We start from the raw sequence: 47,934 nt of genomic DNA, 5'->3' as shown, positions 1-47,934 counted from the left end.
TCAAGCAAATTCCGAGCATTGACCGAACCCTCGCCAATCGCTACGGACAAAAGCTGGAAGATATTCGGGAATGGTTGTCCCTTACCCAGTGGAGTCAAGAACAATTGGCTGTCGAAGATATTGAAAACGTGCAGCGTACATTGAATGACCTAAAGTTGATCGATAGCCCTCTGAGCGCAAATAGAATTCTTCGATAAACCGCTACCAGTCTATTGATTTCCCACCAATTTTCCGCAATATGTCGTTGGCTTGGCTAAAGTGTTTGTTGCCGAACCAATGGCCCCTATTGGCACTTAAGGGAGAGGGATGGCCCGAGGTCAGCACATGATGTTTGCTACTTTCTATTAAAGCCGATTTCCTTTTGGCAAATCCGCCCCAGAGCAAAAAAATCAGTCCCTCTTTTTCAGCGGATAGTTTTCGGATTACGGCATCCGTAAAGATTTCCCATCCCTTGTTCTGATGACTGCCCGACTGATGCGCACGCACGGTCAAGGTGGCGTTCAACAGCAGTACGCCCTGCTCCGCCCACTGCTCCAGATTTCCGCTTTGTGGGTATGGCTTTCCCAGATCCGTTTCGATTTCCTTGAAGATATTGACCAACGAAGGCGGATGCGGTATGCCATCTTTTACCGAAAAACAGAGTCCGTTTGCCTGATTCGGACCGTGATAGGGGTCTTGCCCGATGATGACCACTTTCGTTTCATCGAAAGGACTGTGATCAAAAGCCGCAAAAACATCCCCACCTTTCGGATAGCAGGTATGTTCGGCATATTCCTTTTTGATGAATGCGGTCAAATTGGAAAAATAGGGCTGTGCAAATTCCGGTGCCAGTTCTTGTTTCCAGCGCTCTTCTATGTTTACGGGCATTTCTACTTTTATTTCGTCCATTATAAACTAGCCAAAAATAACCAAAACTAAGCTTCCGATCGGCATTTTGAGCGGAACACCTGCTATTTGTTCATCCCCAAATCCTGACCAGTTATCGAAAAATATAAATAATCGATAGTTTATCCCGTTTAAGGTTTCCGCTGGATTTTTTTTGGACGCATTAGCAAATGCATATTGAACACAATTTAAGTTCAGCGTCTTAAAACAAAACTTTAAGAATAGTCGGATATGGGTTTTAAATCTTGGAAATCAAAGTATGCCGTGTTGATATGGACCATTGTTCTCTTGCCGAACATTTTCGCCATTTATTTCGGGGTGGCCAGTTTTCCCTATACTTGCGCACCTATGTTCGCACATCAAATTAATGAGGACAGCAAACTATGCGTTTTTAAGTTCGAAGGCAGTAATGCCTGTAAAACCGTTGATTTGGAAGATAATTATGGAAGAAGCGAGACCTTTTTCATCCGCTATTTTTTTAGTAAGGTATATGGTTCCTCAGAATCGGTATCCCCATTTGCTAGGAGACTTTCAGAAAATAAAGCCGCATTTCAACACAGAATGAACGATTTTTTTGAAGGGTATGCCGCGTTCCTTGACAAGGAAAAACAGTTGCCCCTCGATAAAATAATCCTGAAAGTAAAGCAGGTCGATGCCTCTAGACAGGATATTGCCCCGTGTGAAATTTTGGGCTTCTACGATGTCAAACTTAAAAAATATATATCCGCTTATGAAAACCCTAAAAACCAATTTTGATCTAGTGCTGGACAATCCATTAAGTGTCCTGCGGTTTTGTTTGGCCCTGATCATGGGTAGCGGTACGGCAAACAAATTAAAGACCGTTTCTTCCATCGATCTCTACACCCACGAAGCCCTTGCCAAAACGTGGATCGTAAGTCTTTTTCCCGATGGGATGTTCTTTTATGTGCAAGAAATGTATTTTCCGTTTTTGGTCTTGATTATCATAAGCGCCTTGGGTGCCGCTATCGGGCTTCTAGGAAGATTCAACCTCTTCATACTTGCAGTATCATCTTTTATTTTGGAAGGATTTGTCGAGGGTCTAGGGAATTTCGATCATAACTATTCCCTGCCAAGCCAAATATTGCTAATTCTGGCCATGGTGCCCGGGTCGATGCGAATTTCTGTGGATAGTCTTCTCTTTAAAAAGTTCTCCGTATTTAATTCAGACCGGAAAATCCACACCTCGGGCTGGGGAATAAACCTAGTTCTGACCTTGGTGGTCGTTACCTATTTTACCGCAGGTATTTCCAAGATCCGATATGGGGGTGCGGATTGGCTGGATGGTTCTACGCTGACATTCTACCTTCAAAACCACGATTCCAGATATCCCGCCGGCTCAAGACAATTGCTGATTGCAAACGCATCTGAATCGCAAACAACACATTTTAAGGATAACTATGGTTTTCAGGCCCATACCTATGGCAATTTCCAACGCTCGGCATTCAATGAAAAAATAGCGGACTGGTTGGTTTCAAAACCCGCTGTGGTATCCTTTTTTGCGTTGATGACCATAATCATCGAAGTTTGTGGCTTTGTCGTCTTCTTCAACAGCAAATGGCGCAACGCCTATTTGATTACGGTCATACTCATGCATACGTCCATAGGCATATTGATGGGCTTATTTTTTACAAAATACCGGCTGATTTGCTTTCTTCTTATAGACTGGAAGCTGATATTCAGTACTGTTCGACAAAAATATGGGACAATGATCGGTATTTCCAATGATTAAAAGGACGGTTATGAAAGTTATGATTCGACCAGATGGTCGGGTTGTAACTATATTTCTTGCTTGCCGTTCGACATCGATACCTCTAAGAAAAGTAGTGACGTGACCTAATTTTTTGATCGTTCATTCTCCCATCAAAACCGTAACTTTGCCCTCGATTAAAACGTAGATGGTAAAAATTCCGAAAAAGACGCTCCAAGACCTTGAATTTCCTACGGTCTTACAACAGGTTTCCACTCGCTGCAATACGGAGTTGGGAAAGGCGAACGCTTTTGGGATACAACCTATTTCCGATGCTGAAATATTACTTGAGGTGTTGGGCCAGACCTCGGAATATCTATCCTCCTTTACCAACGAAAACAGGATTCCCAATCACGGTTTTGACCCCATAAACAAGGAGTTAAAGCTGCTTAGAATCGAAAATACCACTTTGGAGGTGCCTGGCTTCCGAAAAATCGGGAACATTTGTATGACGGTACTATCCCATAAAAAATTCTTTAAAAAATTCAAGGACTATTATCCGTTGCTTTTTGGGGCATCGGAAACCATCGAGGCCAATAGCGATATTCCCGCTGAAATCGATGCGGTAATCGACAAGTTCGGCGAAGTGAAGGATGATGCTTCGGAGATATTATTTGACATCCGACGGGAAATGAACCAAGTAAAGGGAAGAATCGGACAAAGTTTCGCATCCGCCCTGAACCTCTACAACGGCTCGGATTATTTGGACGATATTCGGGAATCGGTCGTTGAAAACCGAAGGGTACTGGCGGTGAAGGCCATGTATCGGAAAAAAATCAAAGGCACGACAATGGGCACCTCCAAAACGGGAAGTATCGTCTACATAGAACCGGAGGCCACGTTAAGATACAGTCGGGAACTGAACCATCTGGAATTCGACGAGAATGAAGAGGTGCAGCGTATACTCAATACTTTGACCTATCGCATACGGCCGTTCGCTAATCTACTCTCCGAGTATCAGGGTTTTTTGGCGCATATAGATGTTACCGCCGCAAAAGCGAAATACGCCGACGACACCAAAGCCTTGTTGCCGGAAATCAATTCTGAAAAACGCTTATTTCTTAGGGATGCCTATCATCCCTTACTGTATTTGAGCAATAAACGAACGAACGAAAAGACCTATCCCCAGACCATTGAACTGGAATCCGAAAACCGGATCATCGTAATTTCCGGACCTAATGCCGGCGGCAAAAGTATCACCTTAAAGACCATCGGCCTACTTCAAGTGATGCTTCAATCCGGACTGCTTATTCCCGTTCATGAAAGGAGTTCCGTTTGTCTGTTTAATCGGATATTGACAGATATCGGGGACAACCAATCCATCGAAAACCACCTGAGTACTTACAGTTACCGGCTCAAGAACATGAACCGATTTTTGAGGAAGTGCGATGCCGAAACCCTGTTTTTAATCGACGAGTTCGGTACGGGCAGTGACCCCGAACTCGGTGGGGCCTTGGCGGAAGCCTTTTTGGAAGTCTTCTATGAACGTGGAGCCTATGGCATAATCACCACGCATTACGCCAACCTCAAAGCCTTGGCCGACGAACTGCCCCATACCACAAATGCCAACATGCTTTTCGACGGTGCAACCCTAGAGCCTACCTTTCAACTGGTATTGGGCGAGGCCGGTAGTTCTTTTACCTTTGAGGTGGCGCAGAAAAATGGTATTCCCTATACCCTGATCAACAAGGCCAAAAAGAAAATCGAACGGGGCAAAGTCCGTTTCGATGCTACAATCGCTAAACTGCAGAAGGAACGCAGCAAGATGGCTCAAACCGGCACGCGTTTGCAGGAAGAAGAGTCAAAAGCCCGGGAAGAGGCACAACGATTGGAAAAGCTCAACGCCAAGATCAAAACCAAACTGGAGAATTACCAAGAGCTTTACGACCATGATCAGCGGATGATTCTGTTGGGAAATAAAGTGGACAAGGCCGCCGCCAAATATTTTCAAGGGAATAAAAAACGTCCCTTAGTATCCGAACTATTACAAATCGTGGAGATCGAAAATAGTAAACGGAAGAAAAAATCTGCCGCCACAGCCAAGGCCGAACGTGTGAAACAGGCCGAAGTGGCCCAAGATGCGCGGAACAAGGTCAAAGACATTCGGGAGGAAAAGAAAGTAGAACAGAAAAAGGCGATTATCAAGGAAAAGAGCAAACCACTGCCCATTTTTAAAATCGGTGACCGCGTTCGTATGCAAGATGGTAAAGCCGTGGGCAGTATCGATTCCATGGAAAAGAAAAAGGCCATAGTTAACTATGGACAGTTTACGACCCATATAGGGTTGGAGAAGTTGGAGTTGGTAGAGCGCAAGACAGTTAAAAGCTAAGAGTTATGAATTCAGAGTCAGAAAAAAATCCATATATCGCATCGGATAAGAAGTTAATTCTCTTCGACGGCGTTTGCAACCTTTGTAACGGCGCCATTCAGTTTATAATCAAGCACGATAAAGAGGATGTTTTTCGGTATGCCGCCTTACAAAGTGATATCGGCAAAAAACTGATCGAGGAGCGGAATATCGATACCGAAAATGTCGATTCCATACTACTGATAGAACCAGGCGTAGCGTATTATGACAAATCCGATGCCGCGCTCCAAATCGGGAAACATCTTAAGGGATACCGAACTATTTCAGGTATACTTTATCTGATTCCCAGTGGACTGCGAAATAATGTATACGATTTTATCGCCAGAAATCGGTACAAATGGTATGGCAAAAGAGAACAATGTATGATACCTACGCCGGAGTTGAAGGCGAAGTTCTTAGCATAATTCGCCATCCTCCCACATGCCAAACTTCAGCAACTGGATTGGGACCTTTTAGAACATTCCGTTTAAAAATAAACCTAAATGGGCTAAGTAATGTTCTGGTTTATTGGTAATCTAGCAAGAGTATACTACTAAAAACCATTACCATGGATGATAAAATCAAAAAAACGGCCTATGTTGGCTATGCCGCAAAGGGAGCTGTATATGCCATTACGGGAGTACTTGCCTTTATGACGGCTTTTGGCATGGGTGGCCAGAAAGCCGGTAAACTTCAAGTGTTAGAATTTTTGGAAAAACAGCCTTTCGGAAAAGTCATTTTGGCCATTCTTGGGGTGGGCCTTATCTGTTACGCCGTATGGCGGTTCATACAAAGTGTGCAAAATCCTGAAAATATAAGTGATGACACCAAGGGAATTATCAAAAGGATAAGCTTTTTTATCAGTGGACTAATTTATTTGGGCTTAGGAATTTTCGCAATTGTTGACATTTTCAGTAGTCCTTCCCCAGGTTCGGGCGGGGGTGGGGGCAGTAGTTCTTTTTTGTCGGGCGATATTGGAAAATACATTTTTATTGCCGTCGGGATTGCTTTGGCAGGAAAAGGGATTTATCAATTCGTCAAAGCATACAAAGGTGATTTTTTGAAAAAATTTCAAATTGGATCAATTACCGATGGTTCAAAACGAAAATTTATTAAAAACATGGGCTACGCGGGACTTGTCGCAAGAGGTATCCTTACCTCAATCGTTGCCTATTTCTTTCTAAAGGCCGGGTTCGGTATCGGTGGAAGCGGTTCGGAAGAAGTCAAGGGTACTTCGGAAGCATTTTCATTTATACAACAAAATTCCTCGGGACCTTGGTTGTTGGGATTAGTGGCAGCGGGCCTAGTATGTTACGGAATCTATATGTTTACCATGGCACGGTACCGACAATTTGATGACTGATATCGGTTTCGTGGATTTTACATGTAGTTTTCCCGGTCCGAAGGATGTGAAACGTCATTTCACCTTATCAAGATTATCGTCCCAATCTTTTATTTTAGGCTTTATAACCGAGCCTGTTGATTTGGCCACCATCATCGCTACAGTAGCATCGCCGGTAACGTTGACCACAGTTCTCAGCATGTCTAACGGCCGGTCGACAGCAAAAATTAGTGCAAGACCAATGGCCAGTTTGTCCGGTGGAAAACCAATGGATTCCAATACGATAACCAGCATGACCATACCGGCACCAGGTACCGCGGCGGAACCGATTGAGGCCAATAACGCGGTCAAAACTATGGTAAGTTGATTGGCAAAGGTCAAATCAAATTTTAGGGCCTCCGCGATAAAGACAGCGGCAACGGCTTGATAGAGACTTGTCCCGTCCATATTTATCGTGGCGCCTACGGGGAGTACAAAACTTGAAATTTCCTTTTCTACCCCAATATGTTCCTCCACCCTTTCCATAGTGACCGGCAAGGTCGCGGCACTGGAACTCGTGGAAAAGGCCAAAAGCTGTGCGGGAGCCATTTTACTTAAGAAAGTCAGAGGATTATAACGGGTAAAGGTGCCCACGACCAAACTGTAAAAGACAATCATCAATATAAGCCCGAGTATCACTACGCCGGAATACTTTAACAGTGCCAGCAACAAATCGGGATCTCCCGATGAGACCACCACGTTGGCCAGCAGGGCGAACACGGCTATCGGTGCCGTAAGCATGATCAAATCGACCATTTTTAGGACGACCTCGTTAAGGGCATCGAAAAAATGTTTTAAGGGCTTGGATTTTTTTTCCCCGATAAGCAACATCGAAATCCCTAAAAAGATGGTGAAAAAGATAACCTGAAGCATCAGACTATTATCGCCAAGTGCGGCAAAAGCGTTATCAGGTACCATATCTTCCAAAAATTGTAGGGGACCGCTATCCTTTTGCTTGGAGGCTTCTTCCAATTTATCGGTCACTCCCCTATCTTGGGAGTACGTTTCGGTGAGTCTCGCAATGGTATCCTCAGAAATTCCGTTTCCGGGTTTAATGGCGTTTACCAAAAGTAGACCTATGGTTATGGCAATTACGGTCGTACAGATATAGATGACAATGGTACGAAGGCCGATATTACGGAATTTAGAAATATCCTTCAAATCGGAAATACCCTTGACCAAGGATGCCAAGATGAGGGGAATCGCGATCAGTTTCAACAGCTTGACGAAAATCGTCCCGAGCGGATTTATCCAATCCTGTACAAAATCCCTTCCCCAATCCACATAGGTCATTCCGAATCCGAAGAGGATACCGGCGACCATTCCAATTAGAATCTGCCAATGCAATTCAAATTTGCGCATAAAAGTTGGTTTAGGATGGAAAGATACTGTTTTTTGGAAGTAAACGGTTAAAGTTGATTTAAGTTTCAGGCAAGGGATTACAGGTTACTGGTCGAAGGCCAAATGAATGGTCGATGGTTAGGGTTTAATTTTTTTCAACCCGTAACCCGTATCCTTTATTCAAACTTTATGGTTCGGTTCAACAACATATAATCCGCCAGAACTAGGGCCGTCATCGCCTCAACGATGGGCACGGCCCGAGGCACCACGCAGGGATCATGCCGGCCTTTGCCTTTCGTGGTTACCTTATTGCCCTCCTTATCGATAGTTTCATAAGGTTGGATTATCGTCGCCACGGGCTTGAAAGCCACATTGAAGTAAATATCCATACCATTGCTTATACCGCCCTGTATACCACCACTATAGTTGGTCTTGGTACTTCCATCTTGATTGAACTGGTCGTTGTGCTCGCTGCCTTTCATTTGAACGCCTTCGAATCCGCTACCGTATTCGAATCCTTTCACGGCGTTGATGGATAACATGGCCTTGCCCAGTTCGGCATGCAGTTTGTCGAAAACCGGTTCGCCCAGACCGATCGGTACATTCTGTGCCACACAAGTGACAATACCACCAATCGTGTCGCCTTCTTTGCGCACCTCCTTAATATATTCCTCCATTTTCAAAGCCGTTTCGGGATGTGGACAGCGGACGGGGTTTGATTCCGTCAACGCCAAATCCAGTTGCTGATAGGGAATATCCATTTTCAGTTTTCCGACTTGGGAAACAAAGGCATTGATTTTTATCTGGGATAAAAACTGCTTGGCAATCGCGCCGGCCACTACCCTACTTGCGGTTTCACGGGCAGAACTACGGCCACCCCCGCGATAGTCGCGGAACCCGTATTTCTGGTCATAGACATAATCGGCATGCGAAGGCCGGTAAGAATCCTTGATATGGGAATAATCATTGGATTTTTGATTCGTATTGTGAATGGCGAAACCGATGGGCGTACCCGTGGTCTTTCCCTCGAAAATTCCGGAATAGAATTCCACGGTATCCGGCTCCTTCCGCTGGGTCACAATGGCCGATTGTCCCGGTTTTCGGCGGTCCATCTCGTTTTGAACGGCTACGAGGTCGATTTCAATGCCCGAGGGGCAACCATCTAAAACACCGCCTATGGCCACCCCGTGCGATTCGCCGAAAGTGGTCAGTTTAAAAAGATTTCCAAAGGAATTTCCCGACATTTCTAGAGATTAAGAGTTTGTACTACCATCTAAACTTTAAAAATTCAAGGTTTAATCGCTACTTCGTAGCTGTTCAAAGTTCAAAGTAATATTTGAAACACCTTGGACCATGAACCTACCGACGGCAGGCTTAAACCTTAAATGAAATTTTGCAAGAAGGCAAATTAAACCACCGCCTACTACTTCTTCCAACTACATTCTAGCCGCAAAGCGCCTCGAAATGCTAGAGCGCAATTTACGCTCATAATCCTCCTCCAACCACTCCTTGTAATTCTTGGTGTTGTTCATGATACAATAGGAATACTGGCGTACGCGATATGCAATATCTTCCTTTAGTTCTTTGGCGAGTATGCGGGCGTCAAAGACGTCTTCGGAATTTTCGACACAGATTTCGGCATGTTGTTCAATACTGCGTTCAAGTACGAGTTTAGACTTCAGGCCCTGTGCAAAGACTTTCTTGTATTCCGCCTTGATATCGTATTCGATGTTCGACGATTTTTCGAATTTTTTCTGAAGTTCCGATGGCATCTCGTATACGAATTCCCGTTCGATGTCTTCGTCGTTCTTGATATTATCCAAATAAAAATCCGGGAAATGGAAAATTTCCTGCCAATCTATCGGGGCGTTCCATATACCGAACCGGGCCACATTGTTCCCTAAATCCACAACATTGAACTTATCCTTATCGGGTAAAATACGTGAACCACGGCCGATCATCTGAAAATACAGCGTCAAGGAACGGGTCGCGCGATTGAGCATGATGGTCTCCACCGTAGGTTCGTCAAAACCGGTGGTGAGGATGCTGACCGAAGTCAGAATGGCATCGGGGGTTTCCGAAAACCACTTTAAAATTTCCTTGCGTTCGGTAGCGTTGTTTTTGTTGTCGAGATGGCGAATGTTGTAGCCGGCTTTCTTAAAGGTTTCGTAGACATATCTCGAAGTGTTGATGCCATTATTGAATATCAGGGTTTTGGTACCTTCCGCAATCTCCCTATATGCGGCCAGCAACTTCCCCAGCATGCTATGATTTCCGTAAAGTTCTTCGGAAGACTTGACCGTATAATCGCCACTGATACCCAACTTCAGACTCTGTAATCCAACATCGTATTTGTAAACATTGGCTTTGGCCAAGAAATTCTTTTTGATCAGGGCTTCGATAGATTCCCCAACGACTAACTTTTGGTAGTTGTCCTTCATCGGCAACTTGATGTTCGAGCTCAAGGGAGTCGCCGTAACACCGAGAATGGTGGAGTCCTTAAAAAACTTGAACAGCTTGCGGAAAGAGTTGTAATGTGCCTCGTCGATGATGACCAATCCGATACCATTGATTTCTACTTTTTCTTCCTGTAGACGGTTGTTCAGGGTCTCGACCATGGCGACGAAACAGGTATAATTGTCCTGGTCCGAAAACTCTTTAACCTCGCTGTTGATGATCTTGTTCTTGACCCCGAAGCCCGTGAGCATTTTCGACGTTTGTAGGCTCAGTTCGATACGGTGGGTAAGAACCACGACTTTTTTACCAGTCTTTGCGATGTAGCGTCGGGCAATTTCCGAGAAGACCACTGTTTTACCACCACCGGTCGGCAACTGATAGAGGAGATTGCCGTTCGAGGTCTCTTTTAAGTGCTCGAAAATGGTATTCAGATCCTCCTCTTGATAATCGTAAAGGGTCTTTTCGACGGTGTGGTTCTGTACTTTCAAGTAGGTTGTCAAATTTAGTGCGCCCGCATAATATTAAACGCTTTGGCACAAGTTCAATTTTGCAAAACTAAAGCAAATTTGTGTTCGGACGAAATTTATCGGTTAGAATATGGCTTTGTTTAAAATCACTTACCCTAATATCCTTTATCCCGCGAAACCTCATTTAAAAACGGTTTGCCCGCTTTCATGCGTTGAAAATTTTCCAAAATTTGTGGAACAACGAATTTCGGTTCAGAAACACTCGCGTAATGCGGTGTCATGTGGATTTTTTCATGTTGCCAAAACGGATGCGAGGTCGGTAAGGGTTCTTGATGGTACACATCGAGTCCGGCACCGGAAAGATGGCCGTTATCCAGCATTTCGATCAGGTCGTTATCTACCAGATGTCCTCCACGAGCTACATTGATAACAAAGGCGTTCTTAGGAAGTTTCTTAAAAAGGGAAGTATTTAAAATACCGGTTGTTTTATCCGTTAGCGGCAAAAGGCAGACCAGTATTTCGGAGGATGACAAAAATTCGGACACTTCTTCATCCCCGGCAAAGGTTTTCATAGTACTAAGGGATTTTTGGGAATTCGCCCAACCCTGAACCTTAAATCCGAACCGCACCAAATCTTTGGCCAAAACGCCGCCCAGTTCTCCCAGACCCATTATTCCGACCGTAAAATCCGATATGCGATAGTAATCTCTTGGCTTCCAGATAGCTCGGGTCTGCTGTAGTCTGTAGGTATCCAGATTTTTAAGGTGGCTTAAAATGACCGCCAGCACGTGTTCGGACATATCCTCGGCCAATTTCGTATCGACAATGCGCGTTATGGGAATACCCTTGGGAACATCGGGATCTTCGAAGATAAAGTCCACCCCTGCCCCGTTCGAAGCGATCAATTTTAAATTGGGATATTCTGCCAAACAACCCTCGGGATGTTTCCAGACCAAGGCCATCTCTATTTTATCCTTTGGATGGTCTTCCAAATAGCTGTACACCTGCAATTCGGGAGATTCTGCCATTAAAGCTGCTTTCCAAAAGTCTATTTTACCATCTTGTCTTATAATTACTAATGCCATTTTTTAAGTTGGGATTGAACGCTATGTTTTGTAGGATAAAATTAGTTGAATCTCAATCAATACTATCCAAAACCCTCGAAAAACCTTCTCCAAACAACCAATCTTTTTCTTGTGTTTCATGATAGATATTTGTGATTCTTTCCTTGAAATCCACCAAGAGTCCGTTGAGGGAAACGTACTGTACTGCCTGTTCAAACGAGTTCATCATACTTTTAAAAAAGGCGTCCGGCACATTTCTATCCCTGGCGAAGGCCTGGGCGATTTCAAGATTGAATACCATCACATCGGCGATAATATGGGGTTCGACACCCAACTTGATAAAATGTTTGATATACTTTTGGGCCACCGAACGCCTCGCTTTGGGCTTTCTACGTTTAATGGGAAAGTATTCGTTTGATATTTTGGACTTGGCCTCTTGTGACAGCTTATCCTCTTTGGGATTAAAGATAAAATCATAATACTCCTTGACCACGGGAAACCGACTGTAAAGATCGAGTAACTGCTCTTCCATAGCATCCTTCTTTAATTCCGATAGATACTTTTTAAGTTTGCGCTTGCTCATTTACGGGTTTGTGGATTGCAATTTATCGAATTTATGGGTGTTTTGTCCAAAAGTCCTTAAACTTCTCATAAATTTTGTATAAGAATACCTACATCTTTTTGGAAAAGACAGAATTAAGCTGTATACTACTCTCTTGTAGAACTCCAAAATCCAAAATGTACATATGAGGCAACTAAAGATTATCAAGCAGGTAACGAATCGGGAATCAAAATCGTTGGACAAGTACTTGCAGGATATCAGTAAAATCGACCTGATCAATGCCTCCGAGGAGGTAGAACTGGCACAGCGAATTCGTGCAGGTGATCAGCTCGCCCTTGAAAAATTGACAACCGCAAACCTACGGTTTGTTGTTTCAGTGGCCAAACAATACCAAAACCAAGGTCTGAAACTACCAGATCTGATCAACGAGGGCAATTTGGGATTGGTCAAGGCGGCCAAACGTTTCGACGAGACCCGCGGATTTAAGTTCATCTCCTACGCAGTTTGGTGGATTCGACAATCCATCCTTCAAGCACTGGCGGAACAATCGCGCGTGGTAAGGCTTCCGTTGAACAAGATCGGTTCGATAAATAAAATTAAAAAGACATTTTCCTACTTGGAGCAGGCCCACGAACGTCCGCCATCCGCAGAGGAAATCGCCAAGGAATTGGAAATGACCGTAAGCGAGGTGAAACAGTCCATCAAGAACTCAGGACGCCACGTATCGATGGATGCACCTTTACGCGAAGGGGAAGATTCCAACCTGTATGACGTTTTGCGTTCGGGAGAATCGCCAAGGCCGGATAAATTGCTGATGCAGCAGTCCCTGAACACAGAAATCAACCGTGCTTTAGAGACCTTATCCCCAAGGGAAGCGGACGTAGTAAAATTATATTATGGAATCGGCGACCAGCAGTCCATGACCCTAGCCGAAATCGGACAGACTTTTGATCTGACACGTGAAAGGGTACGACAGATCCGGGAAAAGGCCATCAGAAAACTACGCCATAATTCCAGAAGTAAACTGTTGAAGACCTATCTTGGATAAAACGCCGAACGTTCTAGACGGCACGCTAATCGCTTTTGATAACAAAAAGGGAGGCCATGTAAATGGCCTCCCTTTTTGCATCAATAAAAAAGGAGGCCTTTCAAGGCCTCCTTTCTAAACAATTAATTCACTAAAAACAACTAAACACTAAAACACTAAGAATAATTTAATGTGCCGATTTCTTCGTAAGAAAGAATATCGTTCAGTTTTGCGATAAAATTAAGGTAATCCGCATTACTATGATTTTGATTTGCCATAACAGTAGGTTTTAAAAATTGGGGATTTGGGTTTGGGACGGTAGCCTGTTTCCAGTTCTACATATAATCCAACTCCACCAATTCATTGAGACTTAAGATTTCGTTGAGGTCTTGTAAGAAGGCTAGGTACTCTTCTCCGTAAGTGTCGTAAAGCATAAGATTCGTAGGTTAAGTTATTGGATCAATTTTAGATTTTGGAAGCGATTTGGGCCGCTGTATTTGTTTGATGAAGTAAACTTATTCAATACTCCCAATGATTACAATTAATTGTGGTGTAACCTTAAAATCTTGTTGTAAACGCTGTTAATCTGGTCCCGATGGTTGCAAAATATCAGTTTTCACTCCACAGCTACCCAGAAGACCGGCTTTACAGCAATAAGCGTTCTGCAATAACGTTATCATCCAATAACCACAGTAAAGCCCAAGCATGAAACTAGAAACACCTCTTTTGATCAAGGCATCCCGATCTATTTTGCTATTCCTTATTATTTCCGCGTCATCGTTATCGGATGCTCTCGCAAATATCGAGTCCCGTTCTATTCACGATAAGCCGCCAAAGCCGCAGGAATTGGTTCTGAACAGCAAAGGTTTTACGGCGCAAGAGCGAAGTAGCTTTTCGATGGGCGGGCAAACGGAGCAAAACGGACGTGGCCTCACCCTTATCCACTTTCATACGTCCCAAGAATTTGAATTTCGAACCTTCGATACCCATGGCAGTGAAGTGGCCGCAGCAGAGTTTTTAAATGTATTGCAACAATTGCAAACTAAGAAGGCTGTTTTTGCCCTGCTGGTTCACGACTCCGCAGCCAAGAGCTTGGTGGGGCAGTCTGAAAAACTCACTGGACTGGGGTTCTCGCAATTGGCCCTTTTAAAAAGCAGGCAGGCCTACATCATGCATAACTTTGATGGAAAAATATATGAAAAGGTCGATGACATAGGTATAACCGAGACCTTTGATGTTCCGATAAACATCACGGATGAACAAGTCTACTTTCCAAAAGTCAGTTATGAATTTGAACCCAATAACGATCGGTATATCGCACACGCGGGTGGTGAGGTAAACGGTATAAGATCAACGAATACCAAAGATGCCCTTGATCAAAATTATGCCAAGGGGTTCCGTATTTTTGAATTGGATATCGTTGAAACGGCTGACGGTAAACTGGTAGCGGCACACGATTGGGGAATGTGGTCGCGATTTACGGATTACGGGGGAACGCTACCACCTACGCATGCCGAATTCATGAAGGAAAAGATCTATGGCGACTATACGACTTTAGATATGGAAGGGATAAACGCCTGGTTCACCGCCCATGCCGATGCTACTTTGGTAACGGATAAGGTGAACGACCCGATAGCCTTTTCGAATGCATTTGTTGATAAAAGCAGGTTGATCATGGAGCTTTTTAGTGTTATGGCGGTGGAGCAAGCCTCGCAACACGGTATCAATACCATGATGTCGCATAAACCGTTTTTTGGTATGAAAGGGGACAAACTCAACTTTTTGGCCGTCAACAATGTGAAGTACGTCGCCCTATCGCGACGGGCAATCGAAAAAAATAAGGAATTGATGTTGCAATTAAAGGAACAAGGAGTGAAGGTCTACGTGTACCACGTGAATTTTGATGAAGGCAAAGACGAAAAATATGTTCAGGAAAATGAAATCGGTATTGTTTATGGTATGTATGCCGACAAATGGGTGTTTGATCCGGACACCAACGAAAAGCCATCAAAGTAATTTAAGTGCCTAGAACTTCACCTTATAGGTCAGCCCTGCCGATATAGCCCAAATAAAGCTGCCGGATTCAAAAGCCAATTCTTGCCGTCTCACGCTTACATTGGTCGCATAAATATTCGGGCTCTTCTTCGCCGTAAATTGATAGGCCAAGCTCAATCGCTGTGATTCCACATATAGAAGTGTCTCTGCCAACAATTCATTCCCGGAGGTCAGTTGCCTTAATTCCGGCGAGAAACCCAATCCAACATTTACCCCAAAATAGTTCTCGGCATCCCTCAAATACTTACGAACCAAAATATTGCCCGATACATTGGTCAGGCCATCCGGTTTTGGTGTAATATAGGATCGTAGCGAGATATAATAATTGCCCCTGTAATGGCCCAACGAATTGGTAATTGAGCTTACATTTCTGGTATCCGTAATGATATGACGGCCGCCGGCCGAAACTTCAATGGCCCCGGGCAGCCCCAGATAGACATCCCCCGCAAATTTATGGTTGGGATAGATCGAGGCATTGGAATAGCCATAGTTCAGAAAGGCATACATACGTTTTGCCAGCTTGGGATATAGGGATACATCATACTGTAGGCCTTGTTTGGCGGAACGATTGGCGTAGTTGATGCTCGGTATTACGCTTCCGTACTTTGTCTGGTGTTTGAACGAAATACCTGAAAATATCATGGGTTCATATCGGTCGTCGAATACGGTAAACGAATTACTAACCGAAAATCGATTTTTAAATTCCTCTTTTTCTGTTGTATTTTCCTTGGCCTTGCTTTTCTTTTCTGGACTGTTTTTAGAAGGGCTGGTCAATTTTAGACCGCTGTTTTGATTGAACCATCCTGTTTCCGCATATTTTTGGTTTCCAACATGTTCCAATGCAAACTGTCTTAACCGTTCTACTTCGGCATCTTCCTTAAAATAAGATAAGGCTTTGTTCGCAAGCCCTAGTGCCGTGGCGTTATTCTTTGCGTATAATTCGTTTTTAATGGCAGAAATCCAAACCGCCCTGTTTTTTCGTTCTTTGGATGTAATTTTATTGAATTCGTCCCTTGCGTCATCGTACTTTCGGTTCCAACTCAGAGTGCTGGCCAGTAAGGAGCGGGCTTCAATATTATCTGGGGTTTTCTCAAGTACTTGAACCAAGAGCTCCTCTGCCGAATAAGGGTCGCCTTCATTCGCCAGCCTATAGGCAGCGGCATACGAGACTTCTTCGGTATCGGTAAACGCGGTATCCTGCGCACTGCCCCATAAAAGAAACAGTGTGAATAAAAGCACCGAATAAATACGTTTTTGTATCATTTATATTTTAAAGCGGCCCTGTAGGCCTTCTATTTTTATCAGCGGGATGCTACCCCGTGTTTTTTGGCAAGCCTTCTTGCCCTCGCTATTTTATCCTCAATTTCACCGACATTAGAGCTGTTTCGCTGAACAAGCTCCACCAGTTCCAAGGATTCCTTATACCTTCCGGACCAATAATAAACATCGAACAGGGCGGAATAGGAATCAATGTATTCGGGGTTTTCTTGAATACATTTTTTTAGGATATCAATCGATATATCAAGTTTGCCTCTCCACGCATTGATTCTTCCGGTCAATATTTTAGCATCGATATTTCCGGGAACTTCGGATAGTATGTAGCGACATAGCAGCAGCGACCGGTCATATTCACTTTTGAAGGCCAATTCCCGGGCCGTGATATAGGCCTTGTCGGAGTTTTGACCGTTATAAACGCTATTGATCCATACGGTTTCGCTATCGGTAAACTTTTCCTTTTGAATGGTGAAGATGGCCAGACTATCGGGTATGATCTTATTTTTGGTAGTCACATAGTTGTTCATCGCCGAAAAACCTTGCAACTTGCTCTCAAGTTTGGACTCCCCTGAAAACGATGAGGACAAATTCATGTGTTCATCTATCTCCAACACCTTCCCATTGCTATAAAATTTTTCTTCGCTGATAAAATCCTTAAGTTGATTTTTGTTGCGCATTAGGGGGATATCCTTGATGCCCCTGAACGATTCGTTGACATCCAAGGTACTTCCCATCCAAGCGACCCTTTTTGGCATTTTCATCTCGTATTTTCCGTTCAACAGGGCCAGAACCGTCGGCGTCACGTCAAAATGGGATGAAATAGCGCTCATTTTACGTGTAGTTTTCAACAGCGGGCTATACATGATTAAGGGCACATGGAACCTGCTCAGCTCATTGCGCATCGGTATGGGTATCAATCTGTGGTCGCCGGTAATGATAAATAGGGTATTATCGTAGTTGGGCTGTTTTTTATAGGCATCCATTACCCACTTCAGGGCCTGATCGGTGTATAATAGGGAAGCAAAAATATTATCGTTTTTTTCAATGACATTCCGTTTGCTGGAATCGAAACTTCTTTGCGAAAGAATTTTTGCTACCTCTTTTTCATAGTGCTCCTGATTGGGCGGCGTAAAGGGCTCGTGGGTACTGATGGTCATATATACTTCCAATCGAGGCTGGTCCTTTTCCCTGTTCATACCCATCGTTTTCTTAAAGAGCTCCTTGTCGGGATATCCCCAGGTAAAACTGCCACTGTTTTCCTCGGCCAAGGCATAGTTTTTTCCAAAACCGGATTTATCCAAAATAAAATCTATATTCTCGCTGCGAAGAAATTTTTCAACGTTATCGAAAGAACTGTTGGTGCCCTGATAAAAGGAGGTGTGGTAGCCATTGTTCTTTAGAATACTGTACAAGGTCAGTTTATTGGGATATTCCTCCAATTCCATAAAGCCGCTTTTACCGAAGGGCAGGGAGCCTAATAACGAGGGCAAGACCCCTAAAGTTCTTCCTGTGTTGCTCAAACAGTTCTCCCAATACAGCGACTTGGTGGTCAAGGAATCCAAGAACGGCGTGAACCCTTCATACTCGGCACCTTCACCGACAAAATCCCTTCCTAGCCCTTCCACCATGATAAATACAATGTTGGGTTTTTCCTTTTTCAGTTCAAAGAATTCCCCGATAACATCCTCATTTTCGGGCCTTTTTATCAAAGGGTATTCCACATCGGCCATATAGGTGTGGTCTTGCGTGGAACTTTTGTAAAGGTTGACCGCCAAATATTGCGTCTTGTTCTGATTAATAGGTTTCCCCTCGGAAAAAAGGGTCATTACAAAAAGACTGAAGAGTATTATCGTGAACGGGTACATTCGGCTAATGCCATTGTAGAACTTAGAGGTAATTCGGTACAGCCCGAAAAACAAGGCCATGAGGATTATGACCCCGGCCAATAAATAAAGGGATGTGGCCAAACTGGCGGAGTTGGATATAGTCATTTTGATATCGGAAAAACTATATCCCAAAAGGTCAGATCCCAAGGGCACCAACGTGGTGCAATAGTAACCGATGAGCATGGCCTCGATGATAAGCAGAAGTATCAACAGCACAAAAATCAGGTTAAAGCCGTATTTCGGACGTAAATTCTCCCAAAAATTAAAAGGAAACACCAGTATGATTCCCATTATAGAGGTAAATCCGATTTGATGTACTAGGGCTATGAGAAAACTGACCGTAAAAATACCGTCGAGAACGCCTTTGAAATAAAGGATGGTATATTGACCGATAGATAGCAAAAGAAGACACGCAAAGAAAGAAATCATCAATCTAGTGTACTGCTTGAGCGAATATCTGTCTTGTTGGCTTGTGTTCATAGCTCTTAACTTGCTTGTGCAAACCCCTTTCTCACCTGGGAGCCCCAACCGGCCTTCACCCGGAACAGTTTTTTACAGTTGCCCCTTACCGCGGACCAGACTACGATCGGGTGGAAAAATAGCGGCTCTACCAGTGCGCAAAACATGAGTATCAGAATATCCTTGGTTTTTTTGTACTCGTTATAACTGTAAACTTCCCAAAGAATGGCATAGAAGGAGAACATAACCGAGAACAGATAGATGGTGACCGTAATGGCGATAAAGAAATCCCAATTCAAAATGCCTACATAGGCAAAGAACAGGACCGTAAAAAAACCGAAAAACTCCATCAAGGGCGCCAACCACTCGTAAAAAAACCAATAGGGGTAACTCAGCAATCCCAAGCGGCCATATTTGGAATTGAACAACATATCCTTATGTTTAAAAAGCGTTTCCAGATTGCCCCTCGCCCATCGGTCCCGCTGGTTAACGAATAGTTTCAGGTCTTCGGGCACCTCGGTCCAACATAGAGAATCGGGAATATACTCAACGGTATACGGAGTCTTGTTGTCGTGCATATATCGTCTCATCTTGAATACGATTTCCATGTCCTCCCCCACCGTGTCGGTATCATAAGCGCCTACGGCCAAGGCTATTTCGCGATCGAAGAATCCGAATGCGCCCGAAATGATGAGCAGGCTGTCGATGCGGCCCCAGGCCATTCTTCCTAAAATAAATGAGCGGGTATATTCGAGCAACTGAAACCGTGCGAGCCAGCTTCTGGGGAGACGTATCTCTTCTAACTGTCCCCCTTCGATGATACAGGAATTCGCCACCCGAATTACCCCGCCCACGGCAATCACCCGCTTTTCAGAGCGTTGATAAAAGGCCTTCACCACATGCAGCAGGGCATCCGGTAGTAATAGACAATCGACATCGATACAGCCCACGTAACGGTTGGTCGAAAGAGCCATACCCGTGTTGAGGGCATCGGATTTACCTCCATTTTCTTTGTCGATCACCGTCAACTTTGAAAAAGCCCGGTGCGGCGACTTATAGATGCCCCGTATGGGTTTGTGACGCCAGTTCGGATCTTTTTCCCATTCTATCTTGAAAAGATCGTAGGCATCGATCATCTTTTGCAACGTATCGTCTATACTACCATCGTTGACGACCATGATCTCGTAGTTCACATAGCGCAACGACATGAGCGAACGTATATTCTCTACAATTGTCAACCCCTCGTTAAAGGCAGGTGCGATTATGGTGATACTTGGTGCCAAGGGCGATGCCATAACTTTAGACAGGTCGCCGAAACTGTTCTTTTTCCGATAGTGGATGGAATTTTTAGTGGAAAGATAGCCCATGATACTGAACAGCGTGAACAGGGTTATCGTAAACCCCATAAAAACGAGGTTTATATATTCTAAAATGATATGGTAGGCTTCGCTATCCATTTACGTAATCAAAAGAACAATTTTGTGAATTTGCGCAGCGAATTGAAAAACGGGCCTCCGTTGTCGTTGGAGGACACTTCTATAGCAATTACCTGAATGTCCAATATTTTCTGGTCATAGTTCTTGTCCAAAACCTCGCAAAGCTCAAAATCGATTTCAAAAATCTCGGGAGCGATGGCGGGAGACACCTCCAATTCAGAAAGAAGATGGTCGAAGCTTTCTTCTTCCGAATTCATATCATGTAACACTTTTTCCACGACAATATCAGACACCCCTTGTTCCGCGACAATATCGTATACCCCTTTCCTGTAGATGGCTTCGGGATTCTCATGGGAAAGCTTGGCAATCAAAAGTTTGAGTACGGTCTGTGCCTTGTTGCGTATGCTTTGATCGGGATTATCGAGCAAACCGTCCAAAAACTCGATTTCCTTTTCGTCGCCTACGGGTACGATCTCGTCCAAAAGAATGAGTTTACATTCCGTATCTATGCTTTTAAAAAGGTCGGCAAAAACACTGAACACGGGTAGATTAGCTGTTTCGTTATCCGTATTTGAACTTGCGTTTCGCTTCGTTACCTGTTCCCGGGCAAATTTCTCTATCATTCCGGTAATACGCTCTTTGATAAAACTTTTGCTCTCCTCTGCCCTAAGCTCTTCCAATAAGGGAATTTCCCGAAGGTCGCCGAGTTCTTCAAGGTCGTCGAGAAGCCCCATCATATAAGCCTCGTGCTCATCGTAATAAACAGGCTCGGGTATGAGTTTATTTGAAATTTCGGCCTCCGACGGATAGGGAACGATTTCGTGCTTCATTTCTATTTCCCGCAATTCGTTGTCCGCCATCAACCAAGACATTACATCTTCTACCTTGGGACTTTTTACGTCAATAATCGGGGCATCCTCCAAATCGAACACTACTTTTTCGTTTTCCTCACAATCTTCAGCATTGCTTTTTTCTTCGAAGGACACCTCGAAATCGGAAAGGGAGTACCCCTCGATATTCTCTAGGGATTCCGATGCTGCCGCATTTAGTACATCGGTCGATTCAGTATCCGTCAACATCCCATCATCGATAACAACGGGCAAAAAGTCCAATTCATTGATCTCGGTGATAAGGGCCTGCAATTCTCCGTCAAAGGGATCGGAACAAATTTCATTATAACGGAATTCGATATCTAGGGAGTCTTTATGGGGCGTTTCGTTGCCGTCATCGGTCAACTTTATTTGGGATATGGCCCCGGTTTCATCGGCTACCACAATAGGCAGAAAGTGGATTTCCGAAATATCAAAATGGCATACTTCAGGGGTACAAGTGTCCTTGAAGGATGCTGCGTCCACCTCTTCAACTTCTACCTCTATATCTTTTAGGGGCTTGTCGGATTTTTTTGGATTGGCCATCGGTGTAGGTGTTACTAGTGGGTCGTTATTGGATGTTTGATCATTTGTTGTTTTCGGTTCGGAGTCCTCAATTACCTGAAGCTCCTCTGGTATGACGCGTTCCGGTCCTTCCCGCGCTTGATATACCGTGATGTGTTCGATATTCTCGGTCGGCAAAATACTTTCGGGCGCGATGGTGTTTATGGCGCCCACGGCCTTGCTCTTTACCGAGAAGTTACCTTCCCGTTGCGATACGGTTTCCAAAAATTCGATGTCCGAGGTATCGCCTAATTCCGCAATCGCCCCCAAAATAGCCAGTTTGGTATCGACCGTGCATTTCGGAAAGACGCCTTTTAGGGTCGGTAAAGCCTGTACGATATGAAATTCCTTTATACATTCGATAGCCTGTTGCCTGACCTGCCGGTCTCTGTGCTTTACCAGCTCGATAAGTGAGGCATTGGCATCGTTTTGGTTGTAATATTTGATAAGGCGCAGGGCGAACAGTACCACATGGATATTGGTCGAAGTCAACCATGCCTTGAAGCGCGGCGGTTCGAAATCCTCCTTATTCCGCAATACATCCAACAATTTTAACTGCTGCCACTCTGATATTTTGTAGTTCGTGGTATCCAAAAAGTAGCAGATTCCTCCTGCTTTTAGGCTAATGGTGGCAATCTCCGCCTGTTTTCGAATGGTACTCCTTTTGTCGTTGATGAAGGTAACGATAAAGGGGTAGGCCTCCTCCACTTGCATTAGTGTCAGCTCGAGAATGCCCTTTGCTATGACTTCCCACCGCCAGGTTTCCATTTTTTTAAAGGCATCGCTTTCGAGTCCGAGATCTTGATACAATTTGAATAGCCGTTTTTGGGTATCACCGGACACATCCCTTCGCAGATCTAGTAATATTTGGGTCAAGATTTTCCTATTGAAATCTTCCCTGAGCAAATCGCGTATCGCGATCTTTAATCCAATATAATTTGATTTTTCGGTCTTGTCCGCATCATTCTCATAAAACAAGAATTCGCTAACCATAGGTGCTAGTTCGGTTTTCCGCTGCTTGATCCGCGCTGAATTGGAAGATATTTTGTTCCGAAAGAAAAAGACCGAGATGAAATACAAGAGTGCCAATACAACGAAAAAGGTCGAAAGCCACCATAACAGGTCAGTATCGATCTGCGGGGCGGTGATCAGCGTATGAATACCATATGTAAGGTTCGGTAGCTGCAAATCAGGTTTTGTTCAGTTCACGGGCCACACGGACGAGAAGTTCAGAGGGACTCACCGGTTTGGAAATAAAATCGTTAGCACCCAGTTCGAAGGCGTTCAGTACATTTTCTTCGTTGCCGGCCGATGATATGATGATGATGGGTACCTGTGATTTAAGCTCTTTGCGCACATAGGCGATGAGCTCCATACCCGAAAAATAGGGCATCATGATATCGCTTACGATGATGTCGGGCGTGTTTTGCGATAGATATTCCTTCACCTGTTTTCCGTCTGCACTATGTTGTACCTCGTACCCGCCCTTTTGTAGTCGGAACGTCAAGAGCGATGCCAGTAACTGGTCATCTTCGGCCAATAAGAGTTTTTTCTTTTCCATGCCCTGACTTATCCTTGCTTTAGGTTGGCCAGCGCTGCGTCGATGGATGCTTTTACCGGTGGATATTCCTCGGTAAAGCAATCGCAGAGAAACTGAAGGTGCTTCGAGTCTTGGTCCCCGTCGCATTCCTTTTGCACCAATACGACGATGGCGTGAAGGCTATCCGTGCGCATCATGGCCAACCCGGCTTTGATTTTATGGGCGGCCAGGCCCAGTTCCTTGAAGTCTGAATTGGGCAAATGTATTCTAGCGGCCCCGATAAATTCCAGTGCATTTTCGTGGTAGAGCGAGACCAGTTCCTGCAAAAGGTCCATTTCGCCCATGCATTCTTCCAAGATGGGATTCAGATCGATGGTGATGGATAAATTATCGGGATAAGTACCGGAAAGTAGCCGTTGGTCAAGTAGGTTTTTTGTTCTCAATTTTTGGGTATTTGGATTAATAAGATTTGGAGAGTAAAAATCCCCATAAATAGGCCCTTAAGCAATTAAATGTTACCTAGGCTGGTATATCTGTTGTCAAATGGCTTTATTTGTAGGTTTAATCCTTATAAATACACTCATAAATGAAGTATTTTATCTGTTTATTCGGTTTTTCGGCGCTGTTATCCTGTTCCGAAAAGGAAAAGAAAGCCGAGGAAAGTCTCGAGACAAAAGCCATGCGAATACATGAACAAACCATTACGGTAGATACCCATAACGACATCAATGTCAATAATTTTACGGACAGTATCAATTACACCCAAAGGCTTGAAACGCAGGTCAACCTTCCCAAAATGCGGGAAGGGGGACTCGATGTAAGCTGGCTTATCGTCTACACCGGGCAAGACACCCTAAGTACTGAAGGCTACGCCAAAGCGGAGGAAAATGCCCTGGCCAAGTTCAAGGCCATACATCGGCTCTGCGAAGAGATCGCTCCGGATAAAATCGAATTGGCACTAACTTCCGATGACGTTCGCCGTATTGATTCCACCGGTAAAAAAGTGGCCATGATCGGTGTTGAAAATGCATATCCGATGGGTGAGGACATGTTAAACTTCAAAAAATACCATGATTTAGGTGCGCGCTACATCTCCCTAGCGCACAATGGCCATAGCCAGTTCAGCGATTCCAACACCGGGGAAAAGGATAGCGTGTGGTTGCATAATGGTTTAAGTGAACTCGGAAAAGCTGCTGTAAAAGAGATGAACAGGTTGGGAATTATGATCGATGTATCACACCCATCCAAAGAGGCGATGCTGCAGATGGTCGAACTTTCAAAAGCCCCGATAATTGCATCTCACTCCTCTGCGCGGGCCCTTTGCGACCACAGTCGAAACTTGGACGATGAACAGCTAAAACGCATGAAGGAAAATGGCGGGGTCGTACAGACCGTCGCATTTTCATCGTATCTGAACACGGAAAAAGATTCCCTACGTAGAGACTATATGGATGGTATCTACAAAAAGGTAGCCGACTCCATGGATGTGGTCTGGCACAAACGTTCGGATTTCGGCAACTTGACCGAACAACAGAAAGAAGATTTTTTGGAGAATTATCCGGCTGTGGTAGACATTGCGGAAAAAAGTGTGGTCGACAAAGACGATGCCCCACCGGCCGTAAACGTCTCTGATCTCGTGGATCACATCGACTATATGGTCGATTTGATAGGCATCGATCATGTTGGTATCAGTTCCGATTTCGATGGTGGCGGTGGTATCGAAGGCTGGTCCAACGCCTCCGAAACGTTCAATGTAACCCTAGAACTGGTCAACCGCGATTATACCGAGAAAGAGATTGCCAAGCTTTGGGGCGGGAACTTGCTTCGGGTTTTGGATGACGTCCAGACTTTTGCCAGCAAGCAGCGGTAGGCCTCATCCTTCGTCCACCAAACGATCTCTAACAAATTCGATTTTAGTCTTGCCATGGGGTTTGGGCTTTCCATCTTCGCCCAAGTTGACCATGATGATATTGTCAACGGTGACGATGGTCTCTCGCGTCATCTTGTTACGGACTTCGCAGTTTAAGGTCAAGGACGATTTTCCAAATTTCACTACCTCTATACCGATTTCGACGATATCGCCTTTGACCGCAGTACTCATAAAATTGATTTCGGACATGTATTTGGTGACGATACGCTTATTTTCTAATTGGATGATGCTATACAGCGCGGCCTCTTCGTCGATCCAGGCCAATACACGGCCCCCGAAAAGGGTTTCATTGGCATTTAAATCTCCGGGCCTGACCCATTTTCTAGTGTGGAATCTCATAGCGGTATTTATTTTCCGAAATTATTAAAGAAAACACTCCTAAAACAGCTTTGGTCCATCATCTCCCAGAGTTTTCGGAATATGAAGATCCGTGCCCAGCTTTTTATTCAATTTCGCAATAAAGTAGGCGGATAAAAGGGGAGATTCCAACTCCATATTCTGGTGTACGAAGAAATTGATGTTCGTTAAGCCTTGTTCCTTCCAAACTGCCAGACGTTCTACCCAGTCGTCCAATCGAGCGTAATCGCTTTCGTGGTTGGCGCCTACGTAGCGGATAAAAGCTTCGTTATTGGTCATGCGCATATGCACGATATCCCTACGCCCGGCCGTATCGACCAAAATATTGGCGATGTTATTTTCTTCCAACACGTGATAAAGTTCTTGGGCGACCTTGTCATCGTTGAACCAATCCGTATGCCGAAATTCCATCGCCAAAGGGAATTCCTCCGGCCAATGTTCCACAAAGCGCACTACCCTATCCCAATTTTTTGGCCCGAAATTATCGTGCATCTGCAAAAAGAGCGTGCCCAATTTATCCTTAAGGTTGGCAGCGCCAATAAGATATTCATCCAAAATGGGATACACTTGATCATCCAATCGTCGCAAATGACTGATATTCCGTACGAGTTTCGGGAAGAACTTGAAATTATCGGGCGTAGTATCGCCCCATTTCGCAAATTGTTCCGGTGGGAACATCCTATAAAATGTCGCATTGAGTTCGATGCTGTTGAACTGGCTGGAATAAAATTCGAGCTCGTTTTTTGTGCCTCGCGGGTAGAAGTTCTTCAGGTCCTGTCGGTTCCACTTGGCACATCCGACATGAACCTTGAAGGGTTGATCCCCACTTTGTTTAGAGAGAATGACTGCCGTATCCGGATGATCTTTTGGGAGGCTAAAGTCTATGAGTTCTGGTTGTTCTACTTTTCCGAATTTCATGGGACGGTGTTTGCTTTTGAATTTGGATTCTATTTTAGTATATACACGGTTTTCTTGTTCATAAACTCCTTAATGCCATGCCCTGAAAGCTCCCGACCATACCCGGAAACCTTAACGCCGCCGAAGGGGAGTCTGGGGTCGCTTTTTACCAATTCGTTGACGAAAACGGCACCTTCCTCGAATTGGGGCGCGAGTTTTTTAGCTCTTTCCATATCCTTGGTGAAAATGGATACACCCAAGCCAAAATCAGAGTTGTTGGATAGTTTTACCGCCTCTTCATCGGTCTTAAAAATTGTAATTCCTATAGCCGGACCAAAAGTCTCTTCCTTGAACAAGGGCATTTTAGGGGTAACTCCCGATAGTACGGTCGGCTCGAAGTAGGTGCCGTTCCGCTGCCCGCCGATTTCCAGTTTTGCGCCCATTTGGATGGAATCGTTGACCTGTTTTTCGATATCCTCGGCCAAATCTTCCCGAGCCAATACTCCGATATACGTATCGGCATCCATAGTGTCGCCACTTCTGAGCTCCCGTACCTTTAGAATGAACTTTTGCATAAAGTCATCCGCGATATCGGCCTGTACCAGAAGTCTTTTACCGGCGATACAGCTTTGGCCGGTATTCTGAAATCGAGCCTTGACACAGGTGTCCACCGTCTTGTCGATATCCGCATCCGCAAAAACGATGAGCGCATTGCTCCCACCGAGTTCCAAAACCGATTTTTTGATGTTTTCTCCTGCAATGGAGGCCACCGAGGCTCCGGCCGGTTTGCTCCCTGTCAAGGTAACTGCCCTAATATGCCCATTTTCAAGAACGGACGGTATTTTATCGCTCCCGATGACGAGGTTCTGAAAACAGCCTTTTGGAAATCCTGCTTTTTCGAAAACTTCCTGAATCATCTCGGCAGATTTCATGACGTTGGATGCGTGTTTCAAAACACCTACATTGCCCGCCATTAGATTGGGCGCCGCAAAACGAAAAACCTGCCATAAGGGATAGTTCCAAGGCATTACGGCCAATACCACCCCCAAGGGTTCATAGCTGACGTAGCTAGTGTCTGCATCCGTATCGATACTTTCATCCTGAAGCTGTTCTTCAGCGTTCTGGGCATAGTACTCGCAGACCCAAGCGCATTTTTCGACCTCGGCAACGGATTGGGAAATGGGCTTGCCCATTTCCTGGGTCATGATCTTGGCATATTTGTCCGTATTCTTCTTTAGGTTCTCTGCGGCTTTTAGCATTAGTTTGGAACGCTCGTCGAAACCTGTATTTTTCCAAATTTGAAAAACTTTATGCGCTACTTCAATTTTTTTATGTAATTCCTTATCCGTTAGTTCTTTAAACTCATATAACTTTTTCCCATTATAGGGATTTATAGATTCCTTCATTTCATTTTTCGATTTGAACTAAAGCTAACAATATCCTTGCGCTTTATCAAATCGATTAGTAGCATTTTAACAGGAATCATACGGTGTTCATAACGCGGTTAAAAACTATTGTACTGAAAGGATAGCGCACAACATCGAATCCATTATCTTTATAAAAACAGCTATTATGGATCGATGCAACTTAGTACTTGGCATCCGCCCTGAAATTCCTTCTGCCAGGGTTACCCAAAATATGAGCGAGGGCGAACAATTCCAGAACGGAACCTTGAGACCGATCATCAAGTTTCAAAATCCACTTTTTGTTGTCATGTTCAGGAATTATATTGTGAAATACAAGAACGCCTTTCATCAACTTCCGACACAAAAACGCTTCGAGTATATTGAAAACGCCGTTCAAAAAGATATGAAATTCAGGAATTCACTGAAGGGAACCGTCATCGGCCAATTCACTTTGGAAGAATACGAAACCTACATCAAAAATTCCTCGGCCTTGAACAAGCGTATGATGAACATGGTCGTGGAGAGGCTTAAGGACCAGATTCAACTTTTTGAGGAGGTCTCCCTGGTCTGACCCTTCAAGGCCTTTGCCTAAAACCCATATGGTTTTTCATGCAAAGATGGTTTAACCTGCCTGTGGACACAGACCGGGAAGACCCGAAGCCAAATTGAGAATTTTAAGCTGAATTCCCCTTCCGAACTCCACTTAGATCACCGATTCCCCATTCAGGTTTGTGCTGAGAACCTCGCCCATAAAATCGAAATAGGGTCGAATGGCCTTATATGACGTATCGATTTCATCGAGAAAAGTAGGTAATAGCACCTCTGCATCCGTAAAATTCCGCCGGAATATAAATTGCTTCTGTCGTATCAGGTCAATATTTTCATGATCTTTATCGAATCCATTAGGTGCCGTTTTCACCGCATCGCCCTCTAGTTCGCCCCATATTTTTTTGAAGGATTTTTCATTGGAGATTTTCCGCATTTCCGAAGCATCCAATTCAAATTCCTTCCGTATCCGGAACAGATCTTCTTTTTCAGGACCCCAAAATCCTGTGGCGATAAAGGTCTCGCCGGGTTTGATACGTATATAATAACCGCCCCTATTTTGGGTACCTAAACGGTGAAAAGAAGCGGCAAAATGAGCTTTGTACGGTGTTTTATCCTTAGAAAAACGGACATCCCGATACATCCTGAACATCTTCATCTTTTCGATTTGATCATGGACTTTAAGATTATCCATAACCAAGGTATAAAAATCCTTGACGTCGCTTTCATGCCGTTTAAACTCAGTTTTATGCTCGGTAAACCAGTCCCTATCGTTGTTCTTTTTCAGCTGGTCTAAAAAATAAAGGGCCTCTTTCGTAATTGCGGGATGTAACATTCGTCTAAAATCCTGTGATTAATTGATATTTGCGCTAAAGTTAACCAATGAAGAGGGAGCGCATTTAAATTTATGGTTAATTTTGACAAACCAACATAGAAATATGACCCAACAATCGATTATAGAAAAAATAAACCGGCACAAGAAACAGCCTAATTTGAGATATGTGCTCAAGGAAAAGACCGAGGACTTTACCAATACCCTTTTTTATACCTTGTTCGATATCGACACACCCGTAGAAAAGAACTTAAAACTTTTGGAACACCAATTCGACGCACTTGTGGATCTCGCCTGCTGGGACGTGGATAAATCGTGTAAGAAAATTTGGGATTCCTATGTCGAAAAGCTTCCAGAAATTTTGCGCCGTTTGAACCTTGATGCGGAGGCTACGGTCAATTGCGACCCCGCTTCCCTATCCATCGAAGAGGTCTATATGGCCTATCCCGGCTTTTATGCGATTGCCATCTATCGGCTGGCACATGAGCTTTATATGGAAGGGTTTCCTTTGGTACCGCGGTTAATGACCGAATATGCGCATCGGCAAACAGGGGTAGACATCAATCCGGGTGCGCAGATCGGGGATTCCTTTCATATTGATCATGGTACAGGTGTCGTTATCGGGGAAACGGCCATCATCAAAAATCATGTGAAAATCTATCAGGGTGTTACTTTAGGTGGGCTTTACGTAGCCAAACACTTGCAAAAGACGAAGCGCCATCCGACTATTGAAGATAATGTAACCATTTACGCCAGTGCCACGATTTTAGGTGGGGATACGGTTGTAGGTGAAAATTCCGTAATCGGCGGAAACGCCTGGTTGACCGCTTCGGTGCCAAAAAATTCCACGGTTTTCCACACCCCTGAAATCAAAATCAAAACCTTTCCGAATGTCTAGATCCATCCTCGACCTTATCGGTAACACGCCGCTAGTTGAATCCCATATATTGAACACCAATCCCAATGTTTCTTTATTGTTCAAATTGGAAGGCCATAATCCCGGAGGCAGCGTAAAGGATAGGGCTGCCCTGAACATGATCCAAAGCGGATTAGAGCGTGGCGATTTTGACAAAAATTCCAGACTCATCGAAGCGACCAGCGGCAATACAGGTATCGCCTTGGCCATGATCGCCGGTAGCTACGGATTGAAAATTGAACTCGTAATGCCTGAAAACAGTACCAAAGAAAGGGTGCAGACCATGCAGGCCTATGGGGCGAAGGTGACTTTGACTCCAGCTGATGTAGGAATCGAAGGGGCAAGGGACTACGCGGAGGACAAGGTCAACAACCATGGTTTCGTGATGTTCAACCAATTCGCCAACGACGATAATTGGAAGGCTCATTACAAAAGCACTGGACCCGAAATCTGGCGGGACACAGAAGGCAAGGTAACGCATTTTGTATCCTCAATGGGCACTACCGGCACGATAATGGGCACATCGACCTATCTCAAGGAAAAAAATAAGGAGGTTCAGATTGTAGGGGTCCAACCTACCGATGGTTCTAGCATACCCGGCATTCGCAAGTGGCCCCCAGCATATCTACCGCAAATTTTTGACGCTAGTAAAGTCGATCAAATATTGGAAGTCAGTGAGGACGAGGCCATCGCCATGGCAAAACGCTTGGCCAAGGAAGAAGGTATTTTTTCGGGCATGAGTAGCGGTGGGGCTACCGTAGCTGCCTTACGATTGGCCGATACGCTCGAAAGTGGAGTCATCGTTTCCATCATCTGCGATCGCGGGGATCGGTATCTTTCTTCGGATCTTTTTGTTTGAAGAAAATCCTACTTATTCCTGCGAGTCATGTTCCTCCAAAATCAATTGGATTACTTTTCCGTCATCACCCGTAATTACGATCATCTCGTTCAGGTTTTGCTCCGACATGTGCGTATTATCCTTGACATTCAAATATTTGCTTTTCTCCAATGCCTCGAATATCTCGTCATCGTTTACATTCACGAGAAAATCCTTTTTAGCATCCGAGGCATATCTGAATTTGATGGTTTCGTCGTACTCCGCATCCCTATCATTATCAATACTTACCGTTTTGATAATTTGCTTGGGAGTATCGATTCTACGGGCATCGATTTCGTTTTCTACCACCGTATCGAACTCAACATCCTGTCGAATTACGGTATGTATCTTTACCGATTTCTTGACCAATTGGCCTTCTTCGTAGACTTCGTATCTCTTTTCGGTGGTCTCTTGGGAAATTTCCCGTACGGGATTTTGGGCACATAACCATCCCATTGAGAAAAGTAAAACAGCGAAAATCGATAAAGCTATGGATTTCATATAATTTGTTTTATTAGTTTCGAGAACAAAGTAACAGAAAATTAAAATGCAATGTGAATAATTGGGCAAATTATAGGCCGGGCAAAGAGGTGTATCCACATGCTTATATCCAATTTTTTCTTCTAAAATAAACCATCATACCTATAAATAATGCAATCATCACTCCCCACACCACGTAATACCCATATTCATAGTGGAGTTCGGGCATATGGTCGAAATTCATGCCGTAGATACCCGCGATAAAAGTTAGGGGGATAAAAATGGACGCCATGATCGTCAACACTTTCATCACCTCGTTCATTTTATTACTCATGTTGCTCATGTACATTTCCATAAGACTCATCGACATTTCGCGATAGATCTGTATACTTTCGTTGACTTCGATGGCATGGTCGAGTACGTCCCGAAGAAAGATTTTGGTGTCTTTGGCGATCAAAGGATGATCGGTCTCGATCAATCGGCTGACCAATTCCTTAACGGGATTGACCCAGCGTCTGACCCTCAATACCTCCTTTTTCAATTCTTGTATCTTCTGGGCCACCTCGGGACTGGGATCCGCATAAACCTTTTCTTCCAATACCTCTATGCTATCGTTCAGGTATTCGAGTACGGCAAAATAATTGTCCACTATAGCATCCAAAAGCGCAAAGAAGAGATAGTCCGCTCCCCGGGAACGGATGCGGCCGGACTTTTTTCTGACCCTATCACGGACTCCCGTAAAAACATCGTCCTCCAATTCCTGAAACACAAGTACGCAGTTTTCTAAAAGCACCAAGGCGACATGTTCTCCGATCAGTTCACCGTTTTCATTGATATACAGCATTTTGAATACTGCAAAAATATGAGGTTCGTACTCGTCAATCTTAGGGCGTTGGTGGGTGTTTACGACATCTTCCATTACCAACGAGTTCAATCCGAAACGTTTCCCAACCCGTTCTATAAAAGCTTCATCGCTTAGCCCAACGATATCTATCCACGATATCATAGGCGGATCTTTATGGGCCACAATTTCTTCTACGTTGGCCGGCGCGTGTACGTTTAACTCGCTCTGGTTGTACTCCAGAATATTTACAACGCTTTCTAGATTTTCCCTTCGCCCCATGTAGGTGATAGTACCTGGTGCCTTCCCCTTTTTTTTATCGAAGCGCGAAGGCATCTTTGGCAAGATTTTAGCGATTTTCTTTCTTTTGCGCATGGAGTTAGGGTTTCTAAGGGATGAATGGACTTTAGGATGATAAAGTTAAAGGAAATTTACAAGGGTGTTTCTATTTATTTTTTAGATAAGCTTTCCATTGAAAGATCAAACTCCGATCGATTTATGAGCAAACCCGAACCGGGAGCAATATAGGTAAGCAGTACGGTATTATTTTCTTGAAGGGAAACCTCGATATCGGATACTGTAAGTTCTCCCCTTCCCAATTGAATCAGGGCCCCCATCATCATACGCACTTGGTATCGCATAAATCCGACGCCTTCGACATACAGGGCGTAACTTCTCTTCGGAAAAAAATTTGCTTTTAACAAGGTGTTCCTTCTTATTTTACAGGACGTTATGGTGCGTGTTGTCTCGATCTTTCGGCTTTCTTTTACGGTATAGGCCGAGAAATTATGGACACCCTCGAAAAGTCGGGCCGCTTCTTTCATAACAGAGATATCGAGGTCAGCATATATATTGGCTAAAAAAGGGGCGCAGAACGGATGGTTTTTTTTGCCAAAAGAGAACAGGTACACATATTCTTTGGTTTTTACATCCTTGATGATATTGAATTTTCGGGATATCGGATCGATGGACATCACCCGGATATCCGGAGGAAGGTTCTTATTCAAAAAGGCGAGGAAGCTTTCCGTATCCTCCAAGGCAGTATATAAAAAAAGTTCAAAGGTCATATCCAATGCGGAAACCTTGGCATCCGTTCTGCCCGCACCAAGAATTTTGAAAGCTTCGCCCGGTAGGACAAATTTTAAGGTTTTTGATACCATTCCTTCAACGGTGCGCTGTCCGGGCTGTATTTGCCATCCGCTGTAGCGAAATCCTAAATATTGGATACGTATCAAGTACGAGTGATTTGCGTTTTGCACGTTTTTTAATTTTTGTTTAATTTATGAAAGAAATTTCGGTATTTTCCCATCGAATTTTAGGAACCTGACTACAAAATCTGCAGTTTATCGAATTTTTTAAATAAAGGGCAGCCTAATGACGTTTTTAGCTTAGCGAGAACCATCGAATCGATTGAGTACCCAATCCCTGAAAATTGCCGCTATGAATTCCATTTTTAAAATTATGTCCTGGAAACGGACTATTCATTTCTCCGTCGCAGTGTTGGCCCTGCTTATCATTTTTGATTTTTATGGTCTCTACACGAATAATTTTTTCTTTCTAAAGCCCGAGAACTATGTATTTCCGGTGATTACCTTGATACATTTTACCTTTTTATATGTTTTGAAGTTCAAGATTACCGAGAATGAACTGACCGATCCACTCATGCGAAATATTGAATATATGCTCTATGCCGCATTTTTGATCTATGTGTTCAAAACCTCCGAAATCTTGTACACGCTTACTAGTTATGATGAATTCGTAAATTATGTAATGCCCGTTACTTTTCTGCCACTGGGTATTTCAATTTTCGTCTTACACTTGCTTCTTTTGGTGCTAACGATATTAGCCATCCAGTATCGTAAAGAAATGGTCGGCGAGTACAAATTCGATGATATGAACCAGCATATCGATACTTGGGAGTAAAATAGAATCGTAGTGCAGTAAAAAACCCGGCCAAATAGCCGGGCTTTTGCATAAAATTCTCTTTTTCAATTTGATAGGAACTACTTGGAAGTGGCCTCGATACTTACTTTGATGACTTGGGCATTGGCGGGAATATTCGGGATGTCATCGGGATTGATCAAACGTACGTTTTCGTTCGGGTCAGCGTCGCCGGAATCAGCACCGGTCTGCCGGATGACCTGAAACAGTCCTGCTCCGGGATATTCGTCCGCCTCCGTTCCGGCATCGTATAAATACACATATTCCGTTACGTCACCGCTAATGGGTGCGCCATCCTTAAACAAGGGAATACCATCCGGGGCAAAGGAATAGAACCAATCGTTGCTCTGAACGAACATGGTCGCCAGTGAAAGGTAATCGCCATCGGCACCTCCACAGGTAAACTGATAGCTACCGCCCGGTCCTATGGCTCCTGGTTCTGAAGCTCCAACCGCGGTATCGAACGCGCCCGAGAATTTAACGCCCTCTTTCCCCGCTAAGGAAGCGGCCAATAGGGTAGGCACCCCATCTTCGGCCACACCTTCAAGCCCTTCCCCATAATCCGGAATATCGATCATATAAATCGGTTGAACACCTTCCTCATGAATGGCCCAGGCACCGGGAGATAGCGGTACGATCAAACCGGTGGCTGCTTTGGTATCCATGGCCAAGGCCTCGGGAAAACCATCTTCGGCAATGTTCTCCACGCCTTCGGCACTAGCCACAAGTCCGGCGCCCGAAGCTGCCTCGCCTTCTACGAAGAAAGGTGCGGGCATCGTGTGAACGGCATAAACGCCCGGTGAAACGGGGACCGGTGCAGTAGCACCTTCTCCTTTCGCAGGGGTAGCAATGGTCATACCATCGGAAACGTTTTTGATATACACCTTGAACTTGGCGGGACCTATATATTCCAAGGTCACTTTAATAACCTCATCGGTATTGGGCAGTTCGTTGCCAAAAGAGCAACTGTTGTTTGTAATCTCGGTCACCACCCCGTTTTCATCCTCCCCTTGATCTTCGGCATCCGGAGCTTGTTGCGGTTTTTGATTCGGACCGCCGGTAGGCTCATTCACCTCGGTACCAGCGTCCCAGAGAAGCACTTGATCGGTAACGTCCAACGTATCATTACCACAAACAGGGCTCCCGTCCTCATTATAAAGGGCTATTCCCTTTTCATCAGGTGCAAAGAACAGATCGTTCGATTGCACGAACATGGTCACGAACGATAGTCGCGTACCGCCATCGCCGGGAAGTACATGGGGACCGGCATCGATTTCGAATTCATAGGCATCCCCGGGAAACAAAGGCGCGGGATCGGTCCCACCTACAGGAACGGCAAACACCCCACTTTGAAAAATGGGCTTGGGCGTAACCACGTTCTCGATGGTCACGGTAAACTCCGCGTTGGCGGGTTCCACTTCGGAGCTTTCGTTTGAACTTTCCGTCGGCGATTCGTTGGAATCTCCTTGGGCGATCACCTCAACTTCCGGTTCAACAGGAGTGTCGGTTTTGGAACATGCCATAAACGTCAACAGGGTTCCGCCAATAATGGACAAGCGTACTTTGTTCATTTTCATACTATTTTATTGTTTTAAAGATTAAGCCGTAATTTACTTTTTAAAAGTAACAGAGGTATCACAAAAAGATTCTATTCCGTAACATTCGCAAAAAAATGGATACTGTGGCTTAGTATTCTTAACGCTTTACCCGTAAAACAAGGTTATTCTTGCGATTATGATGCATTGATACGGATGATTTGCGTAATTTGTGATAGTTGTGTGATACTTTTTATCTTCATTCGTAGACTCGATTTATGAAAAAAATATTGATTATAGAGGATGATCTCGAAATCATCAAGCTTCTGGAAATTCACCTCACCGACCTCATATATACCACCTCGAAGGCGACCGACGGCGGCGAAGGTCTTGACATGGCCCTGAACAATGACTACGACCTTATATTGTTGGATCTGACGCTGCCCACCATTGACGGTATCGAGATCTGCAAAAAGGTACGGGCCAAAAAGAATACGCCCGTAATCATGTTGACGGCGAGAACTGAGGAGATAGATCGGGTACTGGGCCTGGAAATCGGGGCGGACGACTATATTTCCAAACCCTTTAGTATTCGGGAACTGCTAGCGAGGATCAAAGCCGTAATGCGCCGGACGGACAACAGGAAGGATGAGGAAAAGGATACATCCTCGATTTCGGCAGAAGGCCTTTTTATAGATATCGACAAAAGAAAGGTATTGCTCGACGACCACAAGGTCGAACTATCGCCCAAGGAATTCGAACTGCTCGTGCTCATGGCCTCCAATCCCGGTAGGAACTATTCGCGTACGGAGCTTCTGAACATTATTTGGGGCTATAACTTCGATGGATATGAACATACGGTCAATTCGCATATCAACAGGCTTAGAGCCAAAATAGAATCCGATATGGCCCATCCCAATTATATTCTCACCACTTGGGGCGTCGGCTATAAATTTAACGAAGATATCATTCTATGAGCGGCGCGGAAAAAACCTTGACCCCACGGCTGGTCAAAAAATTATGGATAGCCTTTATTCTGCTGGTGTTGCTCATGGGGGCATCCTATATAATCATTACGGTCTATTTTGCGAACCGTCACAATCAGGCCACGGTGCAGCGTACCAATGCCGATGTCGCACAGCATGTCATCACTGAAAAGTTTAAGGATGCCTCGCCGTTTTTAACCGATGGCAGCGTGAACAAGGCACTCTTCGGAGACCTTATGCACGATATGATGGCCGTAAACCAAGGTATCGAGGTCTATTTGTTGGATGGTACCGGCACTATTCTTTACTCCGTCGTGTTGAACCAAAATCCCAATGAACCCGCAAAAAGCGTTTCGCTAGGGCCCATTCGGTCTTTTATCCAAAACGGCGGAGAGAACTATATTTTGGGGGATGACCCGCGAAATCCCGGGGAAGGGAAAATATTTTCCGCGGCACCTTACAGTGTGGACAATCACGAGGGATATATGTACATCATCCTTGCCGGAAAAAAACTGCAGGCGATCAGCGATAACCTTATGGGTCCCTATTTTGCCAGATTAGGCGTTGGCGCCATAGGACTGACCATGCTTTTTGCCGCCATTATCGGATTGGTCAGTATCTGGTTCCTGACCAAGAACCTACGTTTGATTACCGTTACGGTACGAAGATTCCACGATGGAGACCTCAACGCAAGGATCGGTAATCCGGAAAAATCGGATATTGAGGTTTTCGCAAAATCCTTTAATGAAATGGCGGATAGTATTGTAGGCAATATGGACCAGATGGCTTCCGTCGACCTGCTGAGAAGGGAATTGATAGCTAATGTATCCCACGACCTGAGAACTCCCCTCGCCGTTTTAAAAGGCTACATCGAGACCTTGCAAATGAAACGGGATACCCTATCGGAAACGGAAAAGGACGAATACCTGCAAATTACCCATACCAATGTGGACAAGCTATCGAACCTGATCAACCAGTTGTTCGAATATTCCAAATTAGAGGCGGAACAGGTCACCCCGGTCAAGGAACCTTTTTCGATTACCGAACTGTCGTACGATCTGATCGCCAAGTTCAAATTCTTGGCGGAACAGAAAGAAATCACCTTAGAATTGAACGATCCCAAAGAAAACTGCATGGTTTTCGCCGATGTCAGTCTTGTGGAAAGGGCTTTACAAAACCTTATTGAAAACGCATTAAAATACACCGAACCCAAGGGAAGGGTTATCCTATCACTGGATAAGAAGGGAAGTAATGTAGAAATAAAGATTACGGATACCGGCACGGGAATACCCGTAAACGAACAGCCCTTCATCTTCGACCGCTACAAACAGGCCGAAAAAAGCAACGATAAACAGGGGCATGGTCTTGGCCTCGCCATCGTCAAAAAAATTATGGAACTGCACGATACCACCATTACGGTATTGAGCAAACCTAAAAAAGGAAGTTCTTTTATTTTCAACCTGCCTGCCTACCAACAGGCATGATGGGATCCACTTTTTACAGCCCGCTAATAAAACTCCCGTACAGATCCTTGAACTGATATCCCTCAGAAAAGCGGTTCTTGCTCAATTTCTTATGGGCCACCAATCCCCAGAGCAACAGTTCTTTCAAGAAATAAACGTCCGCTTCCGGGAAATCGGGCTGGTATTGCGCAATCAATAGGTTCAATTGTGGAATACGATCTAACGCCCGTTTGTATTCCTCGTCCGTAAAGTCGTCGAGCAACTCGAAACCTTCTCCCTGAAAAAACCAATGTACCAGTTCATCGTACGGGGTTTCGGCATCCTTCTTCTGGAGTTTTTCGATTTTTGGAAAATATTCCGGGAAGAGAGACTTCACCGCATCATCTATAAGGATGGCGGCAACGGCATCGGCACCTTCCTGTTCGCCTTCATAGACCAATTCGATCTTACCCGTAATGGCCGGAACAACGCCCACAAAGTCGCTCAATCGGACCATAGTTTTTTCGGCCCCGTTCAGCAGCGCCCTACGTTCGGCAGTACTCAACAGGTTTTCAAAAGCGGTAATACTGGTACGGGCACTGACGCCACTTTTCGCATCTACATATTCACTGCTACGGGCCTCGAAACTGATCTGTTCCAAAAGATCTTTGGCGATATCCGGTACATAAACGGCATCGGTTTGGCGTTTGTCCAATTTGGATTCTTGTGCCGTTATTTTACGTGCGGTCGCAATATCATCGGGATAATGCGTCAAAATCTGCGACCCTATCCTATCTTTTAGAGGGGTTACTATGCTTCCGCGATTCGTATAATCCTCCGGGTTGGCGGTGAATACGAATTGAATATCCAAGGGCAAACGCAACTTGAAACCACGGATCTGGATATCGCCTTCCTCCAAAATATTAAATAGGGAAACTTGGATTCGGGCCTGTAGATCGGGCAGCTCGTTGATAACAAAGATACAGCGGTTCGCACGGGGAATCATTCCGAAATGGATTACCCGGTCGTCGGCGTAGGACAATTTGAGGTTGGCCGCTTTTATCGGGTCTACGTCGCCAATTAAATCTGCTACGGTCACATCTGGGGTAGCCAGTTTTTCATAAAAACGTTCTTCCCGGTGCAACCAGGAAATCGGGGTATCGTCCCCTTTTTCCTTGATTAGCTCCCTGGCATATCTGGACATCGGTTTTAAGGGATCATCGTTGATTTCGGAACCATCGACAACGGGAATCCATTTGTCCAACAAATAGACCATCAGCCTTGCCAAGCGGGTTTTTGCTTGTCCGCGAAGTCCGAGTAAATTGATATTGTGGCGTGATAAAATGGCCCGCTCCAATTCTGGAATTACAGAGTCTTCGTAGCCCCAAACACCTTGGAACGTTTCTTCGCCTTTTTTGATTTTTTCCCTCAGGTTGTCCCTGAGTTCGTTTTTGATAGTCTTGGTTTGATAGCCTGCGGCTTTTAATTCACCGAGGGTATTGATTTCTTTGTGATTCAAATTCATATTTTTTAAGTCTCTTCTCTATATTCTATTCTCCCTGCCCGCCGACATGCAGGTTTTTTCACTTCATACCTACTAGCCTGTGGCAGGCTGGTTTCGTAGCTCGTGCCTCATTTCAGCCTTTTCCTCCGGTTAGACTCATAATCCTCAAAGATCATTTCACCCAATCCCTTTAATCCCGTGAAAAATGCCTTGCCTTTATTGGCTTCCGTGAAATGACGGATAAATTGCATCAGATACGGGTCTTGGGCAATCATAAACGTAGTTATAGGAATGTGCAGCTTACGGGCCTGTCGGGCCATGTTGTAGCATTTTTCTATAATGTAATCGTCCAATCCGACGCTGTTTTTATAGTAAGTACCGTCGGGATGCCTTAAACAACTGGGCTTGCCATCGGTAATCATAAAAATTTGTTTGTTGGTGTTGCGCTTTCGGCGGAGCATGTCCATGGCCAATTGTAATCCGGCTACCGTATTGGTATGATAAGGGCCAACCTTGAGATAGGGTAGATCTTTGATGGGAATAGGCCAGGCGTCATTCCCGAAGACCAGAATATCCAACGTATCTTTTGGATAGCGGGTAGTGATCAGTTCGGCAAGGGCCATCGCGACTTTTTTAGCGGGAGTAATCCGATCTTCGCCATAGAGAATCATACTATGGCTAATATCGATCATAAGTACCGTGCTCATCTGGGCCTTATACTGGGTGTCTTCAACCACCAAATCCTCTTCACTGAGGTTAAAATTACCGATACCGTGATTGACTTGCGCATTTTTTAGGCTTTCGGTCATGGAGATATGCTCCAGACCGTCACCATAGCGATATTCCCGTAAATCTCCGGTATGTTCATCGCCTTGGCCCGATTTTCCGGTCTTGTGGTTGCCGGCACCGCTGCGTTTGAGCTTTCCAAAAATCTGATCTAAGGCCCGTTGGCGGATAATACGTTCCATCTTGGCGGTAATGGAAATACTTCCCTTGCCATTACCATCACCATCCTCGCCATCTTCACCATCGCCCATCTGTCCGCCGCCATCCTCGAACTCCTCACGAATGAATCCTTTCGCTTTCAGTTCCTCAATAAAATCATCTATCGTGTATTCGTCATCGGTGAGTTCATACTCCTTGTCCAGCTCGCGCAGCCAATCGATGGCCTCGTCGAAATCGCCCGAGGTATGGGTGATGAGTTCTTGAAAAATATCGAAAAGTTTCTCGAAGGGAGTTTGCTCCGATGCTTCATAGGTAGAAAACCGAAACCCTTGCCTTGTGTTCATAGCCATTATATAAAAATAATACAATTAGCTGTGAACATCCTCTTTTTTAGGAAATGTTAACGGTTGTACCAGTTTGCTTAAACAAAAATGGATAGATGTTGCATCGATCCATTTCATCGGAAATTTCCCTGATTAACTGATAATCGCCAGGGCATCGGTCTTTTTCCACGAACCCCTGGTAAAATCCGGGAATTCTTGTGGGGCGCCGTTCGTGGCAACCGAAGCTTCGCTTAAGGGGCCGACCGCACTCCAAAGACAGCCCTCATATAGGTTCTGATCCAAAGGTTCCCCTTTACGCAAACATTCCACGATACGATAGAGCATCATAAAATCCATTCCGCCATGTCCGCCCATTTTTGTGGCGAGTTCACCAAGACGTTTGTATAACGGATGCTCGTATTTTTCATAGATCTTTTGCAGACCATCGCCTTCGGCCCACTCATGATGGTTTTCAGTGACCCCCTCGATACCACCTTCGAGGGCGACCCGATTGGGGAATCCGGCCAAGGTGCCCTTGGTTCCCTGAATCAGGTTATGCCTTGAATACGGACGCGGACTGGTTTCGTCCCATTTCACCATGATGGTACGGCCCATTTCGGTTTTTATGATAGAGGTATTGATATCCCCGCCTTTAAAATCCAGTTGATTCCACTTATGATCTGCAGGGAAATTCTCCCTTGCATATAGCGCACGCCCTTTGGCCGGGGATGAAAAGGAATTCATGAATTTAAAATTATCATCTCCCCTAGCGATATTCATATATTGGGCAACCGGTCCCAAGCCATGGGTAGGGTACAGATTTCCGTTGCGATGTGCATAATGTGGGGTTCGCCAAGACCCGGTACCGCGTTCGACTTCTTCCATCTGCGACCTTAGTTCATGAATATAGGCTGCTTCACCATGCAGTAGTTCGCCGATCACTCCCTGTCGGCACATGTTAAGATACAATAGCTCTTCACGACCGTAGTTGACGTTCTCCATCATCATGCAGTGTTTCTTGGTCTTTTCCGAGACGTCGACCAACTGCCACATTTCTTCCACGGTAAGGGCCAAGGGCACCTCGACAAAGGCATGGGTTCCCGCGTTCATGGCGCCAACGGCCATTGGCGCATGCAGTTTCCAAGGCGTGGCTATGATTACGGCATCCGGTTTTTGCTCTTCGAGCATGTTTTTCCAATCGTTCTCCCCGTTCGTATACAGTTTGATATTTTGATGTCTTTGCCCTTTACCCTGTTCTTTGCAGGCTTCTACGGACTTTTTAGCCAGGTCTTCGTAGAGATCTGAAATAGCGACTATTTCGGTACCCTCGATAGATGCAATCTGTTTGGCATGCCCGGATCCACGGGCACCGACACCTATAAAGGCAAAACGTACGGTATCTAATTTTGGGGCGGCGAATCCACCCATATATTGTGCACTGGAAGCCCTATTTTGCGAGAATATATTGGCTTTTGAAATGCTTGGCGTCAAAGCGAGTCCCGCTCCTACTAATGAAGTTTTTTTAAGAAAATTTCTTCTGTTTGAATTCATGTGTCCTGTTTTGTTTTATAGAACTCAAGTCGAGTTCATTGGTACTTGAAATGGACTACAAGATAAAAAAGTTTTGTTGAATTTCGTCATAACGCTTAAAAACAGGACAAAGAAAATGCGCCGATGGTCTGGATTCGGAAATCGGAAACGGAGTTCGAGAAGTTCTTTGTAGTCTGGTGGTGAAGTAATTCTAACGACTAAAATCACGAACCGCCCTGACCAGAAATTTTCGGTCAGATACGCTGTTATTGTAATGAAACGAAGTATTGCCGTCACTAAATCGTAAGAGTCGTGCCTGATAGGTGTCGTAGGGGGTGGCACTCCAATACAAATCATCTGAAAATTGACCACTATTGTTGGCGCCTTGGCCAATGTTCCGGTACATTTCACCTAATTCATCCATTGTCGGCAGTCGCCATCCCTCTCCTAATTGCCCATGAATGTTCATGGCGTTTTTCCATGGCATAGGTCCAACGTCTTTAGAATAAGCAACTTTGCCAGTTTTGCTAGATGGGTCAACTATGAAAACAATACCTCCCTCAAAGGCGTCTCCTATCCCAAGATTTGAAAAAGGCACTTCTTGATTCGCCGCATCAGGTTCTGGTTCTGGTTCTGGCGTAACACTAACATCCTCTATCTCAGTTGCTTCATTTTTTGGTACTACCGGCGTTTGTCTTTCAGTACCTTCATTAAACACTGAAAAAATCCATAGTACTGTAATGGCGAGGGCCGCGATCAAGAGTGTGACCAAAACTTTTCTTTTTCGGTCCCTGTTCTTGATAGGTGGTGTTTTTTCAGAACTTTCATTAGTTTCTCTGGTATATTCAAGACGATTCACAGATCCCGAATTCGCTCTGGCATCCGCTTCTTCCTTAAATTTCCTCCATTCTTCGTCCCTTAGTTTAATGGCTGCCGCTGCTTTCTTTACTTTATTTTCTTCTTGCGTTTTTCTTTTAGCCTCAGCTGCCTCCTTACGACTTTGCTCCTCTTGGATTATCCTTTTAACCTCGGCATTGTCCTTTTGTATTTTCTCCTCTTCGGCCCTATTCCTGGCTTGAGCTTCCTCTCTTTCTTTTATCTCTGCTTCTACACTTTTCTTGGCTTCCGGTTCTTCCTCAAGCCATGTCGATTTGTCTCCCCTTTTCTTGGCCTTGGCTTTATCGCTAAGTTCTACCTTTCTTTGGGCTTCTACCCCATCCACAACACTATCCTCTTCATCTTGCTCACCAAAATTCATTTTTATCTGAAATCGGTCGTCGGTATTCGATGCCTTGTTTTCTAGATTTTTATCCGGCTTCCCCGGTCCGGTATTCTTTGATGAATTATTTTCTGGACCCATGGCTACTATTTCATTTTCTTTCCCTTCTAAATTAGAAAATAATATGGGAAAGTGAACAAAGTAACCAAATAATTCCCACTCCCAAATACCCGTTCATCGATATATTGTTTATGAACAAGCGCTCCACGGGGTTTTAATATATTTTCAATGTAAACACCATAGTGATGTTCCAAAATTTTGTATTTTTCACATTTAGAGTGATCCGTTCGTCTCCCCCCATTTGATTATTGCTGTTCCCCAATTAAAAATAAACAGCGTGTCTACAAATAAACCGCCTAGAATTGAAATCATAGATGCAATGCGCGGTATCGCTTTGGCAGGTATCGTCATCTGCCATATGGTAGAAAATTTCATCGGCGCCCCTGCGCCCGAAGCTTTCAACACAGCGGTGAACCCCGGTGCGATCGATACTGTTCTCGACGGACTCATATTCTTTTTTCTCAGGGGTAAATTTATTGCCTTGTTCTCCTTTCTTTTTGGACTCAGTTTTTTTATTCAAATGGATAATGGTGTCAAAAAGGGAATCAATTTCGGGCCCAGATTTTTATGGCGGTTGTTCGTTCTACTGCTCATCGGTTACGCCCATAGCCTTTTTTATCGGGGGGATATTTTAACGATTTATGCATTTTTAGGTGTCCTGTTGATTCCTTTTTATAGGATGGATACCAAATGGGTGATAGGATTCGCCGTTGTGCTGTTCCTTGGTTTGGGTAGAATCATTGTATTCTCGATTACCAAAGGGGACAGTATTTGGGGAGGGCCGATCGATATCTCGCCGAATGCCTCTTGGATATCGGATTATTACGGGACACTAAAAAACGGGACCTTACTTGATGTTTTCAAGGCCAATGCCGTTGACGGCCATCGCCATAAATGGGATTTTCAGTTCGGTTTCTTCGGAAGGGGCTATTTTACCTTCGCCTTCTTTCTAATAGGCCTGTATGCCGGCCGCTCCGATTTTTTCAAAAATTTCAGGGAAGAAAAAGCCTTTACCAAACGTTTGCTTATTTGGTCAAGCATCGTTTTGGTAGTAGCCCTTATACTAAGTGCGGCCGCATTCGCCAGTCTGGGCGAAAATATAGCTTTGGACAACTGGACCGCCATGGCCGGTTTGACGGCCGTGGATATCGCTAATACGGCGATGACCTTTATGTGGATCGCGGTCGTCGTCATTCTTTACAGAAAAGCACGACCTGAGAAATGGCTCGCCAATTTCGCCCCCTATGGTAGAATGGCCCTTACAAATTATGTCCTGCAGAGTATAATCGGTACGGCACTACTATACGGCTGGGGCATCGGACTTATTGGGGAACTGCGGCATCTCTACACCTTCGGATTGGCACTTTTACTTATCGCGGTTCAGGTATGGTTCAGTAAATTTTGGCTGGTGCATTTTAAGTACGGACCGCTTGAGTGGCTATGGCGCAGCCTTACCTTTTTCAAAATATTCTCGATGCGGAAGAATCGATGAACTTAAAATGGACGAAATATCAAGGGTACGCCACGCATCTATTTTTCCCGGAATTTTAATTCCGCCTCAATATCCTTCAAGGTAAAGCCCTTGGCCTGAAGTAAAATCAAATAGTGAAAAAATAAGTCCGCACTCTCGTATAAAAAGAGCCGGTCATTATCGTCTTTTGCTTCGATAATGGTTTCTATCGCCTCTTCCCCTACTTTTTGTGCGATTTTGTTGATGCCTTTTTCAAACAGCGATGCTACATACGATTTGCTGCTGTCGGATGATGTGCGGCGCTGTTGGATGACATTTTCCAATTGCGATAGAAATCCGAAATTCGAGGTGTTCTCTCCGTTCCAGCAGGTATCGCTTCCGGTATGGCAGGTCGGACCTTCGGGATTTACGGATATCAACAAGGTATCATTATCGCAATCGTTCTTGATATCTATCAAGTTTAAAAAATTACCGCTCTCCTCCCCTTTGGTCCATAAACGCTGTTTGGACCGGCTGAAAAAAGTGACTTTTTTAGTTTCTTGGGTTTTTTTCAAAGCGGCCTCGTTCATATAACCTAGCATTAAGACGTTTTTGGTTGTGGCGTCTTGGATGATTGCCGGTATTAGGCCGTCTGGGTTTTTGTTGAAATCCATTTTCATAGTGGTAATTTTTTTCTTAATCCGATAGCAATCGAGAAACTTAAGTGTTCCCAAGCCCTCTACTGCGCTTGGGATGACATCTTCTGGACTGCGCTCGGGATGATATTTCTCGACTAAGCAAGGGGTGACGTTTTTTCGACTACCCCCGGGATGACCTTCTCTCGACTGCATTCGGAATGACAATTTTATAGTCTGACGGGAATTCCGTTTTTCTGTAAATTTTCTTTTAAATCCTTAATCCCGATTTCCTTAAAATGGAATACACTGGCCGCCAATGCGGCGTCCGATTTTCCTATGGTAAAGGTATCCGCGAAATGTTGCATGTTTCCGGCTCCTCCTGAAGCTATTATTGGGATGTTCAATTCCGTTGATAAACGGGCCAAGGCTTCATTGGCAAATCCGTCTTTGGTACCGTCATGGTCCATGGAGGTAAAGAGGATTTCCCCGGCACCGCGTTCCTCGACTTCCTTGGCCCATTCGAAGAGCTTGCGTTCGGTCGGGACTTTCCCGCCCACAAGATGTACGATCCATTCCCCATCAATTTGCTTGGCATCGATAGCGACCACGATACACTGCGAGCCGAATTTCGCCACCAGATCATTGATCAATTGCGGATTCTTGACTGCCGAGGAATTGATGGAAACCTTGTCCGCTCCATTTTGCAAGAGTATGTCTACATCTTCCACAGATGAAATGCCACCGCCGACCGTAAAGGGAATATTGACCTTTTCGGCAACGTGATAGACTAGTTCCGCTAATGTTTTCCGTTTTTGTTCCGTAGCGGAAATATCAAGAAATACCAGTTCATCGGCACCTTCCCTACTGTAGATTTCCGCAAGTTCGACCGGATCCCCGGCATCGCGCAAATCTACGAAGTTAACGCCCTTTACGGTGCGGCCGTCTTTGATATCTAGGCAGGGGATGATTCTTTTTGCTAGCATTTTTTTGGTATTTAGCACCTAGTAATGAGAATATTGTGTTTCGGTCTGTAAGGTTCGAGTACTTTGTAACTTAGCTAATACGATGTACTATATAACTTTCCAATTGTTTCAAGCTGATGCGGTTCTCGTAAATCGCTTTGCCAATTATTGTTCCTTCGCAACCTATTTCTGCCAATTTAGGAAGTTCGTCAAAAGTAGATATTCCACCGGATGCTATTAATTTTAGTTCCGGGGTCATCTCGAGCCCACTCGAGAGGCCATCGGTTCTCGACTGCGCCTGTGCCGAGCGTAGTCGAGGTGCTCGAACTGACATTTCGAGTATTTTTCGATACAAATCGAACGAAGGCCCTTCCAACATACCATCCTTGGCAATATCGGTGCAGATTACATAGTGAATCCCTTTTTCTTGATAGGATGTTATAAATGGAATCAATTCTTCGGTCGATTCCTCCTGCCATCCCGAAACCGCCACCTTTTCATCCTTGGCATCGGCGCCTAGTATTATTTTTTCGGGGCCATACTTTTCGATCCATCCAACGAAAGTATCCCTATCCTTAACGGCTATACTTCCACCGGTAATTTGCATAGCCCCGCTTTCAAAGGCGATGCGCAAATCGTCATCGGTTTTTAGTCCGCCGCCAAAGTCGATTTTTAAGGTGGTCTTCGATGCAATTTGTTCCAAGACTTTGTGGTTGACAATGTGTTTGGACTTTGCGCCGTCTAGATCGACCAGATGCAAGTATTCGATGCCATGCGCTTCAAACTGCTTGGCGACCTCCAAAGGATTTTCGTTGTAGATTTTTTTAGTGCCGTAGTCGCCCTTTACAAGCCGTACACACTTTCCGTCTATGAT

Annotated in this window: 42 protein-coding genes and 1 pseudogene; 16 read left to right on the top strand and 27 right to left on the bottom strand. The window is 44.7% G+C overall.

What is annotated here, in order from left to right; translation table 11 throughout:
- Positions 1 to 197, top strand: a pseudogene (locus ACEW8S_RS11995) (ABC transporter substrate-binding protein); the annotation flags it as partial.
- Between the two features lie 4 nt (positions 198 to 201).
- Here the strand turns inward: ACEW8S_RS11995 and ung are convergent.
- A complete protein-coding gene (ung, locus tag ACEW8S_RS11990; RefSeq protein WP_373518386.1) occupies positions 202 to 867 on the bottom strand; it encodes a uracil-DNA glycosylase in 666 nt (221 codons plus the stop codon).
- Between the two features lie 249 nt (positions 868 to 1,116).
- Between ung and ACEW8S_RS11985 the strand changes: the two genes are divergently transcribed.
- The 5 genes from ACEW8S_RS11985 (at position 1,117) to ACEW8S_RS11965 (ending at position 6,363) form a co-directional block, all read left to right on the top strand.
- The gene (locus ACEW8S_RS11985; RefSeq protein ID WP_373518385.1) at positions 1,117 to 1,641 is read left to right on the top strand and encodes a hypothetical protein; all 525 of its coding nucleotides are present in this window, start codon (positions 1,117 to 1,119) and stop codon (positions 1,639 to 1,641) included.
- Positions 1,616 to 2,635 carry a hypothetical protein gene (locus tag ACEW8S_RS11980; RefSeq protein ID WP_373518384.1) on the top strand — a complete coding sequence of 340 codons (1,020 nt, stop codon included), beginning with the start codon at positions 1,616 to 1,618 and terminating at the stop codon, positions 2,633 to 2,635. The genes ACEW8S_RS11985 and ACEW8S_RS11980 overlap by 26 nt, the downstream gene beginning before the upstream one ends.
- Positions 2,636 to 2,801: 166 nt before the next feature.
- Positions 2,802 to 4,982 carry a DNA mismatch repair protein MutS gene (locus ACEW8S_RS11975; RefSeq protein ID WP_373518383.1) on the top strand — a complete coding sequence of 727 codons (2,181 nt, stop codon included), beginning with the start codon at positions 2,802 to 2,804 and terminating at the stop codon, positions 4,980 to 4,982.
- 5 nt (positions 4,983 to 4,987) lie between these two features.
- Positions 4,988 to 5,425, top strand: coding sequence for a thiol-disulfide oxidoreductase DCC family protein (locus ACEW8S_RS11970; protein ID WP_373518382.1), 438 nt, complete (start codon positions 4,988 to 4,990; stop codon positions 5,423 to 5,425).
- Between the two features lie 143 nt (positions 5,426 to 5,568).
- Positions 5,569 to 6,363 (top strand): DUF1206 domain-containing protein, encoded by a 795-nt coding sequence (locus ACEW8S_RS11965; RefSeq protein ID WP_373518381.1) that lies wholly within the window; start codon positions 5,569 to 5,571, stop codon positions 6,361 to 6,363.
- 54 nt (positions 6,364 to 6,417) lie between these two features.
- Here ACEW8S_RS11965 and ACEW8S_RS11960 read toward each other — a convergent pair whose 3' ends face one another.
- The 5 genes from ACEW8S_RS11960 to ACEW8S_RS11940 all read right to left on the bottom strand — a co-directional run bounded on the left by ACEW8S_RS11960 (position 6,418) and on the right by ACEW8S_RS11940 (position 12,293).
- Positions 6,418 to 7,743 (bottom strand): dicarboxylate/amino acid:cation symporter, encoded by a 1,326-nt coding sequence (locus tag ACEW8S_RS11960; protein ID WP_373518380.1) that lies wholly within the window; start codon positions 7,741 to 7,743, stop codon positions 6,418 to 6,420.
- 155 nt (positions 7,744 to 7,898) lie between these two features.
- Positions 7,899 to 8,966 (bottom strand): chorismate synthase, encoded by a 1,068-nt coding sequence (gene aroC / locus ACEW8S_RS11955; protein WP_373518379.1) that lies wholly within the window; start codon positions 8,964 to 8,966, stop codon positions 7,899 to 7,901.
- Positions 8,967 to 9,158: 192 nt separating this feature from the next.
- On the bottom strand, positions 9,159 to 10,667 hold the full coding sequence (locus ACEW8S_RS11950) for a DEAD/DEAH box helicase (protein ID WP_373518378.1): 1,509 nt from the start codon (positions 10,665 to 10,667) through the stop codon (positions 9,159 to 9,161).
- Positions 10,668 to 10,801: 134 nt separating this feature from the next.
- Complete coding sequence (locus ACEW8S_RS11945) at positions 10,802 to 11,731, bottom strand: 2-hydroxyacid dehydrogenase (protein WP_373518377.1); 930 nt, start codon at positions 11,729 to 11,731, stop codon at positions 10,802 to 10,804.
- A 52-nt stretch (positions 11,732 to 11,783) separates the two neighbouring features.
- Positions 11,784 to 12,293 carry a DUF6155 family protein gene (locus ACEW8S_RS11940; protein ID WP_373518376.1) on the bottom strand — a complete coding sequence of 170 codons (510 nt, stop codon included), beginning with the start codon at positions 12,291 to 12,293 and terminating at the stop codon, positions 11,784 to 11,786.
- 163 nt (positions 12,294 to 12,456) lie between these two features.
- Here ACEW8S_RS11940 and ACEW8S_RS11935 point away from each other — a divergent pair, with 163 nt between their 5' ends.
- Both ACEW8S_RS11935 and ACEW8S_RS11930 read left to right on the top strand, forming a co-directional pair.
- Positions 12,457 to 13,320 carry an RNA polymerase sigma factor RpoD/SigA gene (locus ACEW8S_RS11935; protein WP_091867845.1) on the top strand — a complete coding sequence of 288 codons (864 nt, stop codon included), beginning with the start codon at positions 12,457 to 12,459 and terminating at the stop codon, positions 13,318 to 13,320.
- A 684-nt stretch (positions 13,321 to 14,004) separates the two neighbouring features.
- Complete coding sequence (locus tag ACEW8S_RS11930; RefSeq protein WP_373518375.1) at positions 14,005 to 15,315, top strand: hypothetical protein; 1,311 nt, start codon at positions 14,005 to 14,007, stop codon at positions 15,313 to 15,315.
- 9 nt (positions 15,316 to 15,324) lie between these two features.
- On the opposite strand, the gene ACEW8S_RS11925 is transcribed toward ACEW8S_RS11930, so the two are convergent.
- The 6 genes from ACEW8S_RS11925 to ACEW8S_RS11900 all read right to left on the bottom strand — a co-directional run bounded on the left by ACEW8S_RS11925 (position 15,325) and on the right by ACEW8S_RS11900 (position 23,826).
- Entirely contained in the window at positions 15,325 to 16,593 is a 1,269-nt protein-coding gene (locus tag ACEW8S_RS11925) for a YaiO family outer membrane beta-barrel protein (RefSeq protein ID WP_373518374.1), read from the bottom strand.
- 62 nt (positions 16,594 to 16,655) lie between these two features.
- Complete coding sequence (locus ACEW8S_RS11920) at positions 16,656 to 18,995, bottom strand: sulfatase-like hydrolase/transferase (RefSeq protein ID WP_373518373.1); 2,340 nt, start codon at positions 18,993 to 18,995, stop codon at positions 16,656 to 16,658.
- 5 nt (positions 18,996 to 19,000) lie between these two features.
- Complete coding sequence (locus ACEW8S_RS11915; protein WP_373518372.1) at positions 19,001 to 20,380, bottom strand: glycosyltransferase; 1,380 nt, start codon at positions 20,378 to 20,380, stop codon at positions 19,001 to 19,003.
- Between the two features lie 59 nt (positions 20,381 to 20,439).
- A complete protein-coding gene (locus ACEW8S_RS11910; protein WP_373518371.1) occupies positions 20,440 to 23,031 on the bottom strand; it encodes a HEAT repeat domain-containing protein in 2,592 nt (863 codons plus the stop codon).
- Position 23,032: 1 nt separating this feature from the next.
- Positions 23,033 to 23,404 (bottom strand): response regulator transcription factor, encoded by a 372-nt coding sequence (locus ACEW8S_RS11905; protein WP_373518370.1) that lies wholly within the window; start codon positions 23,402 to 23,404, stop codon positions 23,033 to 23,035.
- Between the two features lie 8 nt (positions 23,405 to 23,412).
- Positions 23,413 to 23,826: an Hpt domain-containing protein gene (locus ACEW8S_RS11900; RefSeq protein WP_373518369.1), complete on the bottom strand. Its 414-nt coding sequence runs from the start codon at positions 23,824 to 23,826 to the stop codon at positions 23,413 to 23,415.
- A gap of 143 nt (positions 23,827 to 23,969) precedes the next feature.
- On the opposite strand from ACEW8S_RS11900, the gene ACEW8S_RS11895 reads away from it, so the two are divergent.
- Positions 23,970 to 25,253, top strand: coding sequence for a dipeptidase (locus ACEW8S_RS11895; RefSeq protein WP_373518368.1), 1,284 nt, complete (start codon positions 23,970 to 23,972; stop codon positions 25,251 to 25,253).
- A gap of 3 nt (positions 25,254 to 25,256) precedes the next feature.
- Here ACEW8S_RS11895 and ACEW8S_RS11890 read toward each other — a convergent pair whose 3' ends face one another.
- The 3 genes from ACEW8S_RS11890 to ACEW8S_RS11880 are packed head-to-tail and all read right to left on the bottom strand — an operon-like array spanning position 25,257 to position 27,973.
- The gene (locus tag ACEW8S_RS11890) at positions 25,257 to 25,652 is read right to left on the bottom strand and encodes an acyl-CoA thioesterase (protein ID WP_373518367.1); all 396 of its coding nucleotides are present in this window, start codon (positions 25,650 to 25,652) and stop codon (positions 25,257 to 25,259) included.
- 39 nt (positions 25,653 to 25,691) lie between these two features.
- Complete coding sequence (locus ACEW8S_RS11885) at positions 25,692 to 26,588, bottom strand: DUF72 domain-containing protein (RefSeq protein ID WP_373518366.1); 897 nt, start codon at positions 26,586 to 26,588, stop codon at positions 25,692 to 25,694.
- 29 nt (positions 26,589 to 26,617) lie between these two features.
- Positions 26,618 to 27,973 (bottom strand): NAD-dependent succinate-semialdehyde dehydrogenase, encoded by a 1,356-nt coding sequence (locus ACEW8S_RS11880; RefSeq protein WP_373518365.1) that lies wholly within the window; start codon positions 27,971 to 27,973, stop codon positions 26,618 to 26,620.
- A gap of 166 nt (positions 27,974 to 28,139) precedes the next feature.
- Here ACEW8S_RS11880 and ACEW8S_RS11875 point away from each other — a divergent pair, with 166 nt between their 5' ends.
- Positions 28,140 to 28,544 carry a glyoxalase gene (locus tag ACEW8S_RS11875; RefSeq protein ID WP_373518364.1) on the top strand — a complete coding sequence of 135 codons (405 nt, stop codon included), beginning with the start codon at positions 28,140 to 28,142 and terminating at the stop codon, positions 28,542 to 28,544.
- Between the two features lie 132 nt (positions 28,545 to 28,676).
- Here the strand turns inward: ACEW8S_RS11875 and ACEW8S_RS11870 are convergent, their stop codons facing one another.
- Entirely contained in the window at positions 28,677 to 29,354 is a 678-nt protein-coding gene (locus tag ACEW8S_RS11870; RefSeq protein ID WP_373518363.1) for a DUF2461 domain-containing protein, read from the bottom strand.
- A gap of 103 nt (positions 29,355 to 29,457) precedes the next feature.
- Between ACEW8S_RS11870 and epsC the strand changes: the two genes are divergently transcribed.
- Together epsC and cysM are read left to right on the top strand one after the other, a co-directional pair.
- Positions 29,458 to 30,249, top strand: coding sequence for a serine O-acetyltransferase EpsC (gene epsC / locus ACEW8S_RS11865; protein ID WP_373518362.1), 792 nt, complete (start codon positions 29,458 to 29,460; stop codon positions 30,247 to 30,249).
- Positions 30,242 to 31,126: a cysteine synthase CysM gene (cysM, locus tag ACEW8S_RS11860; protein WP_373518361.1), complete on the top strand. Its 885-nt coding sequence runs from the start codon at positions 30,242 to 30,244 to the stop codon at positions 31,124 to 31,126. Before epsC ends, cysM begins: the two co-directional genes overlap by 8 nt.
- Positions 31,127 to 31,138: 12 nt before the next feature.
- On the opposite strand, the gene ACEW8S_RS11855 is transcribed toward cysM, so the two are convergent.
- The 3 genes from ACEW8S_RS11855 to truA all read right to left on the bottom strand — a co-directional run bounded on the left by ACEW8S_RS11855 (position 31,139) and on the right by truA (position 33,724).
- Entirely contained in the window at positions 31,139 to 31,645 is a 507-nt protein-coding gene (locus tag ACEW8S_RS11855) for a hypothetical protein (RefSeq protein ID WP_373518360.1), read from the bottom strand.
- Positions 31,646 to 31,748: 103 nt separating this feature from the next.
- Positions 31,749 to 32,840 (bottom strand): magnesium/cobalt transporter CorA, encoded by a 1,092-nt coding sequence (gene corA, locus ACEW8S_RS11850; RefSeq protein ID WP_373518359.1) that lies wholly within the window; start codon positions 32,838 to 32,840, stop codon positions 31,749 to 31,751.
- Between the two features lie 74 nt (positions 32,841 to 32,914).
- The gene (gene truA / locus ACEW8S_RS11845) at positions 32,915 to 33,724 is read right to left on the bottom strand and encodes a tRNA pseudouridine(38-40) synthase TruA (protein ID WP_373518358.1); all 810 of its coding nucleotides are present in this window, start codon (positions 33,722 to 33,724) and stop codon (positions 32,915 to 32,917) included.
- Between the two features lie 181 nt (positions 33,725 to 33,905).
- Here truA and ACEW8S_RS11840 point away from each other — a divergent pair, with 181 nt between their 5' ends.
- Positions 33,906 to 34,388: a hypothetical protein gene (locus ACEW8S_RS11840; protein WP_373518357.1), complete on the top strand. Its 483-nt coding sequence runs from the start codon at positions 33,906 to 33,908 to the stop codon at positions 34,386 to 34,388.
- Between the two features lie 80 nt (positions 34,389 to 34,468).
- On the opposite strand, the gene ACEW8S_RS11835 is transcribed toward ACEW8S_RS11840, so the two are convergent.
- A complete protein-coding gene (locus ACEW8S_RS11835) occupies positions 34,469 to 35,977 on the bottom strand; it encodes a spondin domain-containing protein (RefSeq protein ID WP_373518356.1) in 1,509 nt (502 codons plus the stop codon).
- A gap of 242 nt (positions 35,978 to 36,219) precedes the next feature.
- Between ACEW8S_RS11835 and ACEW8S_RS11830 the strand changes: the two genes are divergently transcribed.
- Positions 36,220 to 36,918 (top strand): response regulator transcription factor, encoded by a 699-nt coding sequence (locus tag ACEW8S_RS11830; protein ID WP_373518355.1) that lies wholly within the window; start codon positions 36,220 to 36,222, stop codon positions 36,916 to 36,918.
- Positions 36,915 to 38,411, top strand: coding sequence for an ATP-binding protein (locus ACEW8S_RS11825; RefSeq protein WP_373518354.1), 1,497 nt, complete (start codon positions 36,915 to 36,917; stop codon positions 38,409 to 38,411). Before ACEW8S_RS11830 ends, ACEW8S_RS11825 begins: the two co-directional genes overlap by 4 nt.
- 13 nt (positions 38,412 to 38,424) lie before the next feature.
- On the opposite strand, the gene ACEW8S_RS11820 is transcribed toward ACEW8S_RS11825, so the two are convergent.
- The 4 genes from ACEW8S_RS11820 to ACEW8S_RS11805 all read right to left on the bottom strand — a co-directional run bounded on the left by ACEW8S_RS11820 (position 38,425) and on the right by ACEW8S_RS11805 (position 44,031).
- Positions 38,425 to 39,894: an AAA family ATPase gene (locus ACEW8S_RS11820; protein WP_373518353.1), complete on the bottom strand. Its 1,470-nt coding sequence runs from the start codon at positions 39,892 to 39,894 to the stop codon at positions 38,425 to 38,427.
- Positions 39,895 to 40,001: 107 nt separating this feature from the next.
- A complete protein-coding gene (locus tag ACEW8S_RS11815; protein ID WP_373518352.1) occupies positions 40,002 to 41,168 on the bottom strand; it encodes a VWA domain-containing protein in 1,167 nt (388 codons plus the stop codon).
- 126 nt (positions 41,169 to 41,294) lie between these two features.
- On the bottom strand, positions 41,295 to 42,692 hold the full coding sequence (locus ACEW8S_RS11810; protein WP_373518351.1) for a Gfo/Idh/MocA family protein: 1,398 nt from the start codon (positions 42,690 to 42,692) through the stop codon (positions 41,295 to 41,297).
- Positions 42,693 to 42,882: 190 nt separating this feature from the next.
- Positions 42,883 to 44,031, bottom strand: a complete 1,149-nt coding sequence (locus ACEW8S_RS11805; RefSeq protein WP_373518350.1) for a hypothetical protein — start codon at positions 44,029 to 44,031, stop codon at positions 42,883 to 42,885.
- A gap of 256 nt (positions 44,032 to 44,287) precedes the next feature.
- Between ACEW8S_RS11805 and ACEW8S_RS11800 the strand changes: the two genes are divergently transcribed.
- Entirely contained in the window at positions 44,288 to 45,502 is a 1,215-nt protein-coding gene (locus ACEW8S_RS11800) for a DUF418 domain-containing protein (protein ID WP_373518349.1), read from the top strand.
- A 38-nt stretch (positions 45,503 to 45,540) separates the two neighbouring features.
- On the opposite strand, the gene hisIE is transcribed toward ACEW8S_RS11800, so the two are convergent.
- From hisIE to ACEW8S_RS11785, 3 genes are all read right to left on the bottom strand, one after another.
- Positions 45,541 to 46,311: a bifunctional phosphoribosyl-AMP cyclohydrolase/phosphoribosyl-ATP diphosphatase HisIE gene (hisIE, locus tag ACEW8S_RS11795; protein WP_373518348.1), complete on the bottom strand. Its 771-nt coding sequence runs from the start codon at positions 46,309 to 46,311 to the stop codon at positions 45,541 to 45,543.
- A gap of 14 nt (positions 46,312 to 46,325) precedes the next feature.
- A complete protein-coding gene (gene hisF, locus ACEW8S_RS11790) occupies positions 46,326 to 47,081 on the bottom strand; it encodes an imidazole glycerol phosphate synthase subunit HisF (RefSeq protein ID WP_373518347.1) in 756 nt (251 codons plus the stop codon).
- Positions 47,082 to 47,151: 70 nt separating this feature from the next.
- A partial coding sequence (locus tag ACEW8S_RS11785) for a HisA/HisF-related TIM barrel protein (protein WP_373518346.1) occupies positions 47,152 to 47,934 on the bottom strand: 783 nt, incomplete at its 5' end.

Source organism: Pricia sp., from assembly GCF_041745955.1.
Classification (GTDB): domain Bacteria; phylum Bacteroidota; class Bacteroidia; order Flavobacteriales; family Flavobacteriaceae; genus Pricia.
The sequence above is the reverse complement of the archived record's forward strand: the minus strand, read 5'-3'. Positions and strand labels throughout refer to the sequence as shown.

Bases quoted from the DNA above. Each gene is read 5' to 3' on its own strand.
- ung (WP_373518386.1), bottom strand. From the start codon at position 867: ATGCCCGTAAACATAGAAGAGCGCTGGAAACAAGAACTGGCACCGGAA.
- ACEW8S_RS11985 (WP_373518385.1), top strand. From the start codon at position 1,117: ATGGGTTTTAAATCTTGGAAATCAAAGTATGCCGTGTTGATATGGACC.
- ACEW8S_RS11980 (WP_373518384.1), top strand. From the start codon at position 1,616: ATGAAAACCCTAAAAACCAATTTTGATCTAGTGCTGGACAATCCATTA.
- ACEW8S_RS11975 (WP_373518383.1), top strand. From the start codon at position 2,802: ATGGTAAAAATTCCGAAAAAGACGCTCCAAGACCTTGAATTTCCTACG.
- ACEW8S_RS11970 (WP_373518382.1), top strand. From the start codon at position 4,988: ATGAATTCAGAGTCAGAAAAAAATCCATATATCGCATCGGATAAGAAG.
- ACEW8S_RS11965 (WP_373518381.1), top strand. From the start codon at position 5,569: ATGGATGATAAAATCAAAAAAACGGCCTATGTTGGCTATGCCGCAAAG.
- ACEW8S_RS11960 (WP_373518380.1), bottom strand. From the start codon at position 7,743: ATGCGCAAATTTGAATTGCATTGGCAGATTCTAATTGGAATGGTCGCC.
- aroC (WP_373518379.1), bottom strand. From the start codon at position 8,966: ATGTCGGGAAATTCCTTTGGAAATCTTTTTAAACTGACCACTTTCGGC.
- ACEW8S_RS11945 (WP_373518377.1), bottom strand. From the start codon at position 11,731: ATGGCATTAGTAATTATAAGACAAGATGGTAAAATAGACTTTTGGAAA.
- ACEW8S_RS11940 (WP_373518376.1), bottom strand. From the start codon at position 12,293: ATGAGCAAGCGCAAACTTAAAAAGTATCTATCGGAATTAAAGAAGGAT.
- ACEW8S_RS11935 (WP_091867845.1), top strand. From the start codon at position 12,457: ATGAGGCAACTAAAGATTATCAAGCAGGTAACGAATCGGGAATCAAAA.
- ACEW8S_RS11930 (WP_373518375.1), top strand. From the start codon at position 14,005: ATGAAACTAGAAACACCTCTTTTGATCAAGGCATCCCGATCTATTTTG.
- ACEW8S_RS11920 (WP_373518373.1), bottom strand. From the start codon at position 18,995: ATGAACACAAGCCAACAAGACAGATATTCGCTCAAGCAGTACACTAGA.
- ACEW8S_RS11915 (WP_373518372.1), bottom strand. From the start codon at position 20,380: ATGGGGTTTACGATAACCCTGTTCACGCTGTTCAGTATCATGGGCTAT.
- ACEW8S_RS11905 (WP_373518370.1), bottom strand. From the start codon at position 23,404: ATGGAAAAGAAAAAACTCTTATTGGCCGAAGATGACCAGTTACTGGCA.
- ACEW8S_RS11895 (WP_373518368.1), top strand. From the start codon at position 23,970: ATGAAGTATTTTATCTGTTTATTCGGTTTTTCGGCGCTGTTATCCTGT.
- ACEW8S_RS11890 (WP_373518367.1), bottom strand. From the start codon at position 25,652: ATGAGATTCCACACTAGAAAATGGGTCAGGCCCGGAGATTTAAATGCC.
- ACEW8S_RS11885 (WP_373518366.1), bottom strand. From the start codon at position 26,588: ATGAAATTCGGAAAAGTAGAACAACCAGAACTCATAGACTTTAGCCTC.
- ACEW8S_RS11880 (WP_373518365.1), bottom strand. From the start codon at position 27,973: ATGAAGGAATCTATAAATCCCTATAATGGGAAAAAGTTATATGAGTTT.
- ACEW8S_RS11875 (WP_373518364.1), top strand. From the start codon at position 28,140: ATGGATCGATGCAACTTAGTACTTGGCATCCGCCCTGAAATTCCTTCT.
- ACEW8S_RS11870 (WP_373518363.1), bottom strand. From the start codon at position 29,354: ATGTTACATCCCGCAATTACGAAAGAGGCCCTTTATTTTTTAGACCAG.
- epsC (WP_373518362.1), top strand. From the start codon at position 29,458: ATGACCCAACAATCGATTATAGAAAAAATAAACCGGCACAAGAAACAG.
- cysM (WP_373518361.1), top strand. From the start codon at position 30,242: ATGTCTAGATCCATCCTCGACCTTATCGGTAACACGCCGCTAGTTGAA.
- ACEW8S_RS11855 (WP_373518360.1), bottom strand. From the start codon at position 31,645: ATGAAATCCATAGCTTTATCGATTTTCGCTGTTTTACTTTTCTCAATG.
- corA (WP_373518359.1), bottom strand. From the start codon at position 32,840: ATGCGCAAAAGAAAGAAAATCGCTAAAATCTTGCCAAAGATGCCTTCG.
- ACEW8S_RS11840 (WP_373518357.1), top strand. From the start codon at position 33,906: ATGAATTCCATTTTTAAAATTATGTCCTGGAAACGGACTATTCATTTC.
- ACEW8S_RS11835 (WP_373518356.1), bottom strand. From the start codon at position 35,977: ATGAACAAAGTACGCTTGTCCATTATTGGCGGAACCCTGTTGACGTTT.
- ACEW8S_RS11830 (WP_373518355.1), top strand. From the start codon at position 36,220: ATGAAAAAAATATTGATTATAGAGGATGATCTCGAAATCATCAAGCTT.
- ACEW8S_RS11825 (WP_373518354.1), top strand. From the start codon at position 36,915: ATGAGCGGCGCGGAAAAAACCTTGACCCCACGGCTGGTCAAAAAATTA.
- ACEW8S_RS11820 (WP_373518353.1), bottom strand. From the start codon at position 39,894: ATGAATTTGAATCACAAAGAAATCAATACCCTCGGTGAATTAAAAGCC.
- ACEW8S_RS11815 (WP_373518352.1), bottom strand. From the start codon at position 41,168: ATGGCTATGAACACAAGGCAAGGGTTTCGGTTTTCTACCTATGAAGCA.
- ACEW8S_RS11810 (WP_373518351.1), bottom strand. From the start codon at position 42,692: ATGAATTCAAACAGAAGAAATTTTCTTAAAAAAACTTCATTAGTAGGA.
- ACEW8S_RS11805 (WP_373518350.1), bottom strand. From the start codon at position 44,031: ATGGGTCCAGAAAATAATTCATCAAAGAATACCGGACCGGGGAAGCCG.
- hisIE (WP_373518348.1), bottom strand. From the start codon at position 46,311: ATGCAGTCGAGAGAAGGTCATCCCGGGGGTAGTCGAAAAAACGTCACC.
- hisF (WP_373518347.1), bottom strand. From the start codon at position 47,081: ATGCTAGCAAAAAGAATCATCCCCTGCCTAGATATCAAAGACGGCCGC.